General features: G+C 72.3%; 47 protein-coding genes, 3 pseudogenes and 1 riboswitch. Of the genes and pseudogenes, 37 read left to right on the top strand and 13 right to left on the bottom strand.

The window, feature by feature from the left end; all coding sequences use genetic code 11:
• A pseudogene (locus tag ABD899_RS07090) lies at window positions 1-760 on the top strand (ATP/GTP-binding protein); the annotation flags it as partial.
• A gap of 373 nt (window positions 761-1,133) precedes the next feature.
• On the opposite strand, the gene ABD899_RS07085 reads toward ABD899_RS07090, so the two are convergent.
• From ABD899_RS07085 to ABD899_RS07075, 3 genes are all read right to left on the bottom strand, one after another.
• The gene (locus ABD899_RS07085) at window positions 1,134-1,751 is read right to left on the bottom strand and encodes a hypothetical protein (RefSeq protein ID WP_345204017.1); all 618 of its coding nucleotides are present in this window, start codon (window positions 1,749-1,751) and stop codon (window positions 1,134-1,136) included.
• Window positions 1,752-1,983: 232 nt separating this feature from the next.
• Complete coding sequence (locus tag ABD899_RS07080; RefSeq protein ID WP_345204014.1) at window positions 1,984-2,229, bottom strand: hypothetical protein; 246 nt, start codon at window positions 2,227-2,229, stop codon at window positions 1,984-1,986.
• Entirely contained in the window at window positions 2,226-3,719 is a 1,494-nt protein-coding gene (locus tag ABD899_RS07075) for an ADP-ribosylglycohydrolase family protein (protein WP_345204011.1), read from the bottom strand. The genes ABD899_RS07080 and ABD899_RS07075 overlap by 4 nt, the downstream gene beginning before the upstream one ends.
• An 81-nt stretch (window positions 3,720-3,800) precedes the next feature.
• Here ABD899_RS07075 and ABD899_RS07070 point away from each other — a divergent pair, with 81 nt between their 5' ends.
• Entirely contained in the window at window positions 3,801-4,514 is a 714-nt protein-coding gene (locus ABD899_RS07070; RefSeq protein WP_345204008.1) for an NUDIX hydrolase, read from the top strand.
• A 134-nt stretch (window positions 4,515-4,648) separates the two neighbouring features.
• On the opposite strand, the gene ABD899_RS07065 is transcribed toward ABD899_RS07070, so the two are convergent.
• On the bottom strand, window positions 4,649-5,911 hold the full coding sequence (locus tag ABD899_RS07065) for a hypothetical protein (protein WP_345204006.1): 1,263 nt from the start codon (window positions 5,909-5,911) through the stop codon (window positions 4,649-4,651).
• Between the two features lie 140 nt (window positions 5,912-6,051).
• Here ABD899_RS07065 and ABD899_RS07060 point away from each other — a divergent pair, with 140 nt between their 5' ends.
• Together ABD899_RS07060 and ABD899_RS07055 are read left to right on the top strand one after the other, a co-directional pair.
• Window positions 6,052-7,719 (top strand): nuclease-related domain-containing DEAD/DEAH box helicase, encoded by a 1,668-nt coding sequence (locus tag ABD899_RS07060; protein WP_345204003.1) that lies wholly within the window; start codon window positions 6,052-6,054, stop codon window positions 7,717-7,719.
• Between the two features lie 132 nt (window positions 7,720-7,851).
• Window positions 7,852-8,541, top strand: coding sequence for a hypothetical protein (locus ABD899_RS07055; protein WP_345204001.1), 690 nt, complete (start codon window positions 7,852-7,854; stop codon window positions 8,539-8,541).
• Between the two features lie 66 nt (window positions 8,542-8,607).
• On the opposite strand, the gene ABD899_RS07050 is transcribed toward ABD899_RS07055, so the two are convergent.
• Entirely contained in the window at window positions 8,608-8,838 is a 231-nt protein-coding gene (locus tag ABD899_RS07050) for a hypothetical protein (protein WP_345203999.1), read from the bottom strand.
• A gap of 40 nt (window positions 8,839-8,878) precedes the next feature.
• A riboswitch (SAM riboswitch) is annotated at window positions 8,879-8,975 on the bottom strand.
• Between the two features lie 130 nt (window positions 8,976-9,105).
• Between ABD899_RS07050 and ABD899_RS07045 the strand changes: the two genes are divergently transcribed.
• The gene (locus tag ABD899_RS07045) at window positions 9,106-10,482 is read left to right on the top strand and encodes a nuclease-related domain-containing protein (RefSeq protein ID WP_345203997.1); all 1,377 of its coding nucleotides are present in this window, start codon (window positions 9,106-9,108) and stop codon (window positions 10,480-10,482) included.
• A gap of 35 nt (window positions 10,483-10,517) precedes the next feature.
• Here the strand turns inward: ABD899_RS07045 and ABD899_RS07040 are convergent, their stop codons facing one another.
• A complete protein-coding gene (locus ABD899_RS07040) occupies window positions 10,518-11,117 on the bottom strand; it encodes a hypothetical protein (protein WP_345203994.1) in 600 nt (199 codons plus the stop codon).
• 212 nt (window positions 11,118-11,329) lie between these two features.
• Between ABD899_RS07040 and ABD899_RS07035 the strand changes: the two genes are divergently transcribed.
• Window positions 11,330-11,995 carry a hemerythrin domain-containing protein gene (locus ABD899_RS07035; protein ID WP_345203991.1) on the top strand — a complete coding sequence of 222 codons (666 nt, stop codon included), beginning with the start codon at window positions 11,330-11,332 and terminating at the stop codon, window positions 11,993-11,995.
• Here ABD899_RS07035 and ABD899_RS07030 read toward each other — a convergent pair.
• Complete coding sequence (locus ABD899_RS07030; RefSeq protein ID WP_345203989.1) at window positions 11,961-14,534, bottom strand: ATP-binding protein; 2,574 nt, start codon at window positions 14,532-14,534, stop codon at window positions 11,961-11,963. The two genes, ABD899_RS07035 and ABD899_RS07030, sit on opposite strands and share 35 nt — an antisense overlap.
• A gap of 152 nt (window positions 14,535-14,686) precedes the next feature.
• Between ABD899_RS07030 and ABD899_RS07025 the strand changes: the two genes are divergently transcribed.
• The 19 genes and pseudogenes from ABD899_RS07025 (at window position 14,687) to ABD899_RS06940 (ending at window position 29,939) form a co-directional block, all read left to right on the top strand.
• Complete coding sequence (locus ABD899_RS07025; protein ID WP_345203986.1) at window positions 14,687-15,133, top strand: hypothetical protein; 447 nt, start codon at window positions 14,687-14,689, stop codon at window positions 15,131-15,133.
• A gap of 442 nt (window positions 15,134-15,575) precedes the next feature.
• On the top strand, window positions 15,576-17,138 hold the full coding sequence (locus ABD899_RS07020) for an HNH endonuclease signature motif containing protein (RefSeq protein WP_345203984.1): 1,563 nt from the start codon (window positions 15,576-15,578) through the stop codon (window positions 17,136-17,138).
• 70 nt (window positions 17,139-17,208) lie between these two features.
• Window positions 17,209-17,964: an alpha/beta hydrolase gene (locus tag ABD899_RS07015; RefSeq protein WP_345203982.1), complete on the top strand. Its 756-nt coding sequence runs from the start codon at window positions 17,209-17,211 to the stop codon at window positions 17,962-17,964.
• 122 nt (window positions 17,965-18,086) lie between these two features.
• Window positions 18,087-21,299 (top strand): winged helix-turn-helix domain-containing protein, encoded by a 3,213-nt coding sequence (locus tag ABD899_RS07010; protein WP_345203980.1) that lies wholly within the window; start codon window positions 18,087-18,089, stop codon window positions 21,297-21,299.
• Between the two features lie 128 nt (window positions 21,300-21,427).
• Window positions 21,428-22,273, top strand: a complete 846-nt coding sequence (locus ABD899_RS07005) for a hypothetical protein (RefSeq protein ID WP_345203978.1) — start codon at window positions 21,428-21,430, stop codon at window positions 22,271-22,273.
• A complete protein-coding gene (locus ABD899_RS07000; protein WP_345203976.1) occupies window positions 22,270-22,980 on the top strand; it encodes a DUF2306 domain-containing protein in 711 nt (236 codons plus the stop codon). Before ABD899_RS07005 ends, ABD899_RS07000 begins: the two co-directional genes overlap by 4 nt.
• Window positions 22,977-23,249, top strand: a complete 273-nt coding sequence (locus tag ABD899_RS06995; protein ID WP_487249866.1) for a hypothetical protein — start codon at window positions 22,977-22,979, stop codon at window positions 23,247-23,249. Before ABD899_RS07000 ends, ABD899_RS06995 begins: the two co-directional genes overlap by 4 nt.
• A 63-nt stretch (window positions 23,250-23,312) precedes the next feature.
• Window positions 23,313-23,873 (top strand): annotated as a pseudogene (locus ABD899_RS06990) (aldo/keto reductase); the annotation flags it as partial.
• Window positions 23,874-24,060: 187 nt separating this feature from the next.
• Window positions 24,061-25,203 (top strand): tyrosine-type recombinase/integrase, encoded by a 1,143-nt coding sequence (locus ABD899_RS06985; RefSeq protein WP_345203970.1) that lies wholly within the window; start codon window positions 24,061-24,063, stop codon window positions 25,201-25,203.
• Between the two features lie 261 nt (window positions 25,204-25,464).
• Window positions 25,465-25,668, top strand: a complete 204-nt coding sequence (locus tag ABD899_RS06980; RefSeq protein ID WP_345203968.1) for an excisionase family DNA-binding protein — start codon at window positions 25,465-25,467, stop codon at window positions 25,666-25,668.
• Window positions 25,665-25,907: a DUF6011 domain-containing protein gene (locus ABD899_RS18905; protein WP_425474947.1), complete on the top strand. Its 243-nt coding sequence runs from the start codon at window positions 25,665-25,667 to the stop codon at window positions 25,905-25,907. The genes ABD899_RS06980 and ABD899_RS18905 overlap by 4 nt, the downstream gene beginning before the upstream one ends.
• Window positions 25,904-26,155 (top strand): hypothetical protein, encoded by a 252-nt coding sequence (locus tag ABD899_RS06975; RefSeq protein ID WP_345203965.1) that lies wholly within the window; start codon window positions 25,904-25,906, stop codon window positions 26,153-26,155. The genes ABD899_RS18905 and ABD899_RS06975 overlap by 4 nt, the downstream gene beginning before the upstream one ends.
• Window positions 26,152-26,364 (top strand): hypothetical protein, encoded by a 213-nt coding sequence (locus ABD899_RS06970; RefSeq protein WP_345203962.1) that lies wholly within the window; start codon window positions 26,152-26,154, stop codon window positions 26,362-26,364. Before ABD899_RS06975 ends, ABD899_RS06970 begins: the two co-directional genes overlap by 4 nt.
• Window positions 26,361-28,118 (top strand): hypothetical protein, encoded by a 1,758-nt coding sequence (locus tag ABD899_RS06965; RefSeq protein WP_345203960.1) that lies wholly within the window; start codon window positions 26,361-26,363, stop codon window positions 28,116-28,118. The genes ABD899_RS06970 and ABD899_RS06965 overlap by 4 nt, the downstream gene beginning before the upstream one ends.
• A gap of 85 nt (window positions 28,119-28,203) precedes the next feature.
• Window positions 28,204-28,455: a WhiB family transcriptional regulator gene (locus ABD899_RS06960; RefSeq protein WP_345203958.1), complete on the top strand. Its 252-nt coding sequence runs from the start codon at window positions 28,204-28,206 to the stop codon at window positions 28,453-28,455.
• Window positions 28,452-28,649 (top strand): hypothetical protein, encoded by a 198-nt coding sequence (locus tag ABD899_RS06955; RefSeq protein WP_345203956.1) that lies wholly within the window; start codon window positions 28,452-28,454, stop codon window positions 28,647-28,649. The genes ABD899_RS06960 and ABD899_RS06955 overlap by 4 nt, the downstream gene beginning before the upstream one ends.
• On the top strand, window positions 28,646-28,897 hold the full coding sequence (locus ABD899_RS06950; protein WP_345203953.1) for a hypothetical protein: 252 nt from the start codon (window positions 28,646-28,648) through the stop codon (window positions 28,895-28,897). The genes ABD899_RS06955 and ABD899_RS06950 overlap by 4 nt, the downstream gene beginning before the upstream one ends.
• On the top strand, window positions 28,894-29,079 hold the full coding sequence (locus tag ABD899_RS06945; protein WP_345203950.1) for a hypothetical protein: 186 nt from the start codon (window positions 28,894-28,896) through the stop codon (window positions 29,077-29,079). The genes ABD899_RS06950 and ABD899_RS06945 overlap by 4 nt, the downstream gene beginning before the upstream one ends.
• Window positions 29,076-29,939 carry a hypothetical protein gene (locus tag ABD899_RS06940; RefSeq protein ID WP_345203948.1) on the top strand — a complete coding sequence of 288 codons (864 nt, stop codon included), beginning with the start codon at window positions 29,076-29,078 and terminating at the stop codon, window positions 29,937-29,939. The genes ABD899_RS06945 and ABD899_RS06940 overlap by 4 nt, the downstream gene beginning before the upstream one ends.
• Before the next feature lie 818 nt (window positions 29,940-30,757).
• Here ABD899_RS06940 and ABD899_RS06935 read toward each other — a convergent pair.
• Together ABD899_RS06935 and ABD899_RS06930 are read right to left on the bottom strand one after the other, a co-directional pair.
• Window positions 30,758-31,213: a hypothetical protein gene (locus tag ABD899_RS06935; RefSeq protein ID WP_345203946.1), complete on the bottom strand. Its 456-nt coding sequence runs from the start codon at window positions 31,211-31,213 to the stop codon at window positions 30,758-30,760.
• 306 nt (window positions 31,214-31,519) lie between these two features.
• Window positions 31,520-31,801 (bottom strand): hypothetical protein, encoded by a 282-nt coding sequence (locus tag ABD899_RS06930; RefSeq protein ID WP_345203943.1) that lies wholly within the window; start codon window positions 31,799-31,801, stop codon window positions 31,520-31,522.
• 318 nt (window positions 31,802-32,119) lie between these two features.
• Here ABD899_RS06930 and ABD899_RS06925 point away from each other — a divergent pair.
• Window positions 32,120-32,593 (top strand): annotated as a pseudogene (locus tag ABD899_RS06925) (aldo/keto reductase); the annotation flags it as partial.
• 142 nt (window positions 32,594-32,735) lie between these two features.
• Here the strand turns inward: ABD899_RS06925 and ABD899_RS06920 are convergent.
• The gene (locus ABD899_RS06920) at window positions 32,736-34,118 is read right to left on the bottom strand and encodes a cupin-like domain-containing protein (protein WP_345203940.1); all 1,383 of its coding nucleotides are present in this window, start codon (window positions 34,116-34,118) and stop codon (window positions 32,736-32,738) included.
• A gap of 17 nt (window positions 34,119-34,135) precedes the next feature.
• Window positions 34,136-36,739 (bottom strand): tryptophan 7-halogenase, encoded by a 2,604-nt coding sequence (locus tag ABD899_RS06915; RefSeq protein ID WP_345203938.1) that lies wholly within the window; start codon window positions 36,737-36,739, stop codon window positions 34,136-34,138.
• A gap of 220 nt (window positions 36,740-36,959) precedes the next feature.
• Between ABD899_RS06915 and ABD899_RS06910 the strand changes: the two genes are divergently transcribed.
• From ABD899_RS06910 to ABD899_RS06885, 6 genes are all read left to right on the top strand, one after another.
• Window positions 36,960-38,495, top strand: a complete 1,536-nt coding sequence (locus ABD899_RS06910; RefSeq protein ID WP_345203935.1) for an MBL fold metallo-hydrolase — start codon at window positions 36,960-36,962, stop codon at window positions 38,493-38,495.
• Between the two features lie 5 nt (window positions 38,496-38,500).
• Window positions 38,501-39,415: a TauD/TfdA dioxygenase family protein gene (locus ABD899_RS06905; RefSeq protein WP_345204020.1), complete on the top strand. Its 915-nt coding sequence runs from the start codon at window positions 38,501-38,503 to the stop codon at window positions 39,413-39,415.
• Between the two features lie 107 nt (window positions 39,416-39,522).
• Complete coding sequence (locus ABD899_RS06900) at window positions 39,523-40,695, top strand: YcaO-like family protein (RefSeq protein WP_345203932.1); 1,173 nt, start codon at window positions 39,523-39,525, stop codon at window positions 40,693-40,695.
• Complete coding sequence (locus ABD899_RS06895; protein WP_345203930.1) at window positions 40,692-41,798, top strand: TfuA-like protein; 1,107 nt, start codon at window positions 40,692-40,694, stop codon at window positions 41,796-41,798. Before ABD899_RS06900 ends, ABD899_RS06895 begins: the two co-directional genes overlap by 4 nt.
• The gene (locus tag ABD899_RS06890; protein ID WP_345203927.1) at window positions 41,788-44,067 is read left to right on the top strand and encodes a lantibiotic dehydratase; all 2,280 of its coding nucleotides are present in this window, start codon (window positions 41,788-41,790) and stop codon (window positions 44,065-44,067) included. Before ABD899_RS06895 ends, ABD899_RS06890 begins: the two co-directional genes overlap by 11 nt.
• Complete coding sequence (locus ABD899_RS06885; RefSeq protein ID WP_345203925.1) at window positions 44,064-44,960, top strand: thiopeptide-type bacteriocin biosynthesis protein; 897 nt, start codon at window positions 44,064-44,066, stop codon at window positions 44,958-44,960. Before ABD899_RS06890 ends, ABD899_RS06885 begins: the two co-directional genes overlap by 4 nt.
• Before the next feature lie 88 nt (window positions 44,961-45,048).
• On the opposite strand, the gene ABD899_RS06880 is transcribed toward ABD899_RS06885, so the two are convergent.
• On the bottom strand, window positions 45,049-45,372 hold the full coding sequence (locus ABD899_RS06880) for a hypothetical protein (RefSeq protein ID WP_345203923.1): 324 nt from the start codon (window positions 45,370-45,372) through the stop codon (window positions 45,049-45,051).
• 205 nt (window positions 45,373-45,577) lie between these two features.
• On the opposite strand from ABD899_RS06880, the gene ABD899_RS06875 reads away from it, so the two are divergent.
• Window positions 45,578-45,853 carry a MoaD/ThiS family protein gene (locus tag ABD899_RS06875; RefSeq protein WP_345203920.1) on the top strand — a complete coding sequence of 92 codons (276 nt, stop codon included), beginning with the start codon at window positions 45,578-45,580 and terminating at the stop codon, window positions 45,851-45,853.
• 3 nt (window positions 45,854-45,856) lie between these two features.
• On the top strand, window positions 45,857-47,050 hold the full coding sequence (gene moeB / locus ABD899_RS06870; protein WP_345203918.1) for a molybdopterin-synthase adenylyltransferase MoeB: 1,194 nt from the start codon (window positions 45,857-45,859) through the stop codon (window positions 47,048-47,050).
• Window positions 47,051-47,117: 67 nt separating this feature from the next.
• Here the strand turns inward: moeB and ABD899_RS06865 are convergent, their stop codons facing one another.
• Window positions 47,118-47,573, bottom strand: coding sequence for a hypothetical protein (locus ABD899_RS06865; RefSeq protein ID WP_345203915.1), 456 nt, complete (start codon window positions 47,571-47,573; stop codon window positions 47,118-47,120).
• A 93-nt stretch (window positions 47,574-47,666) separates the two neighbouring features.
• Here ABD899_RS06865 and ABD899_RS06860 point away from each other — a divergent pair, with 93 nt between their 5' ends.
• The 3 genes from ABD899_RS06860 to ABD899_RS06850 all read left to right on the top strand — a co-directional run bounded on the left by ABD899_RS06860 (window position 47,667) and on the right by ABD899_RS06850 (window position 50,239).
• Window positions 47,667-48,191 (top strand): hypothetical protein, encoded by a 525-nt coding sequence (locus tag ABD899_RS06860; protein WP_345203913.1) that lies wholly within the window; start codon window positions 47,667-47,669, stop codon window positions 48,189-48,191.
• A gap of 216 nt (window positions 48,192-48,407) precedes the next feature.
• Complete coding sequence (locus ABD899_RS06855; protein WP_345203911.1) at window positions 48,408-49,313, top strand: ABC transporter ATP-binding protein; 906 nt, start codon at window positions 48,408-48,410, stop codon at window positions 49,311-49,313.
• Window positions 49,310-50,239, top strand: coding sequence for an ABC transporter permease (locus ABD899_RS06850; protein WP_345203908.1), 930 nt, complete (start codon window positions 49,310-49,312; stop codon window positions 50,237-50,239). Before ABD899_RS06855 ends, ABD899_RS06850 begins: the two co-directional genes overlap by 4 nt.
• The last annotated feature ends 121 nt before the right edge of the window (window positions 50,240-50,360 follow it).

Genomic DNA, 50,360 nt, shown 5'->3' with positions numbered 1-50,360 from the left:
GCGTCACCACGCAGGGCACCGGTGCCCGGTCAAGTTCGAAGAGCCCCTAAAATCGCTCCTGACGAACTTCCGCCAAGGACTGCTCCGGCTCAAGGACGACCTGCTCGCCGAGGAGGATCGCCTCGTCGAGTTCCCGCGGATCTGGATCTTGGCGCTCTCCAAGGCTGACCTGTTCCCCGATTGGGACATCTACAACTTCCGTGACCTCGTCATCGGGAAGGCAGCCGGCGACATCGACCGGCTCCGCGAAACACTCGAAGAACTCGTGGACACCCCTCAGGCATTGTCCGTCGGCGAGGACTTCATGCTGCTGTCCTCGGCGAAGTTCGAGCTGTCCCAGGCCGACGCAGTGCCAGTGGAGATTGACGTGACACAGCGCATTGGCCTCGACCTCATCATGCCCGTGGCCTCGTTGCTCCCGTTGGAGCGTCGTCTTCTGTGGAGCGAACGGCTGGAGATCCCACGGAAAGTCCTCGACACCCTGGCGGATGGCGCTGAGGATTTTGCGGCGGTCCTGACAGGTGTCGTCGGGACCCAGGTAGCCAAGGCCATCGCCAGGCTGCCGAAGGTCGGGAAGGTCGCGAGCGTGGCTGCGATTCCGCTGCTGCTAGCGGCGGCCGACAGCGCAGGGCCCAAGCTCAGGGAACTCAATGCCCAAGCACGCGAGAACCGTGACTACTTGATGGCGACACTGACCCAGTTCAAGTTGGACCTGGAGCAGGGTGTCAAGGATCGCCTGCTCGTCCGGAGCCTCAAGTGAGCGGTGCCGAAACTGCTCCCACGGGCCTCATCTGGGCTACGCGGGGGCGTTCCTGGGGGTTTCGCTTCCTGCTCACGGCAGGGGTGGGCGACCCTCTGGCGGCCTACGAACGCATCTTCGCTCCCATAGGAGACGAGCCGGCAGGATGGTGCCGGGCTGGGAACGCCGTCGCGGTGCGGTTTCCGGACCCACTGGGGCGGAGAGACGCGGCCGGTCGTGTCATCCCTCACGATTTCGTGGTGGTTGGTGATGCTGCCGTGGGAGTTGAGTCGGTCGAGGACGGCCTGCAGCACGTCTGGCCGCTGGTGGCGGAGGCGTACACCCGGGTCTGGGATGCCGACGGCCCGCCGTCGGCTGCCGACTTGTTCCCTGGTTAGCCCTCGAACTCGAAAGTGGTCTGGGCCGCCGGGTCGATGCTGGTGATCAGGCTGCTGTAGAAGACTTCGGCCTGATCCTTGAGCTCGGCTCGGTGCTGCTCGAGGTACTTCTGCTGAGCGGCCTCGTTGAAGACCTCATTGACCATCTCGAACTTGTCGATCTCCGGGGTGGTCCAACTGATGATGCCGTCGTCCTCGACGGCGGTCTCAAAACTCGGCTTGTCGTAGCCGATGACGATGAACTCCGGGATGGAGACCAGGTACGCGCTCTCCCCGGTCTTCGTGACGTTCACGTCCTCGCCGTCGATGCCGAGTTTCGCCCCAAAACTGTAACGGACAAAGGTGACTCGACCCGTTCCTGGAATGTCAATGCCGAGGAGGTCCGCGTTGTCCTGCTTTTCCTGGTTGATCCCTTCTACGGCCAACCTCAAGAGGGAGACTTCCTGAGTGCGGGTGACCGCTTGGATGACCTGCGTGTCCTGACCCTCGGAGTCGATCCCGAACGGTGAGAGCAGACCCTTGTCCTTCGCCACAGTGAATCCAGTTACCGCCAGGAGGGCCGCTACTGCCACCGCCCCGAGGCGAACTGACCATCTCAGCAAGACCTGCACCATCAGTCGGATCCTTGACGTCGAAACGAAGCTGAGCGCGCCACAGTATCCGTTGTCGGCCGACCCTGAGCATCAACCCGCCTTGCCGCTTCATGGCACGGTGGGGCCAGCACGGTCCGCCTTCGTGGGGTCGAGGGCGACGTCTACGTGGGGCTGCTCGTCACGGCGACGAACCTCGTCGTGCCGCCGCTCGCCGGGTGGCGCCCCCGGGCCGGCGTGAGCGCTGGGCCATGGGTCAAGGCATCACCATCGCCCCGATCGCTGCCGACGCGGTGTCGGCGGGCGGCCCGGACGGGTGGTGAGCCAGGTGTCGGTGCTCCGCCGGCGTCGTGGCAGCTCTCCCAGCCGAGACTCCGGAGCGGATGACCCTGCCGGCATCCGAGCCCAGCCCCCGACCGGCGGAGTCACCCAGGGCGAGGCCGAGCATCAGTCCGCGAACGGCATCCTCCCACCGCTCCTCGGCGGCCCGGTCGTTCGTCATTGCGTGGCCTCCCTCGTCGAGCTGGTCAGGGGTTGCAGCGCGGAGGCCCAGAGCAGCGCATCGCAGTCGCGAAGCGTTGGGAGGACGGCGCACAGGTCGCGCTCTGCGACCTCGGACGGGATGCCGCGCCGGACGGAGTACCGCGCGGCGACGCTCGGGGCGCGCATCTGCGCGGCGACGCAGTGCACGAGCACGCGCCTGCCCTCGGACCGCAGCTCCTCGATGGCGGCCGCGGCATCGTCGAGCACGAAGTCGAGGTCGGCGTTGCCCTCCGGGCTCTCGGAGTCGATGAGCCACACCTCGACGTGGTCCTCGGGGGCCACGTGCGGCGCCGGCACATCGTCGACACCCCTCCGGCACAACGACACGACGGCGTCCACCCCGAGATCGTCGAGGCGACCCAGGTCGGCCAGCGTGCCGATGACGACGCCGTCATCGTGCGGGTGGGTCACGCCGAGGGGGCGGCCGGCATCCAGCTGTGTCGTGTAGTCCATTGTCCGGATGCCGGGCCACCGCGTGTCGTCGCAGTCTCCTCGAGCGGTGGAGACTCCCAGCTGGATGAGGTCCCGTCCCCTCATCCCGGGCCACCCGTGGACCTGGCGCCGCCACGTGGCGGGCACGGCCGAGGCGCCGTGGAGGGCGCCGAGCAGTCCGCCGGCGATCGCGGCCACCGTGTCGGTGTCGTGGCCGCCGCCGACCGCCTCGATGAGACCGCGCCGGAGCCGCCGCGCGCCCGTCGCGGTGCGGTGGGCGTGCTCCACGGCGGCGAGGGCCGCCTGCAGCGCCACGACGGTGAAACCGTTCGCGGAGTAACGCGCCGGGTCCGGGTGCCGGACCGCCTCGTCGAGCCGGGCGGCCCAGTCGTCGCGGCGGTGCGGAGGAAGGAGGTCGAGGGGCCTTGGCACGTCGAGCTCGCCGGTCAGCACCGCGTGCCGCACCAGGTCGGACCAGATGACGCAGGAGTCGCCCGCCAGCGGGTCGGCGTGCGTGAGCTCGGCGACGGCCCGGGCCCGACGCGCCGTCGCCTCGCGGTCCGCGAGCGCGCTCAGCCCGACCACCGAGGTGCGCATGAGCGCGCCGTTGCCCGCGGTCCTCCCCGTGCGGTGGTGCAGGCTCGCGGCGTGGCGCGCCATCGTCGCGCTGAGGGGCTCGTCCTGGGACGGTCGGGTCGCGTCGAGCACGCGACGGGTCTGGGTGCCGACGTCGGTCGCGCCGGTGCGGCTCCATGAGACGAAAGAGTCGGCGATCTCATCCAGCGCCTCCGTGGACTCGAGGTCCGCGCCGGTGGCCGCTATCCGCACGATGCAGAGCGCCATCTGGGTGTCGTCGCTCCACTCGCCGGGGGAGTACGGTCCGAGGCCCCCGCCCTTCATGACCGGATCGGACTCGTGGCCGGGCGCAAACTCGTACGGGACTCCCAGGGCGTCGCCACAGGCCTGGGCCAGGAGGACCCCCGCCGCTCGGTCCGTCTGTCGTGGTGTCAGTTCCATGGGCCCTCCTCGTGATATTTTGTCGCACAGACAAAATACTGGCGCGAGCTTTTTTTGTCAACTACACCAAAAGGAGGCGGCGTGGGCGGCAAGAAGTACGTCAGCGAGCACCCCATCTTCAGCGTGACGGCCGATCTCGTGGTCCTCACCATCCGGGCCGGTCGGCTGTGCGTGCTGCTCGTCCGCCGTGGGGGCGAGCCGTTCCGGGGCGCGTTGGCGCTGCCGGGGGGATTCGTCGAGGAGGACGAGGACCTCGTCACCGCGGCCCACCGCGAACTCGAGGAGGAGGCCGGAGTCGGTCCGGACGACGTGGAGCTCGAGCAGCTCGCGACCTACGGCGACCCCGACCGTGACCCGCGAGGACGGGTCGTGACGGTCGCGTGGGTCGTGCTGGCTGCTGAGGTGCCGGAGCCCACGGCGGGCTCCGACGCGGCCGAGGCGATGTGGCTGCCCGTCGATGAGGTGCTGGACGGCCGGCACGGACCGCTGGCGTTCGACCACCGGGTCATCCTGTCGGACGGCCTCGAGCGGGCGCGGGCCAAGATCGAGTACACCGGGTTGGCGGCTGCGTTCTGCCGGAGGGAGTTCACCGTGGGTGAGCTTCGCCGTGTCTACGAGGCGGTCTGGGGTGGAGGTCGAGAGCTCGACCCGGCGAACTTCCAGCGCAAGGTGCTGGGCATCGAGGGGTTCCTCAAGCCGACCGGCAACATGCGCCGCGACGGTCGTGGTCGGCCGTCGAGGACCTACACCGCGGATCGCGCGGCGCGGCTCATGCCGCCGATGACCCGTCCCTGACCTCGTCGGCCCGTGCGGCGGCTGGACGGCGGAGCCTGCCAGCGGAGGTCGTCCAGGCGTCAGGTACGGTCCGCTGGCGCGGATCCTGCTGCGGTCAGCAGCCGGTCGATGGTCGCGTCGTCGTCGTGCGCCGACTACTGCTCAGTGCCCTCGTCGGAGCCTTCCTTCGCGCCGCGTCGGCGGTCCCTCAGATCAGCGATGCCGGCGGAGAACCTCCCACCGGCCGACTTGGCGCGGCCGAAGGCCTGATCGCCGAGATGCCGGGCGGAACCGACGCCGTCGGCTCCGGATCGCAGTGCCTTGTCCCGGACCTCCACTGCCGCCGTCGTCCAACGTCTCGCCTCCAATGAGCCGTCGCCGCCCTCGATGCCAAGACGCACCTGCAGGTCGACCACTGACTTCGTGACCTCGGCACTCGACCGCACCACCACCCCGGATGCGGACGGGTGCAGCAGCACCTTGTCGTTGGCCGTGCCGGCGGCCGCGCCCATGCGCGACAGCATGAGCGTCGTGCTGCGAGTGATGAGGTCGAGTCTGTTCTGCCGGGCAGCTCGGAGAGCGAGGCGGTGCTCGTCCAGTTCCTCGGGTGAGGCGTCGAGCACGCGATCGAGCTCGAGCACCGCAACCGCGTCCTGGAGCTGGAAGCACCGGGCGAGAACAGCGAGCCACTCCTGGACGCGGGACGCGGCAGCACGAGATGCCTCCGCCATGTCACCGACCTTGCGCTGCTGCTCCACCTTCTCCGAGAGCGCATCGAGCTGACGCAACACGTAGGCCTGGGTCCGCGCGATCGTCATGGACGTCGCCTGCACCTTCGACCAGGTGATCTCGGAGACCCGGCCCACCCGCTCCCGGATGGTCATGGCCTCGTCGACGAGCAGCTCCACGGCGATCATGTCCGCGATCACGGCGTCCGTCTGGGCGCGGAGCACGTCGTCGACCTTCTTGTCGATCGTCGCGAGATAGTCGGTGATCTCGTCCATGGACTGCTGCATCGCCAGCTGCGCCATGAGTCCCGCGGCACCGGCCAGGACCGCCGGGTTGGACAGCAGGGCTTTGGCTCCCGGCGCCTTGGCGAACTCGAGGATGTGCTTGGCCTTGCCCTTGTCCATCATCACGGCGCGACTGACGTCCGAGCTCGAGCCCTTCATCGCCTCGAACTTCTTGAGTGCGGCAGCCGACTTGGGGGTCAGCTGCACCCACCGGCTCGAGTTCGCGGCGAGCTGGGAGCCCACCTGCGCAGCTCCAGACCCCGCACGCAGTGTGGTCGAGAGCCTCGCGAGACCGAGATCCCTCGAGGGAAGGCCCTCGGCGGCGAGGAAACGCTCGACGGCCGTGGGCTCGCCGATCACCGCCAGGCCGTCGCCGTCACTGAGCAGCTGGATCTCGTGGTCCACTGTCGACTCCTGATCACGGTGGTGTGTCATCGAGGGCGCGGTTTGTTCCCCCGGGGGACGCTACCTCCCGGCGCCCACAGGTTCGGGCGCAGGTGCCAGGGATAAAGCGTTGTGTCGGAGCCAAGTGCCACCATGGCGCCATGACGGCCCACGGCATCCCGGATGACCCTCAGTTCGCGACCGAGTCCGAGCGTGAGGTGTGGCAGCGGCTGCTGAAGCAGGGCCACGACGACTGGACCGTCCTCGCCAACGTCCGTCTCACCGACGAGAAGAAGGACCACGAGCTCGACGTCATCGTCCTCATGCCCGATGTCGGCGTGGTCGTGGTGGAGGTCAAGGGCGGCGACCTCCGCGTGGAGGACGGTGAATGGGTGGTCGGCTCTGGCAAGGGCCGGCGCGTCGTGCACCCGGTGGACCAGGGGCGGGACGGCAAGTACGCCTTGCGCGCCTACATGGAGCGCGACCCTCGATGGAAGGGCTCGAGCCGCACCCGGGTGCGGTTCGGTCATGCCATCGCGGCGCCCTACACGCACCTGTCCGACGACTTCGAGACGCCGGACTGCCCGCGCTGGATGATCAGCGGGTGCGGCGACCAGGCCGACCTAGCTGGGCGGTTGTGGGACGTCGCCGCACGCCAGGAGGGCGGGCACCGCGTGCCCACCCACGACGACTGCGAGCTCATCGTCGAGATCCTCAAGGGCCGCAACCTCCCGCAGCGCACCATGCTCGCCGAATCCGACGAGCGTGAGGCGCGGGCCGACCGGCTGACCATCGAGCAGGCCACGATCCTCGGCGTCACCCGACTCATGAACCGTGTCGAGGTCCGCGGTGGGGCGGGCAGTGGCAAGACCGTTCTGGCCCTCACCCAGGCCAAGGAGCTGACCCGCGGCAGGCACGGAATGCCGGCCCAGCGGGTCGCACTGCTCTGCTACTCAGTGGGGCTCGCCAGCTGGTTCAAGCGCTACATGGGCACCGTTGACCGGAAGCACCGGCCGGCGTTCGTCGGGACGTTCGAGGAGCTCGCGGCCTATTTGGGCGTCAGCGAGTTCGGCGGGCGCGACGACACCGACTTCTGGGAGAACCGGCTGCCCGCGGAGATGACCGAGCGCGTCGGTGACCTTCCCCACGGCAAGCGGTTCGACGCCGTCGTCGTCGACGAGGCGCAGGACTTCGCCGACGGGTGGTGGACGCCGATCATGCGGTGCCTGCACGACGAGGACCACGGAGGGGTCTACGTCTACAGCGACGAGAACCAGCGGGTGTTCGCCCGATTCGGCCGGCCGCCGGTGCCGCTTGTCCCGCTCGTGCTCGATACATGCCTCCGCAACACGCGCCAGATCCTGACTTCCTTCGCGCCGCTCGCACCGATGCGGATGTATGCCGGCGGTGGTGACGGACCTGAGGTGACCTACGTCGAGGCGTCGGCCGAGGACGCCCTCGACGTCGCCGACGACCAGATCGACCCGCTTCTGGAGGAGGGATGGCGGCCCGAGGACGTCGCGTTGCTGACGACGGGTGCACGGCACCCTGAGCAGGTGGCTCTGCAGGAGTCGGAGGGGCAGGAGGGCTACTGGCGGACCTTCTGGGACAAGGACTGCGTGTTCTACGGTCACGTCCTCGGGTGCAAGGGTTTGGAGCGCCGGGTGGTGGTGCTCTGCGTCAACGAGCGGATGCCGCGTGAACGGTCTCGAGAGCGGTTGTACGTCGGGCTGTCACGGGCCACGGACAAGCTCGTGGTCGTGGGACCCCCCGACGTCATTGCCGAGATGGGCGGGCACGAAGTGGCCAAGCGGCTCGGGCTTTCATGACGGTCGGCCTTGAGGCCGGCTCCGCAGCTAGGTTGTGCCGCAACCACACTCCCAAGTGCAGGAGGCGCAATGGGCACCTTCCCATTCGGAGCACCGGTCAACGAACTCGCACTCGGGGTTCCACTGCGTCGAGTGCGAGCCTTCGTGCTCGGTGCCTATCCGTCCGCCCTCCACGTCGAGTGGACGCCCCCACCGCCGCTCGGAAGGCGAATTGCAGCCCTGCCCGTCGACAATGAGCCCTACCCGTTCTGGGACGGCTTGGGGATGGACCATTTCGTGGAGAGGTGGCGATCGGAGCACTTCGACCCCTCGTGGGGCCGCGTCAGGCCGTCGATGATGAACGGCACATCAGGCCGAGCGCTGCACGAGCGGTGGCTCAAGCCCCTTGGTGTGGACCCGATGGACTACTTCGTGACGGACTGCCTGCCGACGTCGATGCTGAGTACCGGAGTCGCCAAACGGGTGACCGGAGATGGCGTCTACGCCAGCCTGATTGACACCCTGGGGCTGCCGAAAGTTGACATGCAGCCACATCCGTCAGAGGGCGACATCGTGCGACGGGCCGCGTTGCACCACGGGCGGATTCGTGAACAGATCCTGGCCTCGGGGGCGGAGATACTCGTGACGCTCGGCAACGCGGCGGCGCGCGTGGTGCAACAGATGACGGGGCATCCGGAGGGCGTACTCACCGAGAAGACCTACCGCCAGGCGCGGGCGATTCGAATCGAAGGGCGGTCTCTGACGTGGCACGCCCTGGTCCATCCGGCGGTGCGCCCGCCGTGGGACGAGAGGCATGACGCTTGGATCGCCATTCGAGGATGAGGCGCGTTTTCCGTGAGATCTGGTCAACTGCCACGCCGGCCTCCGACTGCCGGCGACCGCGCCGGCTCACCGGTGGGGCAGCGCGCTCGCGTCGTGGCTGCGGCCGACCCACTCCCGGCGGGCCGAGGAGCACAGCTTCGAGAAGCCCCACCGCGTGAACCCCGACTGGTCGGAGTGCAGCCACTGCCAGTCGGACCAGCGCAGGTAGGCGAGGAGGTCGGCATCCGAGAGCTCGGTGAGCAGGTCGGCGACGAGTCCGTGGCCGATCTCGACGCGGGGGTACGGGTTCGTGGGCATGGTGGTTCCTTCCGGGTCCGTCGGACCCGGGACGACCCCGGATCCGCTGTTGTCTGACGACCGGCTCGTCACCTGGGGCACCTCGGCGGGGAGGTTGCCGGACAGCAAGCCAGGGCTTGTCGCTGCCTCTCGTGAGCCGTGCACCACTCTAGGACACGGGGCCGACAGCGGCGCCGGATCAGGCCGGCACGCCTTGGCAACGTCTCCGGTTTGCCTGCGGTGGGGCGCCGTTCGATGCCAGCATGGCGTCGAACGACAGGGGGATCGGTGGGGGAGTCCGGGGGCAGTGCGCAGCGCAGGGCCGAGCACCTGCGTGCCAGCGGGGATGCCGCCTCGGCCGCGTGGGCGGCCGGCGCGGAAGGTGAGCGTCGGGTCGCCCAGGCGCTCTCGGCGCTGCCTGAGCCCTGGGTCGTCCTGCACGACCGGCTGCTCCGCCCGGGGCTGGCCGAGTCCAACCTCGACCACGTGGTCGTCGGACCGGCGGGTGTCATCCTCGTCGACGCCAAGAACTGGGGCGGCAACGTCACCGAGTGGAACGGCGTTCTCTACCAGCACCGGTGGGACACCGCGGGCCACCGCAGCCACGAGGCCAAGCACTCCGAGGTGGCCAAGGTGCATGCGATGGGCCGGGAGATGGCCACACGCCTCGGGATGCCGGTCACTCCCGTGCTCTGCCTCGCCGGCAGCCGCTCGGCGCACTTCGGCGAACCGCAGCAGATCCGTGGGATCTGGGTGGTGCCGGTAGGTCGACTGGTCGGCTGGCTCGAGGCGCGCACGCGCGTGGTGGACGATGACGTGCTCGATCGGCTCTCCACGCTCGTGATGACGGAGTTCCCCTCCACGACGACGGATCCCGCTCTCCTCGCGGCCATCGGGGCCGATCTGGCTCGGGCCCAACGGTCGACGAGGCTCGCAAGGCCGCGACGGGCCGGGCGGGCACCTGCGGCCAGGCCCGGGCGGCAGTCGAACCGCGGCCGTCCCGCGCGGTCAACGCGCGGCCGGCGGCGAGCGGCCGTCGTTCGACAGGTCTTCGCCCTGCTCGGGCTGGCCGCCCTGTGGTGGATGGTCACGAGCGGGGTGATCGAGGTGGTGAGCCGCACGGCATCCGATCTGGTGGGCCGCACGGCATCCGGACTGGTGAACCGCACGACATCCGACATGGTCACGAGGACGGTCACCGACGCGATGGCGCCGACGCCGACGCCGGCACGGCTGTCGTGCGCGGACGTCGATCCGCGGGCCGTCAAGGCGCTTCGCGCGGAAGAGCTCGCCGCCACGCCGGGGCCGCTCGGCTGCGACTGGCACACCACCGACGACGAGGGGCGACGGATGCTCGCCCTGCGCCTGCACGAGCTGAGAGGCCCGGTCGAGGCGCTCCACCCCATGCTGGAGGGGTCCGCGGACGCGGGCGGGCCCGAGGTGCACACCGGCTACTCACGTGGTGGCGAGGCGACCTTCCTGTGGGTGCGGGCCGGCATCCCGATCTCGTCGACGAAGGGCTCGGCCACCGCCACCCGCAGCATCCACGTCCAGGTGTCGCACGACCTGCTCGGCCTGTCGCCGAAGGAGGGGGCGCGCGTCGCGGCCTCGCTCGCGGAGGCTGCCAGCGGCGCCGCTGAACGCCTGACCGAGCCCGCACCCTGATGTCGGAGCGAGTCGTGACCTCCCCTCGGCTCCGTTCACTCCTCGTCGTCGTCGACTCTGATCGCCTCCTCGTAGGCGTCGGCGAAGTGGATGACGCCCTCGAGGACGTCGAGGACGGCCGTCGCCATCTCCTCGGGCGGGAGGTCGAGGTCGTGCAGCTCGGCCCGCTCCGGAACCTCCCTGATGAGCCGGCGCACGCGTCGTTGTTCGTCGTCGGAGAGGTCGTAGTCCTGCAGCACCGCCAGGAGGACATCGCGCAGGCAGTACCTGGCGTGCTCCGGAGCCGACGCGAACGTGTCGGCGATGGCGCCGAGCCAGTCGTCCTCGCCGTCCTCGAGCGCGTCGGTGACGGCGAGGAACATCTCCTGGTGCGCCATCATCGCGGCTGGGTGGACCCGCTCGTGCTCGTCGTAGGGCAGCGCGACGGCCCGCTCGACGAACCGGCGCGCCCGAGCCTCGTCGCCGTGCTCGAGCGCCCGCATGGCCTTGTGGAGGAGGTTCGTCGCGCCCTGCATCTGCGCCAGGCTGAACGGTGAGAGGGCGGCTGTGGCACGCAGCGGGATGTCGCCCAGACCCCGGTTCGACTCCTCTTCGAGGAGCTGGTGGAAGCGGTCGTGGATGTCGTCGTCAGGCACATCGGCAACCTATCCCCGGGTGGCTGCCGCCTGCGGCAAGCCTGTGGATGGACACCGGGGGCTGTCTCGGATGCTGGCTGTCGGCGGGGCGGCGCGAATGGGGCAGATGGGGCCCGAGCGTGGGGCCGGTGTGGAGGCGCTGTGGGTGGGGTGGCACGGCATCCGTGGCGAGGCTGGTGACACCGGACCAACCCAGCACACGAGGAGCTCTCATGACCACCACCGCCCGCACCGACCAGCGACCTGACGTGCACGAGATGGTCGTCGTCCACCGCGCCTTCCGGCGGGAGGCCGGCGCCGCCGCCGATCACATCCGCACGACGCCCGAGGGTGACACCCGCCGCGCCAAGGTCGTCGCCGACCACCTGCGCCTCTGCCTGGACGGTCTCGAGATGCACCACACCGGAGAGGACGTCGTGCTGTGGCCGCTGCTCCTCGAGCGGGCCGCGCCGAGCACCGGCCTTGTCGAGACGATGCAGGCCCAGCACCACGCCGTCGACAGCCACATCGAGGCCGTCACGCCCGCGCTCATCGCCTGGGAGGCCAACCCGACGCACGCCGCCGGCGAGCAGCTCGCCCGGCTCTTCGAGCGGCTCGATGCCGCCCTCGTCGAGCACCTCGACCTCGAGGAACGCGAGATCCTGCCGCTGGCCTCGCGCCACGTCACCGCGGCCGAGTGGAACCGGATGGGCGAGCACGGCAAGGACTCGATGAGCCCCAGCCAGCTGCCGATCATGTTCGGCCTGGTGCTCGAGGACGCCGACGACGCCGAGCGCGCCCGGATGCTCGGCAACCTCCCGCTGCCGATCCGGCTCCTGCTCACGACAGTCGGCGCGTGGCAGTTCAGGCGCTACGTGCACCGCCTGCGCGCGTCATGACCGTCGCGGCTCGGGCCCGGATCTCGGCAGCGCTCGCGGCGCGGCCGGCATCCCACTCGCGGGTGAACGCCGGCTCGCCGAGGGCGGACCGGGTGGCGTCGAGCCCGCGGTCGGACAGCGCCCGTGACACCGGGAAGGTGGGGTCGACGGCATCCGCCGCCGAGATCGAGGCGCCCGCCCCGAACAGCCAGGCCGCGGATGCCGGGTCGCCCAGCCGCTGCGCGACGCTCGCGAGCGCGGGCAGGGAGTAGCCGAGGGTCCAGCTCAACCGGGCGGCAAGCGACAGGGCGACCGCCTCGCCGAGCAGCGCGGCGGTCGCCGGCTCGTCGCCGAGCAGCTCGGTGAGGGTGGCGTTGATGTTGAGGGCGGTGGCGAGGGTGAACGGGTTGCCCAGCTCGCGCGCCGTGGCCACCGCCTCCGACAGCACCACGCCGGCCGTGGCGAGGTCGCCGGCCGTCAGGGCGAGCAGGCCCTGGGCGAGCCTGGCGTGGGCCGCAACCCACGTGCGCCCGGACTCCGACGCCGCGACCGCGGCGCCGGCCAGCAGCCGCTCGGCCTCGGGCAGCGCGCCGGCGAAGACCGCGCCCTGCCCTGCCAGGACCAGGATTTCGCACGTGACCCCGGGGTCGGCGACCCGTCGGGCCAGGCTCACGGCCTCGTCGGTGTGGTGCCGCATCCCCTCGACGTCGCCGGTCACCATGAGCAGGCCGAGCCGCCCGGTCAGCGCCCGGCAGCGCGCGACGTCGGACGCTCCGGGCCCGATCCGCTCGAGCCAGGCCAGCCCCTCGCGGGCGTGGCCGCGCAGGGCGAGGTGGAGCCAGATGCTGCCCGCCAGCTCGGCGGCATCCCCGTCGCGGTCGAGCTCGAGCAGGCGCAGGTAGGCCGAGCGCAGGTTGGCGTGGTCGGCCTCGAGCCGGTCGAGCGCGACGGCGAGGCCCGGCCCCGGGAGCGGGTCGCGGAAGGCCGACGCGCGCGCGTGGAAGCGCGCGGCGTGCCGGTCGGCGGTCGCGGTGGCCTGACCCGAGGCGTGGAGCCGCTGCATCGCGAACTGCCGCACCGGCTCGAGGAGGCGGAAGCGTGGCTGGTCGTCGGGTGCCGGCACGCGCAGCACGAGTGACTGGTCGACGAGCGCGCCGAGGGCGGACAGGACGTCGGCGCCGTCACCGTCGTGCGCGACGGGCCCGACGTCGTCGAGCGAGAACCCGCCGCTGAACACCGCGAGCCGCTCGAAGAGGGCGACCTCCTCGGGCTCGAGCAGGTCCATGCTCCAGTCGAGCACCGCGGCCATCGTGCGGTGCCGCTCGGGCAGGTCGCGCAGGCCGGCGCCGACGCCGGTCTCCTGCAGGCGGCTGAGCAGGGTCGCGGGGGAGAGGAGCCGCAGGCCCGGCGCGGCGAGCTCGAGCGCGAGGGGAAGCCCGTCGAGCTGTCGGGCGATCGCGGCGAGTGCCGCTGCGTCGTCGTCGGTGACGTCGGTGGGGGAGCCGGCGGCCGCGGCCCGGTCGAGCAGCAGGGCGACGGCTGGGGAGCCGGCCACGGTCTCGACGTCGTCGTTGTCCGGCGTGGCCAGCGGGCTCAGCACCACCTCGCGCTCGGCGCGGACCCGCAGCGGCGCCCGACTGGTCGCCACGACGACGAGGTCGGGGCACCGGGCCACGAGGTCGGCCAGCACGGGGGCCGCCCCGGTGAGCTGCTCGAGGTTGTCGAGCACGAGGAGCACTCGAAGTCCCTTCAGGTGGCGAACCAGGGCGTCGAGCGGGTCGGTGTCGGCGGCCTCCGGAAGGCCCAGGGCTGCGGCGACGCGGGGGATGACGAGCGCGGGCTGGCGGAGCGGGGCCAGGTCCACGGCCACCGCGCCGCCGGGGAAGGCCGACGCCTCGCGGGCCAGCACCTCGAGCGAGAGCCGGGTCTTCCCGACCCCACCGGGCCCGGTGACCGTCACCAGCCGGTGGCCGTCACTGATGAGGGCGCGCAGCCGGTCGACCTCGGCGTCACGTCCGATGAGCGTGGTCGCCGGGGCGGCGAACGATGTGCCGGACGGATCGGATGCCGGGTGCCCGCCCGGGACGTCCGACCCACCCGCGCCGATGGCGGACGGACGGGATGCCGGGTGCGCGCCCGGGACGGCCGACCCACCCGCGCCGGTGGCGGGGGAGGGGGCAGTGGCGGTGGCGGGGGAGGTGGCGGTGGCCGGGCTGTCGGTGGCGGTGGCCGGGCTGTCGTCCCGAGGTCCGCTGGAACGCGCCCCGGAGGACCCGGCCGGCCCCGGAACGGGCGGGTCGAGCGCGCGGCGCGCGACGGCATCCCGGGTGGGGACGGCGGCGACGAGGGATGCCCGCTCGTCGTCGTCGAGGGCCAGGCCGTCGGCGAGGGACCGGACGGTGTGCGGGTAGGGGCGTCGGCGCTCCCCGCGCTCGAGGGCTCCGATCGCCTTGGCGGTGAGGCCGGACCGCTCGGCCAGCTCCTCCTGGGTCAGCGACCGCGACTCGCGCAGGCGGCGCAGCACGACGGCGAAGTCGCCCGGTGCCGCACCCGAATCCACGATGGAACGCTAGCGGTTGGGTGCACGAGGCCGTGTGCTCTCGCCGGGCCAGGTGTGGTGGCGGTGTGGGCCCGCTGTGGGTGGGGTGGAGCCGGCGACGACGCGAGGGTGGGTCGTGACGGCATCCGGCCGCTTTGACGAGAGGAACGACCATGACCGCCACCCCCATGACCACCGCACCCGAGACCACCGCAGCCGCCGCCACGCGGGGTGCGCGGAGCTCGACCCACGGCCGCCAGATGTCGGGCGTCCTGGTCGCCGCGTTCACGCTGTCGGTGGTGCACACCGTCTACGCGTGGGTCGAGGGCATCGAAGACCCGACGTTCACCGTCGACACCCCGCTGGCGTGGGGGTTCTATGCGGTGGCGTTCGGCATCGCGGCGCTGGCCCGGCGGACCGAGCGGTGGGCGCAGCTGACGGCGCTCGGCTACCTCGTGACCGTGCTCGGCATCGCCTTGTTCTACTACCCGACGACGTTCGGGGTGGAGCAGCAGACGGTGTTCGGCTGGTTCGAGAACGACGTGTACGTCGGGCTGCTCATGGTTGCCGCCTACCTGGGCGTCCTGCGGCTGCGGCGGGTGACGCTGACGCCTGCGTGAGGGCGGGGTGGGTCCTGGGGCGCTCACTCCTCGTCGGTGGCGTCGACGCTCTCCGCGGAGGCGTGGGCGACGTGGGGTCACGCCCCCGAGGACATGGAGAACGGCCGCCGGCTGGCCGCGCGGCACGACCGGCTGTGGTGACAGCGGGCAGTGGGGCGACGAAGCGGCCTCGTGACCCGTCGAAGGGGGGCGGTGAGCTCGGGGTCGCCGGCTCCGAGTTGAGGCGGCGCCTGGATGCCGTGTGGTCGGTGCGGTGGGATGCGCGCGGTGAGCGCGGTGGGATGCCGCGCGGTGGGATGCCGTGTAGTCGGAACCGGTGGGATGCCGCGCGGTCGGCGCGGTGGGATGCCGTGCGGTCGGCTCGGGTGCAGATGGTGCGGTTGCGGCAGTGGTTGTGGATGACGGGGGAGGGGTTGTCGGTGGACGTGTGTACGGTTATTGCATGGAGGGGAAGCTGATGAGCCTGGCGGAGCGTCGCTCCGTGTTGGAGGCTGCCCGGGAGGCGTTGGAGGGTCTGGACGAGGTGCTGGTCCAGGCCAGCGGGGCTGAGCTGATCGAGCTGTTGGGTGTGGTCGACGCGGTGGGGGCGCGGGCGGGGGCGGCGCGGGTGGTGGTGACGGCGGAGGCGGTGACCCGCGGTGAGGTCGCGCAGTCCGGCATGAACGTGCACGCGTGGGTGCGTGAGCACGCGCCGTCGTTGCGGCAGGGCGGGGCCGCCCAGGTGGCGTCGCTGGCGCAGGCGGTCTGCCCGGGCCCGTCGCAGTGGCGCCCGGACTGCCGGGCCGGTGCGGGGGTGGACCCGGGGTCGCCGCTGGGGATGGCGTGGGCCGGGGTCAAGGACGGGATCGTGTCGCCGGCGTTGGCCACGGCCGTCCTGCGCGAGGTCGGGCGGTTGGAGCCGTTGCTTCAGGCGCAGGCGGTGCCCACGGTCACGAGGGCGTTGCTCGAGCTGGGGGTGGCCTGGGGGCCGACCCTGATGCGCCGGTTGCGGCCGCGGTTGTTGGCCGAGCACGGGGCGGCGGGGGTGTTCGATGACCTGCAGGAGCGTCTGGCGAAGTCCGCGCGGTTGTCCTCGCCGATGGTGGAGTCGGGGGACCTGACCGAGTACCAGCTGTTGATGACCCCGGAGCAGGCGGCCGTGTTGGAGGCGGCGATCGGGCCGCTGTCCGCGCCGGCTCCGAACGAGGTGACGGGTGAGCGGGACCTGCGCCCGGCGGGGCAGCGCCGGGTCGAGGCGTTGACCCAGGTGTGCCGGCGCTCCGCGGGCCTGGACGCCGAGGCGCAGGGCGCGGACGGCGCCGGGGGCGCCGCGGCCGCGGTGCACGTGATCGTTCCGTTGGCTGACCTGGAGCAGCGGGTCGGGTGTGGGGAGGTGGTGGGGTCCACGGCCTCCGGGACGCTGCTGTCCCCGGAGGTGCTGCGCCGGGTGTGCTGCGCGGCCGACCTGGTCCCGCACGTGCTGGGCAGTGCCGGGGAGGACCTGGACCTGGGCCGGGTGGTGCGGTTGTTCACCCGGGGCCAGCGGCGCCTGTTGTGGCGCCGGGACCGGGGGTGCACCTACCCGGGGTGCACGGCCCCGGCGGCGTGGGCGCAGGCGCATCACGTCCTGCACTGGCTCGACGGGGGGCGCTCCGATGTCGACAACGCGGCGCTGCTGTGTCAACGGCATCACACCTTCGTGCACCAGCGCCGCCTGGTCGCCGCGGTGCGCCGCACCCCCGATGAGCGGGGCCGGTACGTCGTGTGGGACCTGACCGACGGGTCCTACGACCGGCACCTGGAACACCTACGAGCGCAGGCGGCAGCGCACGACCCGCCACCGTTGACCCCGCAGCGACTGGCCGAGCTCGTCGCCGCAATCACCGGCGACGACCCCGACGACCAGCGTTGGGCGGCGGTCGAGCTCGCCGACCAGCAGGACCATCTCGAGTCCACGGACCATGACTGGTACGACGAGGACTGGGCCGACGACGTCTGGCGCGAACGTCTGGACCTGCCGGGCTGACCGTCGTGCCCCGGGGCTCTGTCCCCTCTCGTGCCAGCGAGGTGGGGTGAGGGTCTGCCACGGTGGGTGCGTGACAGAGGACGAGGGCCTGCAGTGCATGGGGGAGGTGCGCCATTCCACCCTCGTCGTCACCCATGGACAGCGGCTCATCCGGGCGCGCATCACGGAGCCGGTGACGTCACCAGGCACGCGATGCCCGGTCGTGGCCTTCGGGCACGGCTTCCTCCAGCAGGCCCGCTACTACGACACCCTGATGGCAGCCCTCGCGGCCCGCGGCTACCGCGTCGTCGCGCCCGACACGGAGACCGGACCGTGGCCCAGCCACGGTCGCCTCGCGGACGACCTGTGGCGGGTCGCGCTGTCGGCGCGGGAGGCCGCCCCGTGGACGGGCCCGGGCCGCGGTCTCGTCCTCGCCGGGCACTCGATGGGAGCCGGAGCCGCGCTGCTGGCGGCGTCACGGCATCCGGAGGCCGATGCCGTCGTGACGCTCGCCGCTCTCGAGACCCGGCCCCCGGCGCGGCTCGACGCGATCGGGGCGCCGACCCTGCTCGTCGTCGGCTCCCGGGACCGCATCGTGCCGCCCGCGCGCAGCCGCCGGGTGTACGACGCGATGACGGCCCCCCGCCAATGGGCGGCCGTGCGCGGGGGATACCACTGCGGCTTCCTCGACCGTGCCCGGTGGCGGGATGCCGGGTGCGACCGCGGCGATCTCCCGCGGCGGGAGCAGCTCGACGTCACCGCCCGCCTCGTCGCCGACTGGCTCGACGCGGTGTTCCACGGGCGACCGTTCGAGCAGCCGCCGGGCGTGGACGTCGAACAACACTAGGCGCGTCGCCGCGGGACGCTCGCACCTCATCGGGTGTGCACTCGGTGTGTCGCATGGACGCTGCGCTCCGCGGCAGCATCGCCTCCGGGACGCTGCGGCTGACCCGGCCGTAGGCTGGCCCAATGCCGTTCCTCGGCACCAAGGTGCACGTGCCGCGGCCACGACCCCGGCTCGTTGCCCGACCACGCCTCATCGAGCGGCTCGGCGCGGCCCTCGGCTCCGGCACGAGGCTCGTGCTCGTCTGCGCCCCAGCTGGGTTCGGCAAGACGACCCTGCTCACCCAGTGGCTCGACCGCCTCGGGGCCGAGGACGCCGCTGGGCTCGACGGCGGGCCGGACTCGGCGCCGGCGTTGCGCATCGCGTGGCTGTCGCTCGACCCCGGCGACGCCGACCCGCACCGCTTCCTCAGCCATCTCGTGGCCGCCGTCCGCGCCGCAGAACCGACGACCGACCCGCAGACCGGAACAAAGGCCCTCGCCCACATCGTGGCCGCCGTTCGCGCCACAGAACCGACGGCCGACCCGGAGACCGGAACCGAGGCGCTCGCTCTGCTCGACTCCGACCCGGCGCTGCGCACCGACGACGCCCTCGTCAGCCTCGTCAACGACCTCGACGCGCTGCCCGGTCGCACCGTCATCTGCCTCGACGACTACCACGTCGTCGACGCGACGCCGGTCCACGAGGCGGTCGCCTTCCTCGTCGACAACCTGCCGCCGCAGGTCACCCTCGCGATGACGACCCGGGCCGACCCGCCGCTGCCCCTCCCACGGCTGCGGGCCCGCGGCGAGCTCGTCGAGGTGCGGGCCGTCGACCTGCGCTTCACCGAGGACGAGGCGGCGCACTTCCTCAACGACGTCATGGGTCTCGGCCTCGCGGAGCCGCAGGTCGCAGCCCTCGAGGCCCGCACCGAGGGCTGGGCCGCCGGCCTCCAGCTCGCCGCGATCTCCGCCGGCCGCCGGCCCGCTGCCACCACGCCCGGCACGGACGATGCCGACGACGTCGAGCGGTTCGTCGAGGAGTTCACCGGCAGCCACCGCTTCGTCCTCGACTACCTCGTCGAGGAGGTGCTCGACACCCAGCCCGACGGCATCCGCAGCTTCCTCCTCGACACCTGCGTCCTCGACGAGCTGACCGCCGGGCTCTGCGACACGCTGACCGGCCGCACCGACGGGCAGGACACCCTCGAGGCACTCGAGCGCGCGAACCTCTTCGTCATCGCGCTCGACGACGAGCGCCGCTGGTGGCGCTACCACCACCTCTTCGCCGACGCGCTGCGCGCCCGGCTCGGGGCGCAGGACCCGCAGCGGCTACGACGGCTGCACCGGGACGCCGCGCACTGGTACGCCGGGGAGGGCCGGCTCGTCGACGCCGTGCCGCACGCGATCGCCGGCGACGACGTCGGGCAGGCCGCCGACCTCGTCGAGCTCGCGCTGCCGGGGCTGACCAAGCGACGCGAGGACCGGATGCTGCGGGGCTGGCTGCGGGCCCTTCCCGAGGATGCCGTGCGCCGGCGTCCGCTGCTGGCCACCCAGCTCGCCTGGGTCAGGTTGTCGGAGCGGGACCTCGACGGTGTCGACGGCTGGCTCGACGCCGCCGAGGAGGGGCTCGCGGCTGCTGCGACGGTTAGCACAGGCACAGGCACAGGCACAGGCACAGGCACAGGCACAGGCACAGGCACAGGCACAGGCACGGACGCAGGCACAGGCGCCGGGTCGAGTACGGGCACAGGCACAGGCACAGGCGCCGGGTCGGGTACGGCAGCGTCACCGTCATCGTCCACTTACGCCGCGCTCGCCGACGCCGTGCGGGCACGCGCGGCGACCGTCGCCGGTCTGCCCGCGATGGTCGCCGTCTACCGGGCGTCCGCCGCGCAGGGCCGCGGCGACGTCACGGGCACGGTCTTGCACGCCCGGCGCGCACTTGAGCTGGCCGCACAGGGTGACCACTTCACCCGTGGGGCCGCCGGCGGGTTCCTCGGCCTGGCGGCCTGGGCGGACGGTGACCTCGCCACCGCCGTCGACACGTTCGGCGCCGCGGTCGGCGACCTGCGCGCGGCCGGCAACGCCACCGACGCGCTCGGCGGGACCGTCGTGCTCGCGACGATGTGGCTGGCCCGAGGGCGCCCCGACGAGGCGCGCCGGCTCCTCGAGCGGGCGCTGGAGTCCGTGGCGACCGCGCCGGGTTACGGAGCCGCCGTGGCGGGTGACCTCCACGTCGCGCTCGCCGACGTGCTGCGGGAGGAGGGCGACCTTTCCGAGGCCGAGCACCACCTCGACCTCGCGCGCCTGCTCGGGGACCGCGGCTCGCTCCTGGAGAACCGGCACCGCTGGTACACCGTCTCCGCCGCGATCCTGCGGGCCCGCGGCGACCTCGACGGCGCGGTCGCGATGCTCGACGAGGCTGCGGCGCAGCACATCCCCGGCTTCTTCCCAGACGTGCGGCCCATCGCGGCGCAGCGCACCCGGCTGCTCATCGGCCAGGGCCGGCTCGCCGACGCGGGGGAGTGGGCGGCCGAGCGCGGGGAGTCGCTCGCGGACGACCCGTCGTACGCGTCCGAGTTCGACCGGCTCACCCTCGTCCGGCTCGTGCTCGCCGAACACCGGGGCAGTGGTCGCGGCGGTGGCCGGCCGGACGCTCTCGAGGCCCTGCACCGGATGCTGCGCGCCGTCCTCACCGCGGCGGCGGGCGGCGAGCGGCAGGGGAGCGTCGTCGAGGCGACCCTGCTGCTGGCGCTCGCGCACGATGTGTCCGGCAACCGTGACGCGGCCCTGGACGAGCTGGAGCGGGCCCTCGCACTCGGTGTTCCCGTCGGCTACCGCAGGCTCTTCCTCGACGAGGGCGCTCCCGCCGAGGAGCTGCTGGCCGCCGTCGCGCGCGGACCTCGTGGTGAGGCAGCCTCACTGTCTTCGACCGTGCTCCAGGCCGGTGTCCACGACGCGGATGCCGGCCACGTGCCTTCCGCGGGGACTGTGGGACGACCGGCACCAGCAGCGCGAGCCGGCGCGACGGCATCTGAACTGCCCAGTGCTGTAGCGGCATCTCAACTGCTTGGTGCTGGAACGGCATCCCAACCGCCGCGCGCTGGAACGCTATCCGGCACGCAACTGCGCGGTGCGGCATCCGGTGGCGGACCAGCCCCCGTCGAGGAACTCAGTGACCGGGAGCGCGAGGTGCTGAGGCTCCTCGCGACCGACCTGTCCGGGCCGGAGATCGCGCGCCACCTGTTCGTGTCGGTCAACACCCTGCGGACGCACACGAAGCACATCTTCACCAAGCTCGGGGTGACGACCCGCCGGGCCGCCGTTCGCCGGGGAGGCGAGCTCGGCCTGCTGTGACGGCCGACGACGGGTGCCAGTCACCATGGGAGTCACATGACGATGTGATGTGGGGTCACCACATCGGTTCGTAGCGTCCGCGATGAGGTCGGGCACCCGCCCGGCCCGGAGCGAACCAGGAGCCGGTCATGCAGATCACGAGCAGCGCCCTCATCAAGGGCGCGGGAGCAGCGGCCGTCGCCGCCGGGGCCATCTTCGCCCTCGTCCAGGTCGGTCACCCGCCGTCGGACTCGTTCACGACCGAGACTGCGGCCTGGGTGGCCCGCAGCAGCGCGAAGGCCGTCATGACGGTGCTCGCGCTCGCCGGCATCACCGGGATGTACCTACGCCAGCACCGGGAGGCCGGCCAGCTCGGGCTCGTCGGCTACCTCGTCTTCGCGATGGGGTACCTCATGATGTTCGCCACCGAGGTGGTCGCCGCGGCGGTCCTGCCGAACCTGACCGCGACCCAGCCCGGATTCGTCGACGACGTCGTCGCCGCGGCCGTCGGTGGGACGCCGAACGGCGACATCGCCGGGATGCAGGTCGTCCTCAACCTCGCCGGCGCCGGCTACATCCTCGGCGGGCTCGTCTTCGGGATCGCGCTGTTCCGCACCGGCATCCTCGCCCGGTGGGCCGCAGCCCTGCTCGCGGTGAGCACGGTGGCGACGGCCGCGCTCGCGGTGCTGCCCGAGTCGTTCAACCGGCCGCTCGCGGTGCCCGAGGCCATCGCCCTCATCGGGCTCGGGGTGTCGCTGTGGCGCAGTACTCGAGGGAGTGACGTCGCAGCGTCCACGGCCACGGCCACGGCCACGGCCACGGACTCGGGCACACAGACGGACATGCCCACGGCCACGCCCATGGACTCGAACACGGCCACGGCCACGCCCACCGCCACCGCCACCGCCATGGACCCGGATGCCGGTGTCACGGCATCCGGCCCGAGCGCCTCCACCCCGGCCGGGAGCCTCGCCCCCGAGCCCGCCGGCCGATGAGCGCGCGGACGGCCACGGCATCCGCCGCTGGGCCGGCCGCCCTCGTCGCCCTGGCGGTCGTCCCGCTGACGGCCGGGGCCCTGCGGCTCGTCGAGGTCGCCGGCGGTCCCGAGCTGCTCCCGGCCGACGAGCGGTTCACCGGGTTCCCGACGGCGCTGGTGCTGCACGTCGTCGGGTCGGTTGTCTTCGCCCTGCTCGGGGTGGCGCAGCTCGTGCCGGGTGTGCGCCGCCGGCACCCGGCGTGGCACCGGCGCGCGGGGCGGGTCGTCGCAGCCGCCGGGCTCGTCGTCGCCCTCTCGGCCCTGTGGCTGACCCTGGCCTACACCCCGCGGGCCGGGAACGGCGAGGTCCTCCAGGGGCTGCGCGTGGTGTTCGGCTCGGCGATGGCGGTGTCCATCGTCCTCGGGTTCGCGGCCGTCCGCCGGCGCGACATCGCCGCCCACCGCGCGTGGATGCTGCGGGCCTACGCCCTCGGGCTCGCCGCCGGCACGCAGGTGCTCACCGAACCCCTCGGGACCGCGCTGTTCGGCGAAGCGGTCGTGGTGTCGGACCTCGCCAAGGGGGCCGGTTGGGTCGTGAACCTCGCCGTCGCCGAGTGGGTCATCCGGCGGTCCGCGGGAACGCACGCCGCGGGGGCGGTCGGTCGGGGTGTGCGGGACCGGGTGGTCGATCCCGCCCGCCCGCGCGGGTCGGTCGGCGCCCGATGACCGGCACCCCTCCCGGCACCGGGTGCCCGTGGGTCCGGACACCGCCGCGTACCTACGAGATCACCGTGCAGGGCCACCTCGACGACCACTGGTCCGACCGTCTCGGCGGCCTCCGCATCGAGCGCCGCGGTGACGGGACGAGCGTGCTCACCGGGCACGTCGTCGACCAGGCCGGACTGCACGGGGTGCTCTCCGGGCTGCGCGACATCGGAGTCGTGCTCCTCGAGGTCCGGGCGCTCAGCGAGGATGCCGTCCCGCCGCCTCGGTGAGGCGGGCGGGGGAGGCGGCGACCGGCATCCGGCACGTGGCTCCGCGCGGCATACGGTGAGGCCATGGAATTCCGATACCTCGGCAACAGCGGACTCAAGATCTCCGAGATCACCTACGGCAACTGGCTGACCCACGGCTCGCAGGTCGAGAACGACGTCGCGACCCAGTGCGTGCGCGCCGCGCTCGACCACGGCATCAGCACGTTCGACACCGCCGACGTCTACGCGAACACCAAGGCCGAGACCGTGCTCGGCGAGGCGCTCGAGGGCGAGCGGCGCGAGAGCCTCGAGATCTTCACGAAGGTCTACTGGCCGACCGGTCCGGGCGGCAAGAACGACACCGGCCTGTCCCGCAAGCACGTCATGGAGTCGATCAACGGCTCGCTCCGGCGCCTGCGGACCTCCTACGTCGACCTCTACCAGGCCCACCGCTACGACACCGAGACCCCGCTCGAGGAGACGATGACCGCCTTCGCCGACGTCGTGCGGCAGGGCAAGGCGCTGTACATCGGGGTCAGCGAGTGGACCGCCGAGCAGATCCGCGAGGGCCACCGCCTCGCGAAGGAGCTCGGGATCCAGCTCATCTCGAGCCAGCCCCAGTACTCGATGCTGTCGGTGTGGCGACGGTTCGCACCGCGCCCGACCTGCGGTTATGCCCTCTGACCTGTTGTGATACCGAGACTAACCCCGTTGCACGAGGTAACACAAGTGAACACACCCCTACACTCGTGTTGCACGACGATTGCACGCGACTAGGGAGGTAACGGGCGTGGCGCGACCGAGGAAACCGACCCGGCGCGGCTGGGGTGCCGTGCGCGAGCTGCCCTCAGGCCGGTATCAGGCATCCGTGCTCGGGCCAGACCTGCGCCGCCACACCGCCCCGCGCACCTTTGAGACGCGCATGGACGCCGAGGGCTGGTTGCACGCCGAACGTCGCTATATGGATGCCGCGGAAGCCGATTGGGTGCCGCCGGGAGAGCGGGCGAACCGCCCCGCGGGTGGCGCGACGTTGGCCGAGTACGCCGAGGGAGCGCTAGGCCGGCGCATGACCCGGGCGGGGGAGCCGCTGCGCCCTGGCACCCTCGCCCTCTATCGCTCGGTGTTTGACCGGCTGGTCCGTGACGACCTCGGGGCGATGCCGCTCCGCTCGGTGGCGCCGGCTGACGTCGTGCGCTGGTACGCGACCCTGGACGGCACGAAACCGACGCAGCGCGCCCACGCGTATGCCCTCGTGCACGGGCTGTTCGCGCAAGCCATCCGGGAGAAGCTGATACCCGAGCCGAACCCCTGCCAGATCGACGGGGCCCACAAGGCCCAGCACACCCGCGACCTCGACCCGGCCACCCCTGCGGAGATTGCCGCCATTGCCGACGCGATGCCCGAACGGTGGCGGCTGCTGGTGCTCCTGGCCGGGTGGTGCGGGCTGCGATACGGGGAGCTGGCCGAGCTGCGCCGTCGCGACGTGCGGGTGGCGGCCGGGCTGATTGTGGTTGAGCGCGCGGTCTACCGAGTCAACGGGGTGGACACGGTGGGCCCGCCCAAGACTGCCGCCGGCCGTCGCCGGGTGTCGGTGCCGCCGCACATCCTGCCCGCCCTGGTCGACCATCTCGAGCGGTTCACGGGGCCCGAACCTGACGCGCTGCTGTTCGGGCGCGCTGGGAACCGTCACCCCGTGGCCCGGGAGGTTGGCCGCACGTTCGCCGCCGCGCGCTCGGTTGTGGGCCGTCCTGACCTGAGGCTGCACGACCTGAGGCACACGTCCGCGGTGATGGCCGCGAGGACCGGCGCGACCGTGAAGGAGCTAATGGAGCGCTTGGGGCACGGAACCCCGGCGATGGCGCTGCACTACCAGCACGTAGCCGCGGGACGAGACGCCGAGATTGCGCGCATGTTGTCCGTCATGGCCGAGCCGCCGAAACGTCGCAAGGGCAAGGGGCGCAAGGGCGCCGGATAGCGGACACGCCGGGGCGCGCATGGAGTCCGGGGTGTTGCCTCGCGTCGGTACACTCGACCTCACAAGAGAACACCGACAGCTAACTGAGGGAGAGTGACCGGCGCCCACCGCGCCGAGCCGCACGGCGCGTCACGAAGGTCTCGGTTAACGGCGAGTCCAGTTCCACTGTGCGAGTGGAGAGCCCCGTAACGGGAGCCGAGCGCGAATGAACCCCCGAGGGTTGTTCGTGGCTCGGCGTTCGTGTTTCCGGAAGGAACCGCGATGGCTCGCACCACTACGCGCCGCCTGGTCTCGACGTCCGAGGCCGCGACATACATCGGCTGTCACCCCCTGACCATCCGCCGCCGAATCGCTGACGGCACCCTCACCGGCTACAGGTTCGGCCCCCGCGCCCTGCGGGTCGACCTCAACGAGCTTGACGCCGCCCTGCGCCCCATCCCCACCGCTCGAGGCGGTGCGGCATGACCCGACCCCCAGACGAAACCGGCCCGAGGGTAGGGCCCCGGGCCGGCTCAAAGGTCATCGCCACGACCGTTCCCATTGTCTCACAGACGGACCCGTCGCGCCCTGACGTCGCCGCTGCGACCGAGGATGCCGCCGCGGCACCCTGCCGACGCTGCGGCCACACCCTGACCGCACCGCGGTCCGTCGCCCGTGGCATTGGGCCCGTGTGCGTTCACCTGACGCGGGGTGAGGCGTCATGAATGGCGAGAACCGGCCCGCCGTCGACCTCGTGAGCCTGACGACCCGGGAGCGTGACGTCTGGGACGCCGCGTACCTGTCCGGCTACCTGGCCGGGCACGAGGCCGGGGCACGGTGGGCGGATGAGCGCGGCGCCGAGCTGCACCGTGAGGCGGTGCGGATCGTTCACCGCATGGCCGGGCTGCCCGAGGTCGACCCCGAGGACACCCGACGCCGGGCCCTGGCACGTGAACGGCGGTGGAGCGCGTGAACGGCCGCCCCGTGTACCTGTACGAGGCCGAAGGGGCCCACGTGCTCGTGCGTGGCCCGGTGCGTGACTGGCTGCGCGACAACGGGGTGCCGGCGACCCGTTCGGCGGTGGAGCGCGGGTGGTGGGTGCGCCGTGAGCGGGTGCCTGACCTCGTGGCCCGCCTCGAGCTGGCCGGCTACCTCGTGCGACCGAGGGGGGTGCGCCGATGAGCGACGCCCGTTCCGACAAGCGACCCGCCGCGGCAAAGGTGCTGTGCGACATCGCAGAGGCCCGCTACACGTTCGGGGTCAGCGACACCGGGGAGCCGTTCGCGCTGCCGCTGGACGGGCCGCGGGTGGTGCGGATGCTGCGCGGGGACGGCCGTTCGCTGCGCGCCGAGCTGGCCGCCGCCTACCGGGAGCAGACCGGGGCGGTTGCGCCGCAACAGGCCCTTGCCGACGCCCTGGCCACCCTCGAGGGTTTCGCCATCGCCGCGGCACCGCGCGCCCTGGCGCTGCGCGTGGCCGAGCACGCGGGCGCGTTGTGGCTCGACCTCGGAGACGAATCCGGCGACGTCGTGCGGATCACCGCTCAGGGGTGGAGCGTGCACCCCGAGGCCCCGGTGTTGCACCGCCGCACCGCGCTCACCGCGCCCCTGCCGAGGCCGGCGACGCGTGGCGACCTGGCGCCGTTGTGGGAGCTGCTCAACGTCGCCCCCGAGGATCGGGCGGTGTTGCTCGGTTTCCTCGTGGCCGCCCTCATGCCCGAGATTCCGCACCCGGTGCTGTTGCTGACCGGGGAGCAGGGCACCGGCAAGAGCACCGCCTCACGGATGATCGCCGCCACCGTGGACCCGTCGACCGTGCCGCTACGCAAGCCACCGCGCGACCTGGACTCATGGACCACCGCCGCGGCCGGCTCGCACGTGGTGGCCGTGGACAACCTGAGCGCGCTACCGGAGTGGCTATCGGACGCACTGTGCCGCGCCTCGACCGGCGACGGCGACGTGCGACGCAAGCTCTACAGTGACGGCGACCTGCACGTCGTCAGCTTCCGCCGCGTGGTGCTGCTCAACGGCATCGACCTCGGGGCGGTGCGCGACGACCTGGCCGACCGGCTCGTCACGGTCGAGCTGCACCGGATCACCGAGGCCACCCGGCGCCGGGACGCTGACCTAGCCGGCCGCTGGGAGGCCGTCGCCCCCGTGGTGCTGGCCGGGCTGCTCGACCTGGCCGTGAGGGTGCTGGCCGCCCTGCCGACCCTCGACCTCGAGAGGCTGCCACGGATGGCCGATTTCGGGCGCGTCCTGGCCGCGGTGGATGCCGTCATGGGCACCGACGGCACCGGCCGCTACCGGGCACAAGCCGGGGAGCTGGCCAACGATGCCGTGACCTCTGACCCGGTGCTGTCGACCCTCACGGCGACGATCCGGGCACCGTGGACCGGCGCGGCCGTCGACCTACTCGACGTGCTGACCGCCGCCCTCGGAGACGTCAAGCCGCCGCGGGAGTGGCCACGCAACGCGCGCACCCTCGGGGCCACCCTCAAGCGCCGCGCCCCCTCGCTGCGCCGCCTCGGTTGGGGGGTCGAACAGAGGCCCGAGAGGACCAAACGGGGGCAGGTGTGGAGCCTGACCCCACCGGCCGGTGAGGGTGACGAAACGGGTGACGAGATTTCGGGCCCTGCCGTTTCGTCACCCTCTCGTCACCCCGTTCGTCACCGCGAGGCGCCCCCGATGACCTGCGAGGACGTCGAAAGCGCCCAAAAGGGTGACGAGGTGACGGGGAAACCCTCGAATCTCTCTGTGCTTACCGAAAGAGAAGAGAAGAAAGAGAGGGAGGCCGGATCGCTCGTCATCTCGTCATCTCGTCACCCGGACCCCACCGACGTCCCGTGCGCGAGCTGCGGCGGCACCCTGTCCGAGCTGAGGCAGTGGGCCGGCAAGAGCGAGTGTGTCGAGTGCGAACGGCAGGCCGCGTCATGACCGCCGAGCCTCGCCGCTGCCCCGTGTGTGGTGGGCTGCTGCGCCCTGGCGTGGCGGTTCACCCGTCGTGCGCGAGGCGGACGACGTGACCGCGGGCGAGGCCCTGGCGCGGGCGGTGGCCGCCCTGGCAGAGACCGGCCGGCGCCCGGTGTGCGTCACCGACCCGGACGCGTGGACGTCCGAGCGCCGGGCCGACCTCGAGCAGGCCGCGCCACGGTGTCAGGGGTGCCCGCTGCTCGACCCGTGCGGGGATGCCGGCGAGGCCGAGGATTTCGGGGTGTGGGGTGGGCGCATCCGTGACCGCCGTTTCCGCACCGAGGACAGGGCCGCGTCATGATCCGCCGCCGCCGACACGCCGCCCGCCTGGTCGACCTCGAGCGCCGCGTCACCGCGCTCGAGCGTGACCGGCTGGCCGACCGGCTCGACCGGCTACGCGCCGCCCTGGACGAGCTCGGAATGCCGCTCGACGTGACCCCGACGAAAGGAACCCCGTGCCACGACCGCACCGACGATGGAAGGAACCCCCGATGACCGCGACTGTTACCCCCCCGAGGAGCGGGGCGCCACCGGCCACCGTGACCGCCGAGGCCGCCCGGGCCCTCGTGCTCGACCTGTGCGACGTGGCCGGCGACGGCGAGGCCGTTTCGGCGCTGCTGCTGTCGCTGGCCCGGGACGACACCCGGCAGGTTGCCGCCGTCGCCCTGACCGCGCTTCACATCGTGTTCCTCGAGTGTCTGACCGAGGCCGTACCGACCAACCGAGAAGAGGCGTCACCGTGACATGGAACCCCGACGAGGACGCCCGACGCCGGGCGCGCGCCGAGGAGTTCGCCGCGACCGTCGGTGAGCTGTTCGCCGCCCTGGACGCCGCAACCGCCGGACCCACCGCACCCCCGCACGACCCCGAGACCGTGACCGCGGACGCGCTCATGGAAGCCATCAGGAAGGACACCGCATCATGATCAACGCCACCGACCGCACGAAGTGCTTCACCATCTCGCCCGCCCAGCTCGAGGGGCGCCTACGGGGCGCCTACGCCGCCGCAGGGCTGCCCGTGCCGGCACTGTTCGGGCCCACTGACGCCGCACTGGCGGCCGAGCCCACCGCGGCCGCTGTCGCCGCCTCGGTGGCCGACGCCCTCGACGTGGCCGACGTCGCCGCGTGGCTCGAGGATGCGCTAGCGCGGATCGCCCGCGCCCACGCCGCCGACGCGCTGCGCCTGGAAGTGCAGAGGCACCGTGAGAGCGTGCTCGGGCGCAACCGTGGCCGGATCGTGGCCGAGGCCGTCGCCGCCGTCACCCCGGCATTCCAGACCGCCGCCGCCGCGCTGGCCAAGGCCGCCGCCGCGCTGCCCCATGACGCACCGCTCGACGCGGCCGCTGTCGTCGACCTCGACGTCACGCGCCCGTGGAAGGCTGCCCAGTCCGCGCTAGCGACGATGGGCGCCCTCGCCTCGGTGCACACCCCAAAGGCCGGCCCGACCGGTATCGAGCTGCCCACCCTGTGCACGGTGGTGGCCGTGCCCGAGATCGACGGAGCCCAGCGGGTGAACCGCCTCACCCGGGCCCCGATCGGTGAGACCGACCCGCGCCGGGCCGACGTGCTCGCCCTCGACCGGTGCGCGAGCAAGGAAGGGTACGACGTCGCCCTCGTGCGCGTCGCCCGCGGTGACTGGCCGAGCCTGTCGCTGTCGCTGGCAGGGTCCGCGCTCGAGCTCGGAGACCGCACCCGCGCCGCCGTCGCCGCGGTGTCGGTGATCGCATCCGACGACAAGGGCACCGGCCGCCCCGGTCGAGTGCCGAGCCCCGTGCTCAACGTCTGAGCCTGCCCCGGGGTCGCGCCGTTCTCGACGTGGCCCCGGCAAGGGGTGGGGGGGAGCCCCCGCCGGGCGGCACGCGGTCACCCTCTGGGAAAGCGGTCGGTACCCCCCCGCCTCACCCCCTGCCACAGGCGCGAAAAAAGGCGAGCCAGAGAGAGGCCCGCCTATGCCGGGAGAGGCGGCGGAACGGGGCGGCGGGGGCCCTCCCCCTGGGGTGCCGTCAGTGCCCCTCTCTACCCTCGCCCTGCATGGACGTGGGATGGCAGCACGGTACGCACGACTACGACCCCGAGACTGACGGCGATGAGGTCGAGTGGGCCCGCGCTCGAGCGGCCGAGGGGTGGCGCACCTGGCACGCGTCCGGGGTGTGGGTCACGGTCAACGGTAGGCGCGTGAGGCGGTGGGCCATGCGTCGCCCGTGCACGCGTCCGTGGGGGGTGCACGACCACGCCGAGCGCTGCGCCGGGGGTGCCGTTGCGCGCTCAACTACCGACAATGCATAAGGTGTGCCGCTGACCGTGGTTCGGCTGTTTCGGGGGGCCGTCGCGGGGTGGGAACGATGCCGGGCGACGTCGGGGGGAACGGGCGCGTCTGTGCCCCTGGTCGAGCGGTGGCCGTTGGGGGCGACGGCGGAAGGGGCGAGGCGCGCCCCGGGGGAGACGGTGAGGCCTCAACCCCGGGACGCTAGGCCCTCTCACCCGGGGGGACAGGCGGTTGGGCCTACCCCGATTTTCGCACCGCGCCACGAGGGCAGGGGGCGACTGTGACGCGCCGAACCGCCCCGCCCTCGGGGTGAGGACGGGGCGGCACGTGTGGGGCCGTCAGGGGGCCGTGGGGGCGCCCGCGTCGGGGGTGTCGTCGGTGCGCACGAGGTCGAACCAGTCGACACCGAGGGCCGCGGCGACCGCCTCGAGTCGGTCAGCGTCGAGTGGGTGCGCCGTCATGAGGCTGTGGACGCGCCGAGCGACGCGCCCCGTTGCGGTCTGGCCCTCGAGCTGATCGCACGCGGCGACGATGGCCGCGGCGAACGCGCGCCCCTGGTCGGGCGTCATCTGGCCGTCTGAGGCCGCGTCGAGCGTGGCCGGCTCGGGGCCGTCGACCGCGCACCCGACGACCCACCGGCCCTCCATGGTCGGGCCCTGGACGTCTGCGCCGATGTGGAGCGTGGTGTCGCCGCCCCAGCGGGCGCCGCCGTGCACGTCATCGGGTCGGATGTGCTCGACGCACCACGCGGGGCACGTCTCGGTCGCGGTCGTTGTGTCAGTGGTGGTGCTCATGGTTGGTTCCTTCCTGAGGCGGTTGTGTCGAACTGTGCTGCCGAGGGCCGACAGCGGACCCGCTGACGCGGGGCAGAGTGGTGGCGAACCCTCCCAATGCCGACCCGGCCCGTTCGCTCCCGGCCACGACCTCTAGCCCGCCCTCGTGGCGAGAGCGAGCGGGGCCGTCAACCCGCGACGGGCCCGGCCGAGCCGTGTCGTGGGCGCCTCGTGGCGGTTCACGAGGCTGGGGTCAGTCACCGCGGGCGTCGTCCGTTTTGGTGTCGCGGCTGGGGCCCTGTCCGGCGCCGCGTGCTGCCCTGGCGGCTACATGACGACACGCTTTGTCGTGGTGCCGCGGGAGGTCAGCGCCTCGCCGCGGTCGAGCCGACGCGTGCACGCGGGGCACTGGTAGAGCGTGCCGGTGGAGCCGTCCGGGTGGGTGACGTGCTCGGGGTACGGGGCGCACGACCACCCGCGGGCGAGGTCCCACAGGCTGACCCGCCCGCACTCATCGGGGGTGACCGCCCGGCCCTTGCGCCCACAGAACTCGCAGACGGGGCGGACCTTGCCGGCCGCGGTGCGCTCGAGGTTCACGGGTGCGCTCATGACTGCCCACCGCCGAGCCGGTGCACGACGAGAGCCGCGAGGCAGGGGATCGACACGAGGGCGCCCACGAGGAGGAGCGCGAGGCCGACCGGGGTGTCTAGGGGACTCACAACGCACCGGCTGGGGTCTGTGCCACGTCAGCGGGTGCGGGTAGGCTGATTCTCACGATGAACCCTCCAACGGTTCACGTCGGGCCCTCGGGTGTGGCAACACCGCGGGGGCCGCTTTATCGGTGGGCATGTTGCACGCCCGTTGCAGGCGCGCCGCCCCTGTTCTGTTTTCGCAGGTCAGAGGGTGTGCCGATCCGATTCCCTATAGCACTCGATGCTGTGGCGCGTCATCGAGGGTGAGGTCGTGCCGACGTGCGACGAGCTCGGCATCAGCCAGATCGTGTGGAGCCCGATCGCCCAGGGGGTGCTCACCGGCAAGTACGTCCCCGGTCAGGCCCCGCCCGAGGGCTCGCGGGCCTCGGACGAGAAGGGCGGCGCCGACATGATCAAGCGGTTCATGAACGACGACGTGCTCAGCCGGGTGCAGGCCCTCAAGCCCGTTGCCGACGACGCGGGGCTCACCATGGCCCAGCTCGCCGTCGCCTGGGTGCTCCAGAACGACAACGTCGCTGCCGCCCTCGTCGGCGCATCCCGCCCCGAGCAGGTGGGCGAGAACGTCAAGGCCGCGGGCGTGCGCCTCGAGCCCGAGCTCATGGCGCGGATCGACGAGGCGCTCGGCGGCGTCGTCGAGCGCGACCCGGGGAAGACCGCCGAGAACGCCCCGAAGGGCCGCGTGGCCTGAGGGCAGACCGCGGACGGATGCAGGCGGTGGGTCTGACCGTCACGCCGTCCCCGACGCCGGCTACGCGCGCCGGCTCGAAGCTGGGGCCGCCGCTCCGCCAGCTTTGGGTGCTGCGGCCCTGCTGTGCCTTGCGACGAGACGACTACACGGGCGCCGGCTCACTTCCCTGGGGTACGGCGACCCACCCCCGTTCGTGCAGCTGCGCCAGCACGGGTCGGATCTCGGCGACGTCCGCGCCGCAGGCCTGCGCGAGGTCCGACACGCTGAGCACGGCGCCGTCCGAGACCGTCCGCAGCAGGTCGAGGAGCCAGGGCCGGGCCGCATCGATGGTCAACCGCAGCTCGAGGCGACCGTGGCGAGCCAGGATGACCGACGGCTTGCCGCCCACGTCGCCCAGCGGCATGAGCACCATCGTCTCCGGGGTGAGCGACACGAGGTCGGTTCCCTCCCAGTCGGGCGCCGGCGCCGGGGCCGGGGCCTCGGGGGTGGGCAAGTCGGCCCCAGGGGCGCCGTCAGGCTCGACGACCCGCTCCAAGGACTCACGGCGCTGGTGGTCGTAGAACGTGTACGCGCGGCTCCACTGCGGGTCGAGCTCGGCGCACAGCTGCATGCAGCACGCGTCGAGGGCCCGGGCGCGGTCCTCTCCGGTCGGGTAGGGGCGCCGGCTGACGTCCTGCAGCATCGCGAACGCCGCCAGGTGCTGCGGCGTGAGGGCCTGCTCGTCGATGAACTCGACGGCGAGCCGCTGGAGGTAGGGGCTCGGGATCGGCACCGACTCGGCGAGGAAGCGCGTGTACCGGTTGCGGCCCAGGCGATAGCTCACCGACATGGAGGCGTCGAGGTACTCCACGTAGTGCCACGCCATCATGGGCATGAGCAGCGTCTCGCCGGGGCTGAGCACGCAGTCCCAGGCATTGGCGTACTCGAGGAAGGCGAGCTTGTCGTCCTCGCTGAAGTTCTGGAGGAAGAGCGAGCTGGTGCGTTGCATCGACGGGTCGGACAGGGGAGCGACCTTGCGGCCCTCACGGGCGTCGATGATCGTGTACCTCTTCCGCCCGAACACCTGGTACATCAGCACATGTCGCTGGTCCCCGTCGTAGTGGAGGTGGGCGAAGTTGCCGGGCGCGGCGACGAACATGAGCGGTCGGACGTCGTCAGGGTCGATGAGCCGGCAGTGCTCGGTGGGCTGGATGAAGGCATCCATCTGCGGTGGCGTGTCGTACTCGATGCAGTAGTCATCGGTGTCCGGGTCGGCCTCGATCTGTGCGAGGAACTGCCCGAGGGTCGTGCGCCGGGTCTCCCCCGTCGTCCCCCGCTCGAGCAGCGAGGTCATGTAGTTGGGCTGGACGACCACGGGGAGGTCCGGGAACTCCTCGAGGGCCCGCTCGGCCGTGTCGATCCCACGGATCGGCAGGTCGGCGAACAGGTCGGTGATGATGACGGGCCGACGACGCAGGACGTAGTCGTCGAGCAGCTGCTGCGCAGGGGGCGTGGGGATGCGGTCGATGTTGTCCAGGGTCCTCATTCGGTGCTCCGTTCGCGTCAGTAGAGCTGCTCGCCGAGCCAGCTGTCCGGGCTGGTCACGAGGTCGGTCAGGTGCTCGGGATGCCGGCGGGCCCACTCCAGCGCCTCGTTCTGGGGGAGTGCGTGCGCCACGATCGAGCGGTTGCGCTCGGTCCGCGTGCGCCACTCCTCACGCCCGGTCCTCGGTTCGCCGAGCCTGCCGGGCACGTCCTGGCCGAGGAGCATGACGTCGTAGACGTAGTCCTGCGAGAAGTAGTCGTTCGCGTACCGCGACAACGCTCCACCGGGCGGGGGGACCTGCACCGCATCGGAGCTCAGGAGACCGCGCTCACGGAAGCGCTGCACGTGCGGCGCCGCGCCGGCCAGCTCGACGTCGGCCGCGCAGGCGCGCCAGAAGGGGGTGTCCATCCTCGTGTTGAACCGGTACTGCACGGCCAGCCACCCCCTCAGGCTGTCCCACATCGCGTTCGCCTGCGCGTTGAGGAGGTCCTTGTGGGCGTCCTCGGTGGGGCCGGGCAGGTGGTGGCCGAGGAGGTCGAGCTCGAAGAGCAGCATGTGGATCGCCGTGGACGCGAGCGGCTCGACGAACGCGTACGCGTTCCCGACCGCGACGACGTTCCCCTTCCAGAAGTGCTCGTGCCGGCCGGACCGGAACCGCAGCGACCAGGCGTCCGACATCCCGGGGTTCGCGGCGCGCATCTCCGCCTCGGCCTCGTCGGCGCTGCAGAAGGCGGACGAGAAGACGTACCCGCGGTGGTCCTCCTGCTCGAAGGCGATGTTCCAGCACCAGCCGTTGGCCATGGTCTCGGCGACCGTGAAGGGCTTGGTCACGCCGTCGTGAGGCACGTTGGCGACGACGGCAGCATCCGTGAACAGCGAGTCGGCGTAGCTGACGAAGGGGGACCCGAGCTTGCCCTCGAGCAGGACCGAGCGGAAACCGGAGCAGTCGACGTACAGGTCGAAGGCCAGCCGTTCGCCGTCCTCGGTGACCAGGCTCTCGACGGTGCCTCCGTCGGGGGACATCGTGGCGTCGGTGACGACGAGGTCGCGCCTCGTGACCCCGGCGCGGTCCGCCTCCTGCTGGAGGTACCGGACGAACCGTGGGTTGTCGAGGTGGTACGCGAAGGGAACCCGGCCGAGCAGGGACGTGCACTCGCCGTCATCGCGTTGCAGGACCGGCACCCGCCGGGCGTCCATGAGCATCGCGGCGAGGCAGTGTGCCGACAGGTTGCCGTCGTGGGCGTAGGCGTCGAGGAGGGCGCCGTACTGGAAGGGCCATGGGAACTCGCCCCCCGGACGGCCCCACTGGTAGAGCACCCCGAGCTTCCACACGGGGGAGACCCGCTCGTGGAAGTCGACGATGTCGAGTCCGAGGTCGGCCGGGCTGTGCAGGTACTCGGTGAGTCTCGGTGTCGTCGCCTCTCCGACACCGATGACCCCGACCCGGCTCGACTCGATGAGGGTCACGTCGATGTCGGGGAACCGTCGCCGGAACGTGAGCGCCGTGAGATAGCCGGCGGTGCCGCCACCCAGGATGCCGACCGTGCGGTATGCCGGGCCCTGCCGCGGCGTGGCCGTCGTCGGGCGCTCGGCGGATGCGCGGTCCAGCTCGAGCGCGACGTCGGCGAGCGCGGGCAGGCCGAAGCGCTCGGGCGCTGGTCTGCCCTCGATCGTGGATGCCGTGCCGCCGCACCTCGTGCAGTCGCTTCGGGGCAGGACGACGTGACGCACCGGCGCCCCGCCGCGCGGCAGGCGGGTGACGTGCGAGAACGAGCCGTCGGCCGCGGGCGAGGACAGGACGGCGTCCACGAGACGCGCCGCCTCTTCTCCGAGGCGCCGAGCCAGGTCCGAACCGTCGGGGAGGGCGGGGGTGTGCAGGAGCGGAAGCACCTCGTCGGGTGGGCCCAGGTCGGTCGCGCCGTCGAGGACCGCCGCGCGGCGCTCGCACTCGAAGCAGGCGCTCGCAGCCGGGACGTAGAGGGGGCCGACCGTGCCCCCGTCGGGCGCCCCGGAGACGAACAGCACGGGCGTTCCCGTGCGACGGGCCGCGTCCGCCACGTCGAGGTGCGCCCGGTAGGGCACTCCCGCGAGGGCACACACCGCGAGGTCCACCCCGTCGAGGAGCTCGTCGAGCGCCGCTGCGGACAACGGGTCCTCGTCCTTCTCTGGTGGCGCCGGCGAGGGCAGAAGCGGCATCCGGGCCCGCCGATCCGCCTGGAACGACGGGTCCTCGCAGCTGGCGAATTGTGCGCCCGCCCAGTGACTCACGTCGTGGGCGCTGCCGCGCAGCGACTCGAGGATGCCGTCCGCAAGCGGTCCGCGACCGAGCACCCCGACCGTGCCCGCACCGCCGCCGGCCGTGGTCGGGTCGTCGGCGAGGACGGTGCCCCTGAGACCGCCCAGGACCGCCTCGACGTGGGCCCGCGGGTACGGGCCCTCGATCCGGGCGATCACCTCCTCGCGGGTACGGACTCCGTCGACGGCCTCGACGACGGCCCGCAGCAGCTCGGGGTCCAGGCCCCGAGCCTCGACGGTCCGCTCCCCGTTGCGCAGGATGACGGATCCCGAGGCAGCGACCACGGCCTCGGCGCCGGGGGCGAGGCGGAGTGGCTGCGTGCTCACAGAGGGCCTCGTGGCAGGCCCGGATGACCCTCCGTCGTGACCCAGGTGCTGCTGGCCATGGCACCCCCCGATGAACGTGCACCGACTGCGTTCCCGGCACTGTAGCGCCGGTGCCAACACACGTCATCCCCAGCGAACCGGTCCTTGACCGCGTCTCCCGCGCGCTGGAAGATGTCCGGACCCGGCCCGTGGAAACGGGGCTCGTCTGGGAGGGGGAGTGGTGCGACGCTTGCGGTCCGACGTGCGCGTGGACGTCGGCTACGCCGACCGGACGGTGTTCGGCAGCCCGGTGGGTCGCCGTCCCGACGAGAACGTCCAGCGCGTCTACGCACCGGTGCTGGACCACGTCGAGCGGCACGGGTTCGAGGGCCTGGTCGAGGCGGGGCCGAGGCTGCTCGCCCAGGCGGTCGATTCGGCGGCCTTCGCCGAGGTCGCGGAGGTGGTGCAGCGGCACTGGCGCGTGCACGACAGCGTCCTCCACCCCGAGGTCGCGCTCGCTCCACCCAGCGAGCTGGCCCTCGTCCCGACGAGCGGCGAGGGCGGGCTGCAGGGCCGTTTCGACGTCGGTGACTGGCCACGGCTGCACGAGCTCGTGTCGGCGCTCGCCGGCGACGGCGTCGACCGCGCGCGAGTGACCGGCCCGACCGCCGGACTCGTCGCGGCGCTCGAGCAGGCCGGGATGCTCGAGGACGCCGACGTCGAGTCGGCCCCGCACCCGGACGTCACGGCATCCGACCTCACGTTCGTCGGGCACAACACCGTCGTCGTGCGGTCGCGGACGTCCGCCGTGGTCGTCGACCCCTGGTTCGCGGCGTCCGACCCCGCGGACCCGCCCGGGTACCGACCCCTGCGGCTGCGAGACGTCGGACGCGTCGACGCGGTCGCGATCACCCACTCGCACCCGGACCACTTCGTCCCGTCGACCCTCCTGCAGTTCCACCCCTCGACCCGCGTCATCGTCCCTCGCGTCGAACGGGAGACGATCATGACGGTCGGGATGGCCGAGCGGCTCCGCGAGCTCGGCTTCACCGACGTCGTGGAGCTGGACTGGTGGGAGTCGGTCCGGGTGGGTGACATCGACGTCGTGGCCCTGCCCTTCCACGGGGAGCAGGCGACGGACTCCGAGCAGCTGCACCCCGGCATCCGCAACCACGGCAACACCTACTTCGTCCGTACTCCCGACTTCTCGGCCGCCTTCCTCGCCGACTCGGGCCGTGACGGCAGCGGCGACGTGCGTGAGGTGGCTGCCCGGGCCCGTCAGGAGGTGGGCACGCCGGACGTCCTCTTCACCGGGTACCGCGGGTGGCTGACGTACCCGGTGCAGCTGCTCTTCACATCTGTCGCACGCTCCATCCTGCTCGTGCCGCGGCACCTGTGGGGCGTGCGCCAGCGCCTCATGACCACGGCCGACGAGGCCATCGACGTGGCCGAGACGTGGGGCGCGTCGACCGTGGTCCCGTACGCCGACGGCGGGGCTCCCTGGTACTGGCGGATCGGTCTCGGCCCCCGGCTCGACGAGCTGGTGCAGGAGGCCAACGGCTTCGACCCGCTCCCGGAGCGGGTCATCGTCGCCGCCCGCAACCGCACCGAGATGCCGTGCGGGCTGCTGGGCAGCCCGGTCCGTGTCGCGCTGCTGCGCCCCGGGGACTCGATCCGCCGGGTGTCGTCGGGGCGTGACGTCGTCCGGGTCCCGGGCCACGCGTGGCCGTTCCGGGAACAGGTTCCGACTGCCGAGCTGGCTGGGATGTTGGGGTGAGCACCATGGGTCCGACGGTGACGGAGGTGGCCGACCTCGCCACCATGCCGACCGTGCTGGGTGGTCTGTTCGTCGAGCAGGCGCACCACCCGCACGTTCGCATGCGAGAGCGCTCGCTGACGCGGTCCGACTGGCTGCCCGAACCGGACGGCATCCTCGTCGCGGAGCTCGCGGCCGACGAGCTGCCGGACCGTACCGGCGAGGTCGAGCAGCGGCTCCGGGACGACGGCATCGCGAAGGTGCGGCTCGACCGGCTGCTCACGAACGACGAGCTCGTCACCTTCGGCCGGCGCCTCGGCACGGTCATGGTCCACGAGACGAGTCCGAAGCTGCAGCACCAGGTCGACGACGGCCTGGTCTTCAACCTGCGGCGGGAGCGGACGGACGTCACCTCCGACTACGCGCTGGCGCTCATCAGCAGCAACGAGCTGACCCTCCACGCCGAGGTCTGCGTCCGGCCGGTCCAGCGACAACCGCGCTACATCGCCCTGCACTGCGTCGAGCCCTCGCCACCGGACACCGGCGGCCAAACCGTGTTCGTGCCCATGACCGCCGTGCACGACAGGCTGACGAGGACGCAGGCGGAGATGCTGCAGCACGCCCACTTCAGCCAGTTCCCCGAGAGCCCGCCGTTCCTGTCCTGGCGGGGTGGCCGTCCCGTCTTCTCCTTCCGCGACTTCGGTGACGACCTGCTCTGGTGGCGCTACGTCGGCCCGAGGGGATCGCTCACCGCCGGGGAGCTCAACGAGACCCTCGTCCGGCTCCTCGAGTCGATGTACGACCCCGACCTCATGACCGGGGTGTCGTGGCGACGCGCCGAGCTGCTCGTCTGGGACAACTGGCGGTTCTTCCACGGGCGGACCCGGATCCAGGAGACGGACACCGAGGCCCGGCACTTCAAGAACATCAAGATCAATTGACTGCCACCCGCTCCCACCGAGTGACGCCGTCGGGCTCGGGTGTGTCGGGCCCGCCCCGTTCCCCGGCTCCCACGGGTGGGGGCTACGTGCACGGGTCGAGGCGGTCCGTGCATCCCGCGCAGACCCTGGAACGGCTCGCTCCCCACCTCGAGCGGGTCGGGATCACCCGCGTCGCCAACATCACCGGCCTGGACCGCGTCGGCATCCCGGTCGCGGTCGCCGTGCGGCCCAACGCGCGCTCGCTGTCGGTCTCGCAGGGCAAGGGCCTGGACATCGACGCGGCCAAGGCCTCGGCTGTCGGGGAGTCCCTCGAAGCCCACCACGCCGAGTTCAACGACTGCCTGGTGCGGCTCGAGAGCTACGAGCACCTGCGCCGCACCCTTCCTTCGGTGGACCCCGAGCGGCTCCCGCTCTCCCGCACGACGACCTACACCCCGTGGCAGCCCATTCCCTGGACGCTCGGGCGGTCGCTGCCGGGCGGAGAGCCGGTGTGGGTGCCCTACGAGCTCGTGCACGCCAACGCCTGCCTGCCTCGTGTCCCGGGCAGTGGCTGCTTCGTGTGCAGCACGAACGGGCTCGCAGCCGGCAACACCATCGGGGAGGCGACGCTCCATGCGCTGTGCGAGGCCGTGGAGCGCGACGCGTGTGCCCTGTGGGAGCACCGTCCCTGGGACGAGCGACGCGCCACCGAGCTCGACCCGGCCACCGTGAGCGACCCCTCGTGCCGCGAGCTGCTGGACCGGTTCGACGCCGCGGACATCGACGTCCTCGTGTGGGACGTCACGAGCGACCTGCCGCTGCCGTGCTACCGGGTCATCGTCCTCGACCGGCAGGCCGACCCCCTCATCGCGCCGTACCCGGCCGCCTTCGGTGCCGGCTGCCACCCCGACCCCGGCGTCGCGCTCACCCGAGCCCTCACCGAGGCGGCCCAGAGCCGGCTCACGGTCATCTCGGGTGCCCGTGACGACCTGACCCGTGAGCGCTACCGGGCGTTCCAGTCGCCCCAGGCGATCCGTACGTACCGCGAGATGGCCCGCAGCTGGAGCGGGCGAGCGTCGTTCACCGAACCGGTTCTGCCGTCGGCGGGGTCGGTCGACGAGGACCTGTCCCTGTGCCTCGACGCGCTCGCGGACGCGGGGCTGGGCGAGGTCGTCGTCGTCGACCTCTCCCGCGACGACCTGCCGGTCTCGGTCGTCCGGGTCCTGGCCCTCGACCTCGAGGGGCCGGTGGAGTCGCCGTCCTACCGGCCGGGTCCCCGAGCGCTGGCACGGCAGCCGTGAGCACCCACGTCTTCCTCGGCCCCACGCTGAGCGCGGAGCGGGCGCGCGCGCACCTCGACGCCGAGTACCACCCGCCGGCGGAGCAGGGGGACGTGCTCCGCGCGATCGACCGTGGCGCGACCGCGATCGGCATCGTCGACGGCTTCTTCCAGTTCGTCCCCTCGATCTGGCACAAGGAGGTGCTCCTCGCCCTGGAACGTGGCGTGAGGGTCTACGGAGCGGCGAGCATGGGAGCGCTGCGCGCAGCCGAGCTGCACCCGTTCGGCATGGTCGGCGTTGGGCGAGTCTACGAGTGGTACGCCAGTGGGCTGATCGAGGACGACGACGAGGTGGCCGTGGCCCACGCCCCGGCGGAGTTCGGGTACCGGGCGATCTCCGACGCCATGGTCAACATCCGTGACGCCCTGGCCCGTGCCGTCGACGAGGCGGTCGTCCCGCCGTCGCTGGCCCAGCGGCTCGTCGATCGGGCGAAGTCCCTGCACTACCCGGACCGCTCGTTCGCGGACCTCCTGCGAGTTGCGCCGGAACTGGGGGCCGACCCGTCGCAGGTGCGGCGTCTCGAGAGCTTCCTCGCCCGGCAGGGGGCGTCCTTGAAGGAGCGGGATGCCCGGGCCATGCTCGACGCGATGGCCTCGGATGCCGCGGCGGCCGCCGCGGACGGTGCCGGCGCGGGGGCCGTCCACCCCCCACCGGGGTGGCGGGTGGAGCGCACGGTGTTCCTCGCGGACCTCCTCAGCGCCGTGGACGTCGAGGCCGGCGACGCCGAGCACCCCGTCGGGGAGACGAGCGACGTGGCCCGCAAGAAGACGTTGTTGCGGATCCTGGCCCGGCGCGAGGCCTCCCGAGCGGGGGTGGAGCTCGGCGCGGAGGACGTGCAGCGGGCGGCCGACGCCTTCCGGGCCGCCTTCCACCTCGACGACGAGGAGACGACCCTGGAGTGGCTGCGGACGGCCGGTCTGACGAGGGAGGCGTTCGCCGACCTGATGCGCGACGCCGCCCTCATCGAGGCGCTGCAGGAGCACCTCGCCGCAGAGGTCGACCTCGGGGCGGTGGAGCAGGCCCGACTCGCCACGGCGCGGCTGTGGGCGCGGTATGGCGTGTGAGCCCGCCGAGCACGACTTCGCCCCGGTGGCCCTGCTCCGGGCCGCCGCCTTCCCCATCGACAGGCTGGACGGCCTCGGCGACAGCGCGCTGGCGAGCCTGGCCCTGACGGCGGGGAACGGGCCGGTGAGCGGGGACCTCGTGGCTGCGTACGAGAGGGCGATGGAGCGTGAGCGCCGACTGCTGCGGGAGGTCACCGTCGGCGACGAGGCGTTCATGAAGGCCCTGGTCATCGCGAACCCGCAGCTGGCCCGGAGTGCGGCAGCCGTCCCGGGGCGACGGCGGAGGAAGGCAGCGGCCCGGGACCGTCGTCTGTACGGCGCCCTCTACCGTCACCTCTCCCGAGCAGTGGGCCGGACCGAACCGGCGGACCTCTGGGCAGGCGTGGCCCTGGCCGAGTGGGCGGGCGAGACCACGGTCCGGAGGCAGTCGAGCACCGTCCTCGTCCAGCCCGACCTGCGGCCCTTCCAGTTCGTGCTGCGCTCCCTCGCGGCCCGGCCGCCCTACCTGTGGTCCGAGCCGTGGCGGGCCAACGCCACGCTGACCCGCCAGGACGATGGGCGTTGGAGGTACTCGACGCGGCTCCGGGACGGTCGGGTCGTCGACCGGGCCGTCGAGCCGAACCCGGTGGTCGACGTCGTCGTTCCCCTCCTGCCGAGCCGCGGGGAGACGCTCGGTGACCTCGTGGACCGGTTGGCGGGGCGCCTGGGGGTGGACACCGCCGTGGTGAGGCCGCAGCTCGAGGCCTACGTCGAGGCGGGCGTGCTCGTCGGGGGCCTGGACCTGCCGACGCGCTTCGCGACCGCGTGGGAAGCGCTCGACCGGTGCGGTGAACGGCTCACCGGAGGGGACCAGCAGGCGTGGCGGGAGGCCGTCGGCGCGCTCCGTGGCTGCGCCGCCGAGATCGAGGGGGGGCTCACGCTCATGACGCCGCGCTCGGTCGCCGCGGTCGTCGACACCGCCGAGGGGGTCGTGCGGGATCTGGCGCGGCGCCTGGGGGTCACCATCGCGCCGCCCCGGGCCGTGCTTCGCTGCGATCTCGGTCTCGGCCTGCGCGTCACGTTGGGCCCGGACGTGCGGAAGCGGCTCGGTGCCGCCCTCGCCGACCACGAGGCCCCGGGCGGTCCGGCGGGGGCCGGTGCCGTGCTCCGCAGCCAGCTCGCAGCGGGGGTGCGATCGCAGGTCGGCGAGGCTCGGCCGCTGGCCGAGACGGCGCTGCGGTTCAGGTCCGTTCGAACCGGGGGTGGGCTGCCGCCGCCGCCCGGTGCTGCGGGGTCGGGCTCGGCGGGGTCGGGCTCGGCGGGCTCCGACCTGTCGCGCGCGCCGGTCGGCTGCCTCATGGTCGGCCTCGAGGAGTCGGGTGACGGGCCGTCGCCCCGGGTCCGGGGGGTGTTCGACGAGGTGGCCCCGCTCTACGGTCGGTTCGCGCCACTGTGGGGTGGCGACCGAGGTCGACCCGATCCCCTCTACCGGTGGCTGCGCCGGCAGCTCGACGGCCTGAGCGCGGCCTGCCACCTCCGCCTCATCGAGCTCGCCGGCCCCTGCGAGGTCAACCCCAACGCGCTGGCCGCGCCGGCGTTCGTGGACGACGTCGTCGAGCTGTGGGGCACGACCGAGGGTGCGGAAGGTCTGGCGGGGGCGCAGGTGGGCACCGACCCGGTGACCGGATCGCCCGTCGTCCGACTGCCGGGCCGGTCGGAGGACGTCGTGGTGTTCTCCTTCTCCTCCGCGGATCTGGCCCGTGATGACCGCGTCACCGAGCTGCTGCTGTCGACCTCCGGCCGCATTGCCCCGGCCGCCAGCTTCGAGGCCGGAGCGGCGGTGTCATCCCGGCACGAAGGCGTGCCGGCTCCGTCGTCGTCCGGCCACGCCCCAGCCACCGGTGCCGGCCCTCGCCCACGTCGAACCCTGCTCTCCGAGAGCGCAGTCGAAGAGCTCCGGGCAGCGACGGGTGTCCAGCAGTTCGTCCGTTGGCAGCGCCTCGCGGCGACGCACCGCTGGCCGGCGACCGTGCGAGTTCGTCTCGCGCCCGGTGAGCCTGCCCTGCTCGTGCGCACGATGAGCCCGCTGGCGGTGGAGGCCGTGCTGGGTCGGCTCTCCGACGCGGCGGACCGCGTGGTCGTCGAGGACGCGGACCGGCTGCCGTGGCTCGCCGATGACACGGGGGCCAGGTACGTGAGCGAGCTCGCCGTGCCGTTCAGCCGCTCCACCCACCTGTGGTCCGGGAGGGCGACGGTCGGGTCCGCGACGGGGGTGGGCGGAGGGCGATGACCTGGGTGCAGCTGAACATCGGGCTGTCACGTGCCGACGGGCCGGTGCTGGAGCAGGCGCGACGTGTCTTCGACGCCGTCGTGCCTCAGCTCGACGAGGCGCGGGCCCAGGGAGACCTCGGACGGTTCCACTTCATGCGCAAGCCCCCGGACATCCGCCTCAGGCTGGAAGGTCCGGCACCGCGCGAGCACGTCCTGCCCAAGGTGGAGGCGACCCTGCGACGGCTCCGGGAGGCCGGGTCGGTCACCGCCTTCGCCGCGGGCATCTACGAACCTGAGACCCGGCTGTTCGGTGGGACGCGGTCGATGTCGCTCGTCCACGACTACTTCGACGTCGACAGCCGCTCCTGGGTCGACCACGACCGGCTCGAGCGGCTGGGAGCGACCCGGCTGTCGGCCGACGACCTGACGGCTCGCGTCGTCAACGACCTCTTCGCCCGCACCCTCGACGACCGCGGCGAGGTGTGGGACACGTGGTGCAACGTGCGCCAGGTGGTCGGGGACCCCGTCGACGAGGGTCAGGCGAGCGGAGCGCAGCCGGTCGCGGGGAACTCGGCCGACGCCGCTGGTCGCGACCCGGACCCCGTCCCCGCTGGGGTGGCGCTCGGAGGACTCGTGGAGGAGCTCGACGACGGTGCCTCGGCCGGTGAGCAGGAGCTGCTGCGGCGCTACCGGACAGCGAACACGCGCCTCGCGACCGGGCTGCGGGGGCTCGCTCACCACGGCGAGCTGGAGTGCGGCCTGCGGGTGCTGCTGCCCTTCGTGGCGGTCTTCCACTTCCACCGCTTCGGGCTCGACCGACGCCGGCAAGCCGTGCAGGCGCAGGCCATGGCCCAGGCATGGGACCCCCGGCTCGGGATGCGCGGAGGCCCGTCGACCGGGCCGGGCCCGTGAGGGGCCGGAACGGTCCGTGAGGAGCCGGAACGGTCCGAACGGGACCGCTCCGGCCGGAGGCGGTGGTCGCCTTACGAGGTGCGGTCGGCTACCAGCAGCACATGACGGTCGGCGCCACCTTGAGCGACGCTCCCAGCTTCGCCTCACCGATGGGTGAGAACTCCAGGGGCGGCATGTCGCGCTCGATGAACACCGACTCGGTCACGGCCGGCGTGCGGGCCTTGACCTTCGCCCCTGCCTTGCCGAGGTCACGGCTCTTGGTGCCACGTTCACCCAGGTCCCGCTCCGCCCCCTCGAGCTCCTCGCCCGAGAGCTTGCAGGCCTCGAGTACTTCGCTGCGGATGAAGTACACGGATCCGTCGTCCAGCCGGAAGTGCAGGCCCCCGTGCTTCTCCATTTGAGCGTCGGTCATGTCGCCACTTCCCCTCCCTGAGTGATGTACGTCATAGCATGCTGGCACCGCACGGATGACGCGGTCAACCCCTGCGAAGGGGGTGGAACCTCTTGTCGCCGATCGGGTGGTGGACGTGACACGGCGCGAGTACCGTTCGCGTCCAGGCATCTTCCGACGTGCGGATGCCGTGAGGGTGCGGGCGGATCGAGGAGGCTGGTGGGGCGTGGCTGTCGTACTGAGGATTCCGGCACACCTACGGGTGTCCGCCGACGGGCTGGACCGCATCGAGCTGCAGGGCGGCACGCTCGGCGAGGTGCTCGGGCACCTCGGTGACAGGCACAGCGACCTTCGCGCACAGCTCGTCGATGACGTGGGCCGGCCCCGGCGGTGCCTTCGCCTGTACGTCAACGACGACGACGCCGCGACGGGGCACGGCCTCGACACCCCGGTGCGGGACGGCGACGAGATCACCGTGCTCCTCGCGCTCGCAGGGGGGTAGTCCATGGCCCACGACGCCCGCGGGACGCCGCTCGTGTCGCCCGCACCCGCGCTCACCCCCGGCGAGGTACACCGGTACTCCCGGCACCTGCTCATCCCGGATGTCGGCGTGGTCGGCCAGCGTCGGCTGCGCGCGGCGAAGGTGCTCGTCGTCGGCGCGGGCGGACTCGGCTCTCCCGCGGCGCTGTATCTCGCCGCGGCTGGTATCGGCACCATCGGGCTCCTCGACTTCGACGTCGTCGACGAGTCCAACCAGCAGCGTCAGGTCATCCACGGCGAGAAGGACGTCGGCCGCCCCAAGGTGGAGTCGGCGCGCGATGCCGTCGGCGAGGTCAACGCGGGCGTCGAGGTGGTCGTCCACCGAGAACGCCTCGACGCCTCCAATGCCCTCGACATCCTCGAGGCCTACGACCTGGTGGTCGACGGAACCGACAACTTCGCCACTCGCTACCTCATCAACGATGCGTGCGTCCTGCTGCACAAGCCCTACGTGTGGGCGTCGATCTTCCGCTTCGACGGTCAGCTGAGCGTGTTCTGGGCGGACCGAGGCCCGTGCTACCGGTGCCTGTACCCGGAGCCGCCGCCACCGGGCATGGTGCCGAGCTGCGCCGAGGGCGGGGTGCTCGGAGCGCTGTGCGGGGTCCTCGGATCCATGCAGGTGGTCGAGGCCGTCAAGCTCATCGTGGGTTTCGGGGAGCCCCTCATCGGTCGCCTCGTCGTCCATGACGCCCTGTCACCGTCGACCAGGGTCCTGCGCTTCGACAAGGATCCGCGCTGCGCCGCCTGCGGTCCGGAGCCGACGGTGACGAGCCTCCAGGACTACGAGGACTTCTGTGGAGTGCGCGCGCGACCCGTGCCGGCAGAGTCCACGATCTCCGCTCGTGAGCTCGCGGTCATGCTCGAGCGCCGCGAGGGTGGCGAGGGGGACTTCGTCCTCATCGACGTCCGGGAGCCCGCGGAGCGCGACATCGTCGCCGTCCCCGGTTCCGTCGCGTTGCCCATGGGTCGGTTCCGCACCGGGTCGGCGTTGGCCGACCTCCCACACGACCGCCCGGTCGTCCTGCTGTGCAAGTCCGGGGTGCGCTCGGCCGAGGCGCTCGCCCTCCTTCACGACGCCGGCCACCTGGGGGCGCGGCACGTCGAGGGCGGCGTGCTGGCGTGGGTCAGCGACGTCGACCCAAGCCTGCCGGCGTACTGACCGCCTGGACGTGACCGCGCGTCGTGCGCTGACACCCAGCGAGCAGGTACCCGGTGGAGGAGAGGAATCACGTAGGCGTCGGGTGCGCTCGACCCGGGTCGAGGTCCGGCCCGATCGCGGTCAGGTGCCTCGCCCCATCCCCGAGGGCCGGTGAGAAGCCGGCCCGCTGGTCGATGGTCCCGGTCCACCCGTGCTCGGTCACGAGGTACACATCTCCGTCGAAGGCGTTGGCGAGGTGGTTGCTGTACCGCCACGCGCTGAGCCAGAACAGCTCCTCCGGACCGGGGACGACGCGACCCGAGCGGCACACGACGGTGACGAGGACGAACTGCGGCGGCATCCAGCGGCCCTCACCCCAGGGACGATCGCCGACGAGTGCCTGGGCGTGGGTCCTCAGCAGGTCGGATGCATCGCCGCGACGCGGGCGGAGGCCGCGGCAGACGCGCACGACGTCGACCACCTCCTGGTCGGTGTGGTCGGCGGTCGGCAATGGCAGGTCTCGCGCAACGATCCCGGCCGTCATCCACAGGCCCCGTGCCTGTGGATGACGGCTGGGATGCCGGCAGCGGACCGGGCACGCTGGGTGTCCCGAGACCGGCGACCACAGGAGAGTGACGTGGGCTTCAGCACGAGGTACCTGGGCTTCCTCGAGATCACGCCCCACCTCAACCCGGCGGAGGTGGAGTGGTTGAGCGGCTTCGCCGACTGGGGTGGGCTTCCCGACGGTGACCCGTTGCGGCTGCCGATGAACCCTCGAGCCTCGGTGGCGAAAGCCTTCGAGGCGGGGGGTGGCGCCCTGAGCCCTCCCCGGAACATCCCCCGTGGGGTCCACGACTGGCGCGTCTGCGCGCACGGTGACCGCATTGCTTGGCGGGCCTCGGAGAAGTCGAACGACGCAGTGCAGACGCTGACCTTCCTCGTCGGGCACTACCTCGGCCCAGACGCCGTGGCGAGGCGCAGCGACAACCCTGACTTCGCGGAGTTCACCTTCGACCACCGCCTCGACGGCGTCATCGCGGGCGAGCGCGACGACACCGACGAGCTGTTCCTCCTGCGGGTGACCGACAGCAGGATCACCCAGGAGACCCTCGTCGCCGGGGTCCCGGCCTGGCTCATGCCCGAGGCGTTGGAGGACTGGTGAGCACGGCGCCCCATCGCGCGTGCGCGGCGGCCGTCATCCTCGAGCAGCTCGCGTTTCGACGACACCGGATCCTCGCCCACCCGAGATGCGCTGCAAGTGGCGGCGCTGCGGCTGGCGCCGCCCCGGACGCTGCCGGTCTGGCGGGTTGTCGGTGCCGACTCCTACGCTGGTCAAGGTCCGGCATCCGAACGCTCGGGAGGGGCCATGGAACCGGTGGTGACGGTTCGCGACCTGCGGATGCGCTACGGCGCCGCCGACGTCCTCACCGGGGTGGAGTTCGACGTCAGCGCGGGCGAGGTGGTCTGCCTCCTCGGCCCGAACGGTGCCGGGAAGACGACGACGATCGAGATCCTCGAGGGGTTCCGCATCCGGTCCGCCGGTGACGTGAGCGTGCTCGGCCAGGACCCCGCCCACGCCGACGAGGACTGGCGAGCCCGCACCGGCGTCGTGCTCCAGTCCTGGCGCGACCACCCGCGGTGGACGCCCCGGCGGCTGCTGACGCAGCTCGGCGGCTACTTCGCGCCCTACTCGACGCCCGAGCGCCAACGACCGCACGACATCGACCTCCTCCTCGAGACCGTGGGGCTCACGCAGCTGGCCGACCGCAAGATCGCTACGCTCTCGGGTGGCCAGCGGCGCCGGCTCGACGTCGCGGTCGGGATCGTCGGCCGGCCCGAGCTGCTCTTCCTCGACGAGCCGACGGCCGGCTTCGACCCCCAGGCGCGTCGTGAGTTCCACGACCTCGTGCGCGGGCTCGCCCGAGCCGAGGGCACGACGATCCTGCTGACGACCCACGACCTCGACGAGGCCGAGAAGCTCGCCGACCGGGTGCTCGTCCTCGCGGCCGGGCGGATCGTCGCCGACGACACGGTCGACGGCCTGTCCCGTCGGCTCGAGGGGGAGGCCCAGGTGAGGTGGACGGCATCCGGCGAACGCCACCACGAGTCGGTGCCCGACGCGACGGCCTTCGTCCGGCAGCTGCTCGACGAGCTCGGCGCCGACGTGCACGACCTCGAGGTGCGCCGGGCCAGCCTCGAGGACGCCTACCTCGCGCTCGTCCAGCAGCACGAGGCCGGCCACGGTGAAGCGGCGGCCCGGCTCTTCGCGGAGGTGACCCGATGACTGCGCCGGACCCCCATGGCCCCGGGAACGCCGCCAGCCCGCCGCCCGGGGCAGTCGGGGCGAGCCGGTCACCCGCGCACGCGTCGCGCAACGCCGTGCGGCTCGGGCTCGACCGCGGCTGGACCGAGTTCCTCCAGAGCGTCCGCAGCACCCAGGACCAGGGCTTCTACCTCTTCACCGGGGCGGCCACCGTCGGCTACCTGTACCTGCGGCGCGACACCGAGGTCGAGGGCACCGACCTCATGCTGCCCTCGGTGGCGCTGCCGAGCATCCTCGGCGCCTTCATCGCCTTCGGGGTGATCATCGGCCCGGCCTACGCGCTCGCGATGGAGAAGGAGGACGGCACGCTCCTGCGCCACAAGGCCGTGCCGCACGGCCTGCAGGGGTACTTCACCGGCCAGCTGCTGTTCCAGTCGCTGTCGCTCCTGCCCCAGATGCTCGTCATCCTCGTGCCGAGCTTCCTGCTCTTCGACGACCTCATGGCCGACCCCTCGGGGTGGCTCACGGTCGCGTGGGTGATCCCGCTCGGGCTGCTGGCGACCATGCCCATCGGGATGGTCATCGGAGCGCTCGTGCCGAGCACTCAGAAGGTCGGCACGTGGGGGATGCTCCCGGTGCTCGTGCTGGCCGGCATCTCGGGGATCTTCTACCCGGTCCAGGCCCTGTGGGGCTGGGTGCAGGTCGTGGCGCAGGTCTTCCCGATGTACTGGATCGCCCTGGGGATGCGGTCCGCGTTCCTGCCCGACGAGGCCGCGGCACTCGAGCTCGGTGGCAGCTGGCGGACCACCGAGACCGTCGTCGTGCTCGGGACGTGGGCCGTCGTGGGCGCGCTCGTGACCCCACGGGTGCTGCGCAGGATGGCGCGGCGGCAGACCGGCTCGCAGGTCGAGGCGGCCCGCGACGCCAGCCTGCAGTGGGTCCGGTGACTCCTCGACAGGGCGGGCGCTCTGGCGCCTAGAAGACGCCGGCGATGAGTGGGGTGGGGTGTGGATGACGGTGGGGGCCTGTCGGTGGACATGTGTACGGTTGTTGCATGGACCAGCCGGT

Origin of the sequence: Fodinibacter luteus (genome assembly GCF_039541575.1) — a bacterium.
Lineage (GTDB): Bacteria > Actinomycetota > Actinomycetes > Actinomycetales > Dermatophilaceae > Fodinibacter > Fodinibacter luteus.
The sequence above is the reverse complement of the archived record's forward strand: the minus strand, read 5'-3'. Positions and strand labels throughout refer to the sequence as shown.

Bases quoted from the DNA above. Each gene is read 5' to 3' on its own strand.
- ABD899_RS06935 (WP_345203946.1), bottom strand. From the start codon at position 31,213: ATGAGCACCACCACTGACACAACGACCGCGACCGAGACGTGCCCCGCG.
- ABD899_RS06940 (WP_345203948.1), top strand. From the start codon at position 29,076: ATGATCAACGCCACCGACCGCACGAAGTGCTTCACCATCTCGCCCGCC.
- ABD899_RS06955 (WP_345203956.1), top strand. From the start codon at position 28,452: ATGATCCGCCGCCGCCGACACGCCGCCCGCCTGGTCGACCTCGAGCGC.
- ABD899_RS07075 (WP_345204011.1), bottom strand. From the start codon at position 3,719: ATGGAACTGACACCACGACAGACGGACCGAGCGGCGGGGGTCCTCCTG.
- ABD899_RS06975 (WP_345203965.1), top strand. From the start codon at position 25,904: ATGAATGGCGAGAACCGGCCCGCCGTCGACCTCGTGAGCCTGACGACC.
- ABD899_RS07000 (WP_345203976.1), top strand. From the start codon at position 22,270: ATGAGCGCGCGGACGGCCACGGCATCCGCCGCTGGGCCGGCCGCCCTC.
- ABD899_RS07010 (WP_345203980.1), top strand. From the start codon at position 18,087: ATGCCGTTCCTCGGCACCAAGGTGCACGTGCCGCGGCCACGACCCCGG.
- ABD899_RS06980 (WP_345203968.1), top strand. From the start codon at position 25,465: ATGGCTCGCACCACTACGCGCCGCCTGGTCTCGACGTCCGAGGCCGCG.
- ABD899_RS07085 (WP_345204017.1), bottom strand. From the start codon at position 1,751: ATGGTGCAGGTCTTGCTGAGATGGTCAGTTCGCCTCGGGGCGGTGGCA.
- ABD899_RS07060 (WP_345204003.1), top strand. From the start codon at position 6,052: ATGACGGCCCACGGCATCCCGGATGACCCTCAGTTCGCGACCGAGTCC.
- ABD899_RS06885 (WP_345203925.1), top strand. From the start codon at position 44,064: ATGACCTGGGTGCAGCTGAACATCGGGCTGTCACGTGCCGACGGGCCG.
- moeB (WP_345203918.1), top strand. From the start codon at position 45,857: ATGGCCCACGACGCCCGCGGGACGCCGCTCGTGTCGCCCGCACCCGCG.
- ABD899_RS18905 (WP_425474947.1), top strand. From the start codon at position 25,665: ATGACCCGACCCCCAGACGAAACCGGCCCGAGGGTAGGGCCCCGGGCC.
- ABD899_RS07020 (WP_345203984.1), top strand. From the start codon at position 15,576: ATGGAGGGGAAGCTGATGAGCCTGGCGGAGCGTCGCTCCGTGTTGGAG.
- ABD899_RS06890 (WP_345203927.1), top strand. From the start codon at position 41,788: ATGGCGTGTGAGCCCGCCGAGCACGACTTCGCCCCGGTGGCCCTGCTC.
- ABD899_RS07080 (WP_345204014.1), bottom strand. From the start codon at position 2,229: ATGACGAACGACCGGGCCGCCGAGGAGCGGTGGGAGGATGCCGTTCGC.
- ABD899_RS06965 (WP_345203960.1), top strand. From the start codon at position 26,361: ATGAGCGACGCCCGTTCCGACAAGCGACCCGCCGCGGCAAAGGTGCTG.
- ABD899_RS06905 (WP_345204020.1), top strand. From the start codon at position 38,501: ATGGGTCCGACGGTGACGGAGGTGGCCGACCTCGCCACCATGCCGACC.
- ABD899_RS06950 (WP_345203953.1), top strand. From the start codon at position 28,646: ATGACCGCGACTGTTACCCCCCCGAGGAGCGGGGCGCCACCGGCCACC.
- ABD899_RS06880 (WP_345203923.1), bottom strand. From the start codon at position 45,372: ATGACCGACGCTCAAATGGAGAAGCACGGGGGCCTGCACTTCCGGCTG.
- ABD899_RS06865 (WP_345203915.1), bottom strand. From the start codon at position 47,573: ATGACGGCCGGGATCGTTGCGCGAGACCTGCCATTGCCGACCGCCGAC.
- ABD899_RS06920 (WP_345203940.1), bottom strand. From the start codon at position 34,118: ATGAGGACCCTGGACAACATCGACCGCATCCCCACGCCCCCTGCGCAG.
- ABD899_RS07050 (WP_345203999.1), bottom strand. From the start codon at position 8,838: ATGCCCACGAACCCGTACCCCCGCGTCGAGATCGGCCACGGACTCGTC.
- ABD899_RS06850 (WP_345203908.1), top strand. From the start codon at position 49,310: ATGACTGCGCCGGACCCCCATGGCCCCGGGAACGCCGCCAGCCCGCCG.
- ABD899_RS06995 (WP_487249866.1), top strand. From the start codon at position 22,977: ATGACCGGCACCCCTCCCGGCACCGGGTGCCCGTGGGTCCGGACACCG.
- ABD899_RS06930 (WP_345203943.1), bottom strand. From the start codon at position 31,801: ATGAGCGCACCCGTGAACCTCGAGCGCACCGCGGCCGGCAAGGTCCGC.
- ABD899_RS07005 (WP_345203978.1), top strand. From the start codon at position 21,428: ATGCAGATCACGAGCAGCGCCCTCATCAAGGGCGCGGGAGCAGCGGCC.
- ABD899_RS07025 (WP_345203986.1), top strand. From the start codon at position 14,687: ATGACCGCCACCCCCATGACCACCGCACCCGAGACCACCGCAGCCGCC.
- ABD899_RS07035 (WP_345203991.1), top strand. From the start codon at position 11,330: ATGACCACCACCGCCCGCACCGACCAGCGACCTGACGTGCACGAGATG.